Annotated in this window: 45 protein-coding genes and 3 riboswitches (2 of these 48 cut by a window edge); of the genes, 28 read left to right on the top strand and 17 right to left on the bottom strand. The window is 44.8% G+C overall.

Features of this window, described 5'->3' with window-relative positions; translation table 11 throughout:
* Positions 1–596: the 3' end of a hypothetical protein gene (locus AC0MXB_RS10300; RefSeq protein WP_474039584.1), read on the top strand. 763 nt of this gene lie to the left of the window's left edge; the window shows 596 of its 1,359 coding nt (coding positions 764–1,359); its start codon lies off the left edge, out of view; it ends in the stop codon at positions 594–596.
* On the opposite strand, the gene AC0MXB_RS10295 is transcribed toward AC0MXB_RS10300, so the two are convergent.
* On the bottom strand, positions 577–1,929 hold the full coding sequence (locus AC0MXB_RS10295; protein ID WP_474039583.1) for a hypothetical protein: 1,353 nt from the start codon (positions 1,927–1,929) through the stop codon (positions 577–579). The genes AC0MXB_RS10300 and AC0MXB_RS10295 overlap by 20 nt on opposite strands.
* A gap of 303 nt (positions 1,930–2,232) precedes the next feature.
* Here AC0MXB_RS10295 and AC0MXB_RS10290 point away from each other — a divergent pair, with 303 nt between their 5' ends.
* Together AC0MXB_RS10290 and AC0MXB_RS10285 are read left to right on the top strand one after the other, a co-directional pair.
* The gene (locus AC0MXB_RS10290) at positions 2,233–3,483 is read left to right on the top strand and encodes an MFS transporter (RefSeq protein WP_474039582.1); all 1,251 of its coding nucleotides are present in this window, start codon (positions 2,233–2,235) and stop codon (positions 3,481–3,483) included.
* A 66-nt stretch (positions 3,484–3,549) separates the two neighbouring features.
* A complete protein-coding gene (locus AC0MXB_RS10285; RefSeq protein ID WP_474039581.1) occupies positions 3,550–5,169 on the top strand; it encodes an N-acyl-D-amino-acid deacylase family protein in 1,620 nt (539 codons plus the stop codon).
* A gap of 87 nt (positions 5,170–5,256) precedes the next feature.
* On the opposite strand, the gene pdxK is transcribed toward AC0MXB_RS10285, so the two are convergent.
* Positions 5,257–6,066: a pyridoxine/pyridoxal/pyridoxamine kinase gene (pdxK, locus tag AC0MXB_RS10280; RefSeq protein ID WP_474039580.1), complete on the bottom strand. Its 810-nt coding sequence runs from the start codon at positions 6,064–6,066 to the stop codon at positions 5,257–5,259.
* Positions 6,067–6,406: 340 nt separating this feature from the next.
* On the opposite strand from pdxK, the gene AC0MXB_RS10275 reads away from it, so the two are divergent.
* The 3 genes from AC0MXB_RS10275 (at position 6,407) to AC0MXB_RS10265 (ending at position 11,680) form a co-directional block, all read left to right on the top strand.
* Positions 6,407–7,693, top strand: a complete 1,287-nt coding sequence (locus tag AC0MXB_RS10275; RefSeq protein ID WP_474039579.1) for a lactate racemase domain-containing protein — start codon at positions 6,407–6,409, stop codon at positions 7,691–7,693.
* A gap of 197 nt (positions 7,694–7,890) precedes the next feature.
* Positions 7,891–10,773 (top strand): ATP-binding protein, encoded by a 2,883-nt coding sequence (locus AC0MXB_RS10270; RefSeq protein ID WP_474039578.1) that lies wholly within the window; start codon positions 7,891–7,893, stop codon positions 10,771–10,773.
* Positions 10,751–11,680 carry a GGDEF domain-containing protein gene (locus tag AC0MXB_RS10265; protein ID WP_474039577.1) on the top strand — a complete coding sequence of 310 codons (930 nt, stop codon included), beginning with the start codon at positions 10,751–10,753 and terminating at the stop codon, positions 11,678–11,680. Before AC0MXB_RS10270 ends, AC0MXB_RS10265 begins: the two co-directional genes overlap by 23 nt.
* Here AC0MXB_RS10265 and AC0MXB_RS10260 read toward each other — a convergent pair.
* From AC0MXB_RS10260 to AC0MXB_RS10225, 8 genes are read right to left on the bottom strand one after another with little or no spacing between them, the layout of a single operon-like run.
* On the bottom strand, positions 11,637–12,773 hold the full coding sequence (locus tag AC0MXB_RS10260) for a M20 family metallopeptidase (protein ID WP_474039576.1): 1,137 nt from the start codon (positions 12,771–12,773) through the stop codon (positions 11,637–11,639). The two genes, AC0MXB_RS10265 and AC0MXB_RS10260, sit on opposite strands and share 44 nt — an antisense overlap.
* Positions 12,774–12,812: 39 nt before the next feature.
* A complete protein-coding gene (locus tag AC0MXB_RS10255) occupies positions 12,813–13,766 on the bottom strand; it encodes a S66 peptidase family protein (RefSeq protein WP_474039575.1) in 954 nt (317 codons plus the stop codon).
* Complete coding sequence (locus tag AC0MXB_RS10250) at positions 13,766–15,361, bottom strand: peptide ABC transporter substrate-binding protein (RefSeq protein ID WP_474039574.1); 1,596 nt, start codon at positions 15,359–15,361, stop codon at positions 13,766–13,768. Before AC0MXB_RS10250 ends, AC0MXB_RS10255 begins: the two co-directional genes overlap by 1 nt.
* Positions 15,358–16,161 (bottom strand): serine hydrolase, encoded by an 804-nt coding sequence (locus tag AC0MXB_RS10245; protein ID WP_474039573.1) that lies wholly within the window; start codon positions 16,159–16,161, stop codon positions 15,358–15,360. The genes AC0MXB_RS10250 and AC0MXB_RS10245 overlap by 4 nt, the downstream gene beginning before the upstream one ends.
* 41 nt (positions 16,162–16,202) lie before the next feature.
* A complete protein-coding gene (locus AC0MXB_RS10240) occupies positions 16,203–17,171 on the bottom strand; it encodes an ABC transporter ATP-binding protein (RefSeq protein ID WP_474039572.1) in 969 nt (322 codons plus the stop codon).
* Complete coding sequence (locus tag AC0MXB_RS10235; protein WP_474039571.1) at positions 17,168–18,175, bottom strand: ABC transporter ATP-binding protein; 1,008 nt, start codon at positions 18,173–18,175, stop codon at positions 17,168–17,170. Before AC0MXB_RS10235 ends, AC0MXB_RS10240 begins: the two co-directional genes overlap by 4 nt.
* Positions 18,176–18,186: 11 nt before the next feature.
* Positions 18,187–19,098 (bottom strand): ABC transporter permease, encoded by a 912-nt coding sequence (locus tag AC0MXB_RS10230; protein ID WP_474039570.1) that lies wholly within the window; start codon positions 19,096–19,098, stop codon positions 18,187–18,189.
* A 4-nt stretch (positions 19,099–19,102) separates the two neighbouring features.
* Positions 19,103–20,035: an ABC transporter permease gene (locus AC0MXB_RS10225; protein ID WP_474039569.1), complete on the bottom strand. Its 933-nt coding sequence runs from the start codon at positions 20,033–20,035 to the stop codon at positions 19,103–19,105.
* A gap of 195 nt (positions 20,036–20,230) precedes the next feature.
* Between AC0MXB_RS10225 and AC0MXB_RS10220 the strand changes: the two genes are divergently transcribed.
* A complete protein-coding gene (locus tag AC0MXB_RS10220; RefSeq protein WP_474039568.1) occupies positions 20,231–21,580 on the top strand; it encodes an MATE family efflux transporter in 1,350 nt (449 codons plus the stop codon).
* Between the two features lie 78 nt (positions 21,581–21,658).
* Positions 21,659–22,393, top strand: coding sequence for an oxygen-insensitive NADPH nitroreductase (gene nfsA, locus AC0MXB_RS10215; protein WP_474039567.1), 735 nt, complete (start codon positions 21,659–21,661; stop codon positions 22,391–22,393).
* A 34-nt stretch (positions 22,394–22,427) separates the two neighbouring features.
* Here the strand turns inward: nfsA and AC0MXB_RS10210 are convergent, their stop codons facing one another.
* Positions 22,428–24,653, bottom strand: a complete 2,226-nt coding sequence (locus AC0MXB_RS10210) for a HelD family protein (RefSeq protein WP_474039566.1) — start codon at positions 24,651–24,653, stop codon at positions 22,428–22,430.
* 302 nt (positions 24,654–24,955) lie between these two features.
* On the opposite strand from AC0MXB_RS10210, the gene AC0MXB_RS10205 reads away from it, so the two are divergent.
* The 5 genes from AC0MXB_RS10205 (at position 24,956) to AC0MXB_RS10185 (ending at position 31,877) form a co-directional block, all read left to right on the top strand.
* Positions 24,956–26,986: a methyl-accepting chemotaxis protein gene (locus AC0MXB_RS10205; RefSeq protein ID WP_474039565.1), complete on the top strand. Its 2,031-nt coding sequence runs from the start codon at positions 24,956–24,958 to the stop codon at positions 26,984–26,986.
* 90 nt (positions 26,987–27,076) lie between these two features.
* Positions 27,077–27,149: riboswitch (glycine riboswitch) on the top strand.
* Between the two features lie 12 nt (positions 27,150–27,161).
* Positions 27,162–27,260, top strand: a riboswitch (glycine riboswitch).
* A 171-nt stretch (positions 27,261–27,431) separates the two neighbouring features.
* A complete protein-coding gene (locus AC0MXB_RS10200; protein WP_474039564.1) occupies positions 27,432–28,598 on the top strand; it encodes an ABC transporter substrate-binding protein in 1,167 nt (388 codons plus the stop codon).
* A 394-nt stretch (positions 28,599–28,992) separates the two neighbouring features.
* On the top strand, positions 28,993–30,174 hold the full coding sequence (locus tag AC0MXB_RS10195; protein WP_474039563.1) for an acetyl-CoA C-acetyltransferase: 1,182 nt from the start codon (positions 28,993–28,995) through the stop codon (positions 30,172–30,174).
* 12 nt (positions 30,175–30,186) lie between these two features.
* On the top strand, positions 30,187–31,044 hold the full coding sequence (locus AC0MXB_RS10190) for a 3-hydroxybutyryl-CoA dehydrogenase (RefSeq protein ID WP_474039562.1): 858 nt from the start codon (positions 30,187–30,189) through the stop codon (positions 31,042–31,044).
* Positions 31,045–31,268: 224 nt separating this feature from the next.
* Positions 31,269–31,877: an acetate uptake transporter gene (locus AC0MXB_RS10185; RefSeq protein WP_474039561.1), complete on the top strand. Its 609-nt coding sequence runs from the start codon at positions 31,269–31,271 to the stop codon at positions 31,875–31,877.
* An 81-nt stretch (positions 31,878–31,958) separates the two neighbouring features.
* Here the strand turns inward: AC0MXB_RS10185 and AC0MXB_RS10180 are convergent, their stop codons facing one another.
* On the bottom strand, positions 31,959–32,441 hold the full coding sequence (locus AC0MXB_RS10180) for a pyridoxamine 5'-phosphate oxidase family protein (protein WP_474039560.1): 483 nt from the start codon (positions 32,439–32,441) through the stop codon (positions 31,959–31,961).
* Positions 32,442–32,637: 196 nt separating this feature from the next.
* Between AC0MXB_RS10180 and AC0MXB_RS10175 the strand changes: the two genes are divergently transcribed.
* On the top strand, positions 32,638–33,732 hold the full coding sequence (locus AC0MXB_RS10175; RefSeq protein ID WP_474039559.1) for an iron-containing alcohol dehydrogenase family protein: 1,095 nt from the start codon (positions 32,638–32,640) through the stop codon (positions 33,730–33,732).
* 65 nt (positions 33,733–33,797) lie between these two features.
* On the opposite strand, the gene AC0MXB_RS10170 is transcribed toward AC0MXB_RS10175, so the two are convergent.
* Together AC0MXB_RS10170 and AC0MXB_RS10165 are read right to left on the bottom strand one after the other, a co-directional pair.
* Positions 33,798–35,018 carry a (Fe-S)-binding protein gene (locus AC0MXB_RS10170; RefSeq protein ID WP_474039558.1) on the bottom strand — a complete coding sequence of 407 codons (1,221 nt, stop codon included), beginning with the start codon at positions 35,016–35,018 and terminating at the stop codon, positions 33,798–33,800.
* Positions 35,015–36,433 (bottom strand): FAD-binding oxidoreductase, encoded by a 1,419-nt coding sequence (locus AC0MXB_RS10165; RefSeq protein WP_474039557.1) that lies wholly within the window; start codon positions 36,431–36,433, stop codon positions 35,015–35,017. The genes AC0MXB_RS10170 and AC0MXB_RS10165 overlap by 4 nt, the downstream gene beginning before the upstream one ends.
* A gap of 235 nt (positions 36,434–36,668) precedes the next feature.
* On the opposite strand from AC0MXB_RS10165, the gene AC0MXB_RS10160 reads away from it, so the two are divergent.
* On the top strand, positions 36,669–37,739 hold the full coding sequence (locus tag AC0MXB_RS10160; protein ID WP_474039556.1) for an HD-GYP domain-containing protein: 1,071 nt from the start codon (positions 36,669–36,671) through the stop codon (positions 37,737–37,739).
* A gap of 12 nt (positions 37,740–37,751) precedes the next feature.
* A complete protein-coding gene (locus tag AC0MXB_RS10155; protein WP_474039555.1) occupies positions 37,752–38,267 on the top strand; it encodes a lysozyme inhibitor LprI family protein in 516 nt (171 codons plus the stop codon).
* A 68-nt stretch (positions 38,268–38,335) separates the two neighbouring features.
* Here AC0MXB_RS10155 and pgtP read toward each other — a convergent pair whose 3' ends face one another.
* Entirely contained in the window at positions 38,336–39,694 is a 1,359-nt protein-coding gene (pgtP, locus tag AC0MXB_RS10150; RefSeq protein WP_474039554.1) for a phosphoglycerate transporter PgtP, read from the bottom strand.
* A 153-nt stretch (positions 39,695–39,847) separates the two neighbouring features.
* On the opposite strand from pgtP, the gene AC0MXB_RS10145 reads away from it, so the two are divergent.
* The 9 genes from AC0MXB_RS10145 (at position 39,848) to AC0MXB_RS10105 (ending at position 50,629) form a co-directional block, all read left to right on the top strand.
* Positions 39,848–40,792 carry a substrate-binding domain-containing protein gene (locus AC0MXB_RS10145; protein WP_474039553.1) on the top strand — a complete coding sequence of 315 codons (945 nt, stop codon included), beginning with the start codon at positions 39,848–39,850 and terminating at the stop codon, positions 40,790–40,792.
* 7 nt (positions 40,793–40,799) lie between these two features.
* Positions 40,800–42,218 (top strand): ATP-binding protein, encoded by a 1,419-nt coding sequence (locus tag AC0MXB_RS10140; protein ID WP_474039552.1) that lies wholly within the window; start codon positions 40,800–40,802, stop codon positions 42,216–42,218.
* Between the two features lie 4 nt (positions 42,219–42,222).
* Entirely contained in the window at positions 42,223–42,894 is a 672-nt protein-coding gene (locus AC0MXB_RS10135; RefSeq protein WP_474039551.1) for a response regulator, read from the top strand.
* 120 nt (positions 42,895–43,014) lie between these two features.
* Complete coding sequence (locus tag AC0MXB_RS10130) at positions 43,015–43,749, top strand: 2-phosphosulfolactate phosphatase (RefSeq protein WP_474039550.1); 735 nt, start codon at positions 43,015–43,017, stop codon at positions 43,747–43,749.
* 306 nt (positions 43,750–44,055) lie between these two features.
* Positions 44,056–44,913 (top strand): aminotransferase class IV, encoded by an 858-nt coding sequence (locus AC0MXB_RS10125; protein ID WP_474039549.1) that lies wholly within the window; start codon positions 44,056–44,058, stop codon positions 44,911–44,913.
* Between the two features lie 228 nt (positions 44,914–45,141).
* Positions 45,142–46,203 (top strand): HD-GYP domain-containing protein, encoded by a 1,062-nt coding sequence (locus AC0MXB_RS10120; RefSeq protein ID WP_474039548.1) that lies wholly within the window; start codon positions 45,142–45,144, stop codon positions 46,201–46,203.
* 159 nt (positions 46,204–46,362) lie between these two features.
* Positions 46,363–48,366, top strand: a complete 2,004-nt coding sequence (locus AC0MXB_RS10115; protein WP_474039547.1) for a methyl-accepting chemotaxis protein — start codon at positions 46,363–46,365, stop codon at positions 48,364–48,366.
* A 154-nt stretch (positions 48,367–48,520) separates the two neighbouring features.
* Entirely contained in the window at positions 48,521–49,426 is a 906-nt protein-coding gene (locus AC0MXB_RS10110) for an alpha/beta hydrolase (RefSeq protein WP_474039546.1), read from the top strand.
* A gap of 84 nt (positions 49,427–49,510) precedes the next feature.
* On the top strand, positions 49,511–50,629 hold the full coding sequence (locus AC0MXB_RS10105; RefSeq protein WP_474039545.1) for a M20 peptidase aminoacylase family protein: 1,119 nt from the start codon (positions 49,511–49,513) through the stop codon (positions 50,627–50,629).
* Positions 50,630–50,644: 15 nt separating this feature from the next.
* Here the strand turns inward: AC0MXB_RS10105 and AC0MXB_RS10100 are convergent, their stop codons facing one another.
* Positions 50,645–52,651, bottom strand: a complete 2,007-nt coding sequence (locus tag AC0MXB_RS10100) for a cache domain-containing protein (protein WP_474039544.1) — start codon at positions 52,649–52,651, stop codon at positions 50,645–50,647.
* Between the two features lie 180 nt (positions 52,652–52,831).
* Positions 52,832–53,028: riboswitch (cobalamin riboswitch) on the top strand.
* An 86-nt stretch (positions 53,029–53,114) separates the two neighbouring features.
* Here AC0MXB_RS10100 and cobT point away from each other — a divergent pair.
* Complete coding sequence (gene cobT / locus AC0MXB_RS10095; RefSeq protein WP_474039543.1) at positions 53,115–55,070, top strand: nicotinate-nucleotide--dimethylbenzimidazole phosphoribosyltransferase; 1,956 nt, start codon at positions 53,115–53,117, stop codon at positions 55,068–55,070.
* A 4-nt stretch (positions 55,071–55,074) separates the two neighbouring features.
* On the opposite strand, the gene AC0MXB_RS10090 is transcribed toward cobT, so the two are convergent.
* Positions 55,075–55,731 (bottom strand): response regulator transcription factor, encoded by a 657-nt coding sequence (locus AC0MXB_RS10090; RefSeq protein WP_474039542.1) that lies wholly within the window; start codon positions 55,729–55,731, stop codon positions 55,075–55,077.
* A gap of 236 nt (positions 55,732–55,967) precedes the next feature.
* Here AC0MXB_RS10090 and AC0MXB_RS10085 point away from each other — a divergent pair, with 236 nt between their 5' ends.
* Positions 55,968–56,564 (top strand): N-acetylmuramoyl-L-alanine amidase family protein, encoded by a 597-nt coding sequence (locus tag AC0MXB_RS10085; protein ID WP_474039541.1) that lies wholly within the window; start codon positions 55,968–55,970, stop codon positions 56,562–56,564.
* A gap of 118 nt (positions 56,565–56,682) precedes the next feature.
* A protein-coding gene (locus AC0MXB_RS10080) for a hemolysin family protein (protein WP_474039540.1) crosses the window boundary here: on the top strand, positions 56,683–57,671 show its 5' portion. The gene runs 316 nt beyond the window's last position; only the first 989 of its 1,305 coding nucleotides appear in the window; the start codon lies at positions 56,683–56,685; its stop codon lies beyond the right edge, outside the window.

The raw sequence follows: 57,671 nt of genomic DNA, 5'->3' as shown, positions 1-57,671 counted from the left end.
GACTTATCGGCTTGATTGCCCTGTTTGAGTTAGGCAACATCGGTGCCGGGTCAGGAAGGATTTTACTAGCGGGACTTACCGTTTCGGGGATTTGGCTGCTGTCTTTTTGGCGACAGACAGGTTTTCGCGATGCTCTGAGAACTTACTGGGAATCAGGCGTGGCAAAGGCCGTTGATTTGTCGGTTTTTTTTCTAGCCATGGGTTTTTTTGCCGGGGCCGTAGAGAAAAGCAATGTTTTAGGACAACTTCAACCGATACTGCAGCTTTATATTACACAGTTCGGTTTATTGGCTCTCTTGGTGATCCCGTGTGTTTTTGTTTTATTGGCAGTTGTCGGCATTCATCCGTTTATTTTAGTCGTTCTGTTTGGCAAAGTTCTTATGGCGCTGTCGCTCCCTTTATCGCCTGTAGGAATTTCACTGCTCTTATTGCTTTCTAGCGCCATTTCTTTTATTGCTTCGCCTTTTGCGGGCATGGTTTTGATGACGGCGAAATTTTTACAAGTAAAAAACTTCGATGTAGCCTGGCGCTGGAATGGGCTGTATTCTTTGATTTTTTTTCTGGAAGGTCTTCTGTTCATTTGTCTTTGGCCGTAAGCGGTTCTTTCATTGCTTTACTTTCCAACTGAATTTGAATAATACGTCTTGGCCGACCAGTGCCGCTAGGGCTTTTTTTACCCACAATTGCGCAATAGCCATGGTCTGCCAGTTTTTCAATGATCCGGTTCATCGTGCGCAGTGTGACGCCAGCTAGCTCTGCTAAATCGCTGGCGGTGAAGGTGCTTTTTCCATGCTGTTCGATGAGGCCGTACAGATGAAAGAGTGTATTAATGCTGATGCCTGTTTGATCGGAAATTTGAAGAAATTTTTCATCGACTTTCGGTGGGGTGTTTTCTGCTTGCGAGCTGGCTGCTAATGGTCCAATCAGCTTCTTTTTATTATAGGAAAAAGCTTGATTGCCGCCTGTTTGGCTGGCTTTACGCATGCCGATCATCGCCCCGTATTTGGCTTCTTTGGCTGTTTGACCAAACCCGATTCCCAGGCTGATTGTGCCGGAGGAATTTTTTTTTACGGCTTCTAAGAGAGGGATTTTCTGTAGTTTATTTGTTTCCTGTTCTAAGAGTTGTCGTGTTGAAAAGAGTAGGTATTCTTTGGGGCTGACCTCAATAACGGCCGCTTGGATTTTTTGTGCAAAGAGGTAAATTTCTTTCGATAGCTTCATGCGATCAATGGCAGCCTGGTATTCATTTTCCTGGAAGAGGGAGTATTCGTTTTGTTCATCAATTTGAATACAAAGCGCTACGATTTGACTTTGTTGGCTAAGCTGAAGTGCATAGTTAAGTTGGAGCTTTGTTAAGGCTTCGCGAATGATGGCTTCTGTTGGCTCAATCATAATATAGGGAATTTCTTTTGCTTTCAGGTAAGATACCACACCTTGTAGCGCCGTAAAGCAGCAAGCGACGTTATTGTTTCTAAATTGCTCTTCGTGAAAGGCGCAGACATATTCTAAATAATCCGAGCGCGATAGGTCAGTGTCGGCAGCGTACAGCGATAGCTCTTTGGGCGTCAGATTAATCTCACCGTAGACTTCGTAAAGTGTTTGCATTGTGTAAGAGTCGAAACTGGCTTTGGTAATATCATAATGGTATAACCAAGCCGCTTTTAATAAAACCCGTAACAAGGCACTGCTATTTCGTTGAACATATTCCCAAGGAATGGTAGGAGTCAGAGCTCGCTTGGCTACTGTAAAAGGCGTTGTTCCAGCAAATAGCAGTGCGTCTAAGTGGGCTTGTTGATATTTTACGATGGTAGGCGATTCTGTATAAATACTATAGTTGCAGGCAATCGGCTCCATATGATGGAATTCTGCTGTGATTAAGCGGCTAATCCGCTCGGTTTGATTGATGGGGCCAATAATGCCGATTTTCATAGAAATGCCTCCTGTAATTTGTCTTCGTAAGAGTAAATAGTTTTAGTCAAATTAAAGAACTGTTCAGGACTTGGTCTTTAAAGCTATAATATCATTAATTTCATATTTACAAAAGGTTGTTTTTAATGTTTTTTCTGTAAGGAAATATGTGTTTATGACAAATTCGAACCTTGATAACATCAATGACGATGGATAGCTCACTTAGAGACTGTCCATTTTTTGTTATCTGGGGGAAATTCGTTGGAGCAGGCAGAAAAAAACAGCACGATCTTACGTAAAACAGCAAACAGAAGGAGGAGCTTCATGGAAACGATTCAAAAGAAAGCAACAGGAAAGTATTTTGTGTTTATTCTTCTCTATTTAGGATGGTGTATTTCCTATATCGACAGAGCGGCTATTAATATTTCGCTTGCCGCGATTGGCAAAGAGTTTCTCATGAGTCCTTCGACTATGGGGATTGTGCTTAGCAGTTTCTTTGTAGGTTATGCTCTCATGCAGCTGCCTGGCGGGTGGCTGGCTGATAAGTTTGGTTCGAAGAAAATCATTATAGCAGGGATTTTATTCTGGTCGATTTTTACGGGAATTACAGGTCTTGCCTGGTCTTTTGCTTCTTTGATTGCGATCCGTTTTCTTTTCGGAATTGGTGAAGGCGCTTTTCCGCCTGCGAGCTTAAAGGGGATTGCCGAGAACTTTTCGAAAGAAGATAGACCGAAAATGACATCGGCATTATTGTCATCGAATTATATTGGTAGTGCGATTGCACCGATGGTGATTGCACCCTTATTGATGTTCCTTGGTTGGAGACATATGTTTGGCGTTATCGGAGCTTTAGGGATTATTTTTATTATTGTTTATTGGTTTGGCGTAAGAGAAACACGCCCTAGCGAGGCTGGCGAAACGAAAGCAAAAGTACAGAAAGTCCCCATGAAAGAATTGTTGAAAATGCCATTAATGTGGAAACTGGTTATTGCCTGGTTTGGTCTTAGTCTTGTAAATAAAGGGCTTGATTCCTGGATGCCTACGTATCTGTTGACAGTAAGACATCTTGATTTGAAAGCAATTGGTTTGTTGACGCCGCTGCCGTTTATTGCGGCAGGGATCTCCACGGCTATCGGCGGCTGGCTCATGGTTCGTTTCTTTGATAAAAAAGAAAAGTATTTCCTCATTGGCAGTGCTTCCATGACGGCTGTGTTCCTCTACTTCATGTATACAGCACAAACAGTCGGAATGGTTATTTTTTTCCAAAGCATCGTCTATTTCTTTAAATCATTCGTAATGGCAATTTGCATGTCCTTACCAATGAAACTTCTTCCTGGGACTGTATCTGGCTCTGCTGCCGGTATGATTAATCTGGGAGGGCAGTCAGCCGGATTTGTATCGCCGGTTATTATTGGTTTTATGATTAGCGCCTTTAACGGTTCCTATGATGCGGCCTTCTTTTTCCTGATTGGCGCAGCTTGCTTAACAATTATTTCAGCCTTGACGATTCGTACTGACAAAGTGGTGGCCGTTACGGTTACTGAAGATGGAAAACTGGTACGATCCTCATCATAATATGCAAAGGGTAGTGTAGAAACAGTTAGTTAATAAAATTCACTTTATAAAGGAAGAAGGGCTTTCATGTTTGATCTGAAAATTGTCAACGGACAGCTTGCCGATGGGACAGGCCGCCCCCTATACAAAGGCGATATTGGAATTACGGGAGATCGCATCACAGCGATTGGCGAGCTTGGCAGTGCGCCAAGCAAAACTACGATTGATGCCGCTGGAAAAGTCGTCAGTCCCGGCTTTATCGATATGCATACCCATTCCGATTTGTCAGTTTTGGTTGATCCTCATGCCAGTAGTAAAATTCATGATGGCGTGACGACAGAGGTCATCGGTAATTGTGGGATTGGTGTGGCGCCTGTAAAACCAGGGCAGGAAAAACTGCTTGTTGATTATTTAGGAACACGGATGATTGGCACAATTCCAGTAGAAATAAAATTGCACTGGTCTTCTTTTGCGGAGTATCTTGACTATATCAATGCTCATTCGCCAGCCGTCAATATTGCGCCGCTTTTGGCCCATGGACCGATTCGGATTGCGACGATGGGCTTTTCACCGGACCATCCGTCGCTTGAACAGATGGAAGCTATGAAACAGTTGATTCGCGACGGCATGGAAGCAGGAGCGCTTGGTTTTAGTACGGGCCTAATCTATATGCCTGGTGAGTTTTCCACCACTGACGAGCTAGCTGAATTGACGGCGGAAATTCGCTCGAAGAGTGGTTTTTATGTAACCCATATCAGAAATGAAAGCCAGGATGTTTTTACAGCTTTGGAAGAAGCTCTGACGATTGGCCAGAAAGCAAGAACTCCTGTTCACATTTCTCATTTGAAGCTGTGCGGTTCCTCCGTATGGGGTCGCACGGATGAACTGTTAGGTCGAATTGATCGAGCTGTGGCTGACGGGATTGAAACTAGCTTCGATTTATATCCTTATACAGCTGGAATGACCAGCTTAATGGCTTGTCTTCCTCCATGGGCCTTTGAAGGCGGTGTGGAAAAGCTGCTGGCGCGTCTTGGCGACAGTACGCAGCGGATGAAAATGATTAAAAGTATTGAGCAGGGAATTCCTGGTTGGCAGAACATGTCCAAAGCGGCTGGCGGTTGGCAAAATATTATGCTTTCCACTGTATTTACCGAGAAAAATAAAGAACTCGAAGGCAAAACAATAGCGGAACTTGCCGAACTGCTTGGTAAAGATCCCTACTCAGTTGTCTTTGATCTGTTAGTGGAAGAACGAGGCCGGATTCAGATTGTTCTCCATATGATGCAAGAAGCAGATTTGCAGGCAATTTTACAACATCCCTTGGCATCAATTGGTTCTGACGGTATGAGCATGGCGAATAAAGGCGTTTTGTCGACAGGAAAGCCTCACCCGCGGGCTTTCGGCACGAGGGCCCGTGTTCTTGCCAAGTATGTTAGAGAAGAAGGTCTGCTCACCGTAGCGGAAGCTGTGAAGAAAATGTCCTATATGCCAGCAAAACGCTTGGGTTTAAAAGATCGCGGCGTTCTTGCTGAAGGGAACTTTGCGGATCTTTTGATTTTTGATCCAGCGAAAGTATCGGATCAGGCAACATATCAAGATTCTAAGCAGTATTCTGTCGGTTTTGACACGGTGATTGTGAATGGCGCTGTAGCCCTTCAGGACGGAGTTGAGCAAGAAGTATTCAATGGTCGCGTTGTTACAAAGTAAGAAGTGATAAAAAAAGACTGGGCCTTTTGCGTAAAAGCGAAAAGTCCAGTCTTTTTATGGCTAACATTATTTATAGTTTATGTCGCCTTATTTATAGAGTCGATGGGCGGCATGGCAGGTAGGTCCGACATACTGATTTAAAGGGAAGGAGTGTTCAATGGCTTTACTGATGAACACTTTAGCTGCCTGAACTGCTTCTTTGGCGGTGAGCCCCTTAGCCAGACCCGCTGTAATTGCAGCGCCATAAGTGCAGCCAGCGCCGTGCGTATAGGCCTGTTCGAATTTAGGCGACTCGAGGACAACAAATTCTTTGCCATCATAGAAAAGATCGATGGCTGTCGGTGTGTCTAGTTTAGCGCCGCCTTTGATTAAAACATTTTTCGTTCCTAAGGCATAAATTTTTTGAGCTGCTTCTTTTAAGGCATCAAGGGAATGAATTTCTTTTATACCGCTTAGCTGAGAAGCTTCAAATAAATTAGGCGTTAGAACAGTTGCCCGCGGGGCAAGGACTTTGGCAATAGCTTCAGCAGTCTCAGGATGGAGTACTTCGTCCGTTCCTTTGCAAGCCATGACGGGGTCGATGACTACATTTTTTACGTGATAGGCATCGATTTTGTTCGCTACAAGATCAATGGTTTCTGTTGTGGCGAGCATGCCTGTTTTTAAGGCATCGACGCCAATCCCTTTTAATACGGTTTCCAGCTGCGCCTCTAGTACATCTAAAGAAAGGGGATAAATGTCGTGAGCCCAGTTATTATCAGGGTTTTGTGCCACAATTACGGTAATTGCTGTCATGCCATAAACGCCAAGTTCTTGAAATGTTTTTAAATCAGCCTGCAAGCCAGCGCCGCCGCTTGTATCTGAACCGGCTACAGCCAGTGCCTTATACATCGTCATTGATTTTCGTCCTCCTAGCATCACTTGTTTTTCTTTAGTTTATTCTATTTTAAAGAGTTACAGTAAAACAATTACTAGTATTATAGAATGATTTGGCCATTATGAATAGAGCCAGAATAGATCATTTTTAACCGACCACTTTTCTTAAGCGGCGGCGATGCTGCTGGTCGCTGCGCTTTTTCGTTGAAAGGATTGACAGGGGAAGCGCAATAGGAGTATAGTGGTTACAAGTTAACAATAAACTTCTGCTTTTTGTTGCCTTTTTCGATTGATAAAGGTAGCAGGGGCTTTTATTTTTTAAACTGACAGCAGTATTGAATGAGATGGGGGAGAAGTATTTATGAAAGAATTTTCTTTGGCTTATGGCACAACAGAAATGAAACTGCAGGTGAAAGAGGAAAATATTCTGCAGGTGATTGAAAGTAATCCGGTTTCCTTTGCTAAGAGCGAGACAGAATTAATTCAAGCAGCGTTGGAACAACCGATTGCCAGCGCTCGTTTGTCAGAGTTAGTGCAGGCGGGACAAACGGTTTGTATCGTGATTCCTGATGTGACGCGACTGTGGCAAAAACCGCACTTGTATTTGCCATTGCTTGTGGAAGAACTTCATAAGGGTGGCGTTAAGGATAAAGATATTCTTTTTGTCAGCGCCTTAGGCAGTCATCGTAAACAGACAAGAGAAGAACATGAAATGCTGCTCGGACCCGAGCTTTCCAAACGGTTTACCGTAATTGATCATGATTGTTATGATAAAGAAAATCTTGTTTATAAAGGAAAAACAACCTTTGGTACGCCTGTATGGCTCAATAAACAGGCCCTTGCTTGCGATCATCTTGTCTTGACCGGCGGCGTTGTTTATCATTTCCTTGCTGGCTGGGGTGGCGGCAAAAAGTCGGTTTTGCCTGGGATCTCCGCCTATGAAACGATTATGGCCAATCATGGTTTGTCATTAAGCCCTGAACGCGGCGCCGGCGCTCATCCTGATGTTCGTTCTGGCTATGCCGAGAAAAACCTGATTCATCTTGATATGCAGGAAGCAACAAGTTTTGCAAAACCGTCCTTTTTATTGAATGTTGTCCTGGCGGAAGGCCGTATTGCTGGTGCCGTTGCCGGAAATTGGCTGGCGGCTCATGAGAAAGGCCAGCGACTTGTTGATGATATTGATGGTGTAGCTGTGCAAGAAAAAGCCGATCTTGTGATTGCATCGGCTGGCGGCAGTCCGAAAGATGTGAATCTTTATCAGACCATAAAAACGCTGGTCAATGCTAGAGAAGCGACAAAACCGGGCGGAACGATGATTTTGTTGACAGAATGTCCGGAAGGACTCGGCGGCAACGCCGATGTACAAAATATGATTTTAGGTTATGATACGGTATTAGATCGTGAAGATGCCCTGCGTGCTGATTACAGTATCTCTAAATATGTAGGTTATTATTTCTGTGAATCCGCCGTAAAATTTGATTTGATTCTTGTGTCTTCGCTCGAATCACAACTACTAGCGAAGGCGAATATTACGATCGTGAAGACTCTGGATGAAGCGCTCAAGCTTGTGTATGACAAACGCGGGGAAAATTTGAAGACTCATATTATGCCTCACGGTGCGAATACTTTTCCGCGAATTGATTAAAGCATTATAACCAAAGTGGGTAAATAAGCAAGCTGTCTTGCAGGGAGATCTGTTTTTTTAGCAGATCTCTTGTAAGACAGCTTTTTTAAATGGTAGTCCTCAAAATTTATAAATTATTAATTGGCAAACTGTGGGACAGGAGTCCCTTTGTTTTTTGTAGAATAAAGATGGGAAATGTTTAGATGACAGGAGTCAGTATGCAGATAAAAAGAAACTATATACCGTTTAAATCGCTTATTTTCCTCTTGCTATGTTTTCTGCTGTTGCTGCTTGGCGGTATGGTGACTTTAGCACCAAATCGATTTGAGAGTAAAACTGACGAAGTCGCTTTCCCGGTCCAGTGGCTATATTATCGCGGCGATGGCGCAGCGGAAAACTTTTCGGGCAAACCTGATTTTGTCAAAACACCATGGCGAACTTTTCCTTCGCAATTTGTTAGTGGCGGAATGCCTAATGATTTAAGCCGCTCCCTAGTTTTGACGACAACGGTTCCGAATCTTGAGCCACTAGCAAGTCCCGCGCTTTATTTGCCGTCAGTAGATCAATCTTTTGAAGTATATCTTGATGGCCAGAAGATTTATCAGTATGGTTGGAACGAGGAGAAGCCTTTTTTTGCTGGTTGGAGCTGGCATTTAGTTTCTCTACCAGAGGACGCCGCCGGAAAGACGCTTTTGTTACGGATTTACTCTATCGATAAAACGATTGGCGTGATTGGACAGGCGCGGATTGGCTCTGATGCTGATTTTCGATTGGCTCTATTTGAACAGGATTTTTCGTGGTTGTTATTTGGTTTTTTCTTTTTCTTTGCTGGCATTTTTACTTTTCTTGCTTGGTTGCGCCGTACAGAAAAGCGCGAATATCTTTACTTTGCGCTGTTTAGCCTAGCGGTAGGTTTTTGGCATATTACGCAAGTGAAAAGTAAGTTGATGTACTGGGATGCTCCGCTGTTTTGGACTTATAGCGATCTTTGTTCTCTTTATTTAGCGCCTGGGTTTTTACTGTTGTTCCTGCGTCATATTTTTGGGCGTACCGCTTGTTATGGCAATTCCAGCTGTTATGGACTATATACGTGGCTAGTTCGCTTGCACTTTGCTTTTTGGTTGTCTACCTTTATGGGAGCACAACTGGGAGGCTTCTTTTTGCCGGACAGTTTAATTTATTTTAATTTACTTGAAGTGTTGGATCTTTGTGCGGTTGTACCGACGATGTTTATTTTAGCGTGGAAAAAACACTCGGAAGCGCAAATTGTTTCTATTGGGATATTTTTATTTTCTTTGCTTTCTGGTAATGACATACTAGCCAGTATGGGGTGGCCGCTTTTCTCGTTCCAAAGTATTTCCTGGGGGACTTTCTCCTTACTGCTTACTCTGGCTTTTTTGTTGATGTATCGTTTTGAAAAAGTGCAGCAACAGCTTGTCGCTTATACAGAGGCCTTGGAAGTAAGCGAAGCTGAGTTGCTGCGTCATCGGACGGAATTGGAGAAGTTAGTCGAAGCGAAAACCTGTGAACTTCGTCTGGCCAAAGAGGCAGCGGAAGCGGCTAGTGAAGCAAAAAGTCAATTTTTGGCTAATATGAGTCATGAAATTCGTACTCCTATGAATGGCATTATTGCGATTGCTGAGCTGCTTATGGAAAATTTGACCCATCCTGATGAACGCGAACAAGTGGCGGTTATGAGTCACTCCGCCGAAGCGCTGCTTCATTTGATTAATGATGTACTCGACTTTGCTAAGGTGGATGCTGGTCAAATGACACTAGAGGAATCGGATTTTTCTTTGAAGGAACTGCTGCGGGAAGTGACGCTGCTGATGGAGGTACAGGCTCGCTCTAAGCAACTCCATATTTATACAGAACTGGCGCCAGATTTACCGGAAATGCTTTGCGGCGATCCGTTACGGCTACGTCAAATTTTACTTAATTTAATGGGCAACGCTGTGAAATTTACGGAAGCGGGCTGGATTAAACTATCTGTGAACTGGCGAAACGAGGCAAGTGACAGTATTTTGCTATGTATTGGCGTAGAAGATACGGGAATTGGAATACCGCGTGATAAACAGCATTTATTATTTCAATCGTTCCAACAGATTGATACATCAACTGCTAGGCGCTTTGGCGGTACGGGCATAGGTCTGGCCTTGACGGCAAAACTTGTTGCGCTAATGCAAGGGGAAATTACGGTAGAAAGCGAGGCTGGCCAAGGCGCGCTCTTTACTGTGAAGCTTCAGCTTCGTCGTTGTGCCGATACTTTATTGCAACCGATTCGCGAGAATGTGGTTACGGCGTTAAGAGCATCGCAAGCGATGATTCTTGTTGTGGAAGATCAAGAAATTAATAGTAAAATTGCGTTAGCCCAGTTAGATCGTTTGGGCTTAAAAGGCAAAACAGCGAAGGATGGTTTGACGGCGCTAGAACTGTTACGCCAAGAATCTTTTGATATGATATTACTTGATTTGCACCTGCCTAAGGCCGACGGGTATTTTGTCACTCGGGCCATTCGCAGTGGCGAAGTGAGCGATAAAGTGCAGCATATCCCGATTGTGGCTATGACGGCAAGTGCGCAGCCTGAAGATCGGCAAAAATGTTTGGCTGCTGGAATGAATGAATACTTGACAAAGCCTGTCCGGCTGCGGCAGCTGGCTTCGGTGATTTCTGCCTACTTAGATTGGACGCCTGAGTGGCAGGAGGTAGAAGCGCTGAATCAAGTAGATCAACTGATTTTCGATCCCTCTGTTTTAGCGGCCAATTTACCAGGAAAAGACGAGTTGATTCGTCAATTGTTACAAGAATTTATGATGGAGCTGAAAGTAAGTCTTGGTCGATTGAATCGGCAGTATCGCAGTCAGTCTTGGCAGGCGATGAAGCGGGAAGTTCATGCTGTAAAAGGACTTGCTGGCAATGTAGGCGCGAGACAAGTCTTTTGGATTCTGCAAAATCTGGAAGAACAGCTTCGAATGGAGTCTTATCGGGAAATTCCCGTTCTATTGAGTGAGTTGGAAGGCCAAGGAAATTATTTTTACTCACTGTTGCGGCGCGAGCACTATATAGGAGACGAAACGAATGAAAATTTTAGTGGCCGATGATAAAAAGATCAATCGTTCTATTTTAAAGAGTATGCTCCTAGATATGGGCTATGAAGTCATTGAAGCGGAAACGGGAGAACAGGCTCTTGCGATTTTATCAGATCGCGAAGGTCCGTTGATTGCTTTTCTTGATGGCGAAATGCCTGACTATGACGGACCGGATCTTTGCCGGATGATCCGGTCGCAGGAAAGGGAAAGCCTAGATTATAAATTTCTTGTTCTCGCTACAGGACATGATCGGAGAAGTGATAAAGCTGCGGGCTTTGCTGCTGGTGCCGATGATTATATTGTAAAGCCTTTTGACAGACAGGAATTGCAAATGAGGATACGCGTTGGCGAACGTCTTGTGCGGCTACAGGAAAAGTTGCGTTTTTTGGCGACGCGTGATGAACTGACTAGACTTTGGAATCGCCGGACAATAATGCAAGGACTCGAAGCAAAGCTAAGAGAAACTAGCGGTTTAGTTGCAGCGGCAATTCTTGATCTAGATCATTTTAAAAGGATTAATGATACCTATGGCCATTTGGCAGGCGACGAAGTCTTACGCGAAACGAGTCGACGCTTGATGTCAGTTTTAGATTCTAAAGGCATGGCTGGTCGGATGGGCGGCGAAGAGTTTATTGTGTTTTTTGCTGTACAGTCTATTGCCGAAGCCGAGAACTTTTGCGAAATTGTGCGGGAGAAGATTGGTCGTGCTCCTGTGGTATATAGATCAAGTGATCAGCAGGATTTGGTGAAAGAAATTCCGGTTACAGCTAGCCTTGGTTTAGTCGTGGCTTTTGTACCGAGCGATTTGGAAAGTGTGCTACGGCTGGCTGACCAGGCCTTGTATGAAGCAAAAGAAACCGGAAGAAACCGCAGCGTTAGATGCGAGTTTCTTCCGGTAACAGATCAAGAGCCGTCATAGCCATGGCTTTGGCGCCGATTAACAGGCGCTCCTGAGCATAGGGGGAGCAAGCAGCTGTGGCAAATTCCGCTGTATGGGCGGAAAGATCAGCGCCAATCGAAATATCGGGATGCAGTGTAGGGATGATATGACTAACTGTGCCCACATCGGTTGAGCCGCCTGCCTCTGCGTCGTCAAGAATGGTGACTTCTTCGCCGAGCAGCGCCATGTTTTGCCGAAATAGAGCGGCTAACCTTTTGTCATTGATTAATTCTTTATAAAGGGGTTCGTAATGTTCTACTGTTACTGTTGTGCCTGTCGCTAAGGCAATTCCCTCGGCAAGGCGGCGAAAAGCTGGTAGAACCGTGTCTTCTAAATAACGGTATGACAGTGCACGGACTGTAAATTTAGCTTCGGCTTTATCAGGAACGATATTTGGCGCAATGCCGCCATGAGTGATAATACCGCCAAGAATGGTTTTTTCAGTGAGGCTTTCTTTCAGTTGCTTCAGGCCACTGTAAAATAAGACGAGGGCGTCAAGGGCATTGACTCCCTTATGAGTACTACTGGCAATATGAGCGCTTTGACCGTGGAAAGTTACTTTGACCGGATGGGTGGCGTAAGATGTGCCGCCTACACTGTTTACATCAGCGGGATGAATAATGAGGGCGGCAGTGAGCGGATCAAAGAGACCCGCGTCGGCCAGCGTAATTTTGCCGCCTGTCGTTTCCTCGGCAGGACAGCCGAATAAATATGAGGTAGCTTTTTCTTGTGCGGCGGCGGCAAAAGCGACGGCAGCACCGTAGCTCATGGCGGCAATGAGATTATGGCCGCAAGCATGGCCTAATTCCGGCAGAGCGTCATATTCGGCTAGAAAACCGATTTTAGGCCCAGAAGAACCTTTCGAAGCCTGAAAAGCTGTGGGGAGATTACCGCAGTTCCTTTCTACTGTAAAGCCATGTTTGGTAATGGCTGCAGTTAAGCAGGCGACGGCTTGATGTTCTTCGTTGCCTAGTTCGGGATGATTATGAATAAAGCGACTGATTTCGTTTAATTCAGCAGCTAAGGCGTCGACGGCGGCGCAGGCTGCTTTTTTTAATTCATTACGATTCATAAACAGGACTCACTTTCTGTAAGATAGTCTCGGCTCATCTTAGTCCGTCAAGGCACTTTCCGTAAGGACTAAGCCGCCCTCGGTAGTGCTCAGGCGGGCTCTTACGCCAAAAGGAAGAGTTGTTTTATCCCGTTGGTGGCCAAAGGCTAGGTTGCCAAGAATCGGAATTGATAAATCGCTTAAACGATCTTGCAACACTTCTTCCAAGGAAAATCCTCTTTCTGATTCCTCATCTGGTTCCTCTTCGCAATGTACGAAGCGGCCAAGTACAAGCCCGGCTGCTTCCTGTAATTTACCAGACAGCCGCAATTGTGTGAGCAGGCGATCAATTCGATAAGGTTCTTCACCGACTTCTTCTAGACAAAGAATTTTATTTTTTGTATCAATTTCGTAGGGAGTTCCTAGCGTTGCCGCAAGCAGGCTGAGATTACCGCCAGTAAGAATCCCTGCCGCTTCGCCAGGATAAAGCCAGTTCAGCGGCTGCTCTGGCGGATTGCTGATAAGGCCAAGGGGGCGGCTTGTTTCCAGAGCTCGGAGCATTGCCGCTATAGTATAGTCTGAGGGATTTCGCCCTAAATCAGATGCGACCATGGGACCATGAAAGACAGGAAAGCCGCAAGTTTGGCTGATGGCGGTAAACAAAGCCGTCACATCACTGTAGCCTAAAAGGATTTTGGGATTTTGCCGCAACAGTTCGTAATTAAGTTCTGCTAGATAGCGCATCGCGCCATAGCCGCCGCGCAGGCAGAAAATGGCTGCAATCGACGGGTCGGCAAACATTTCTTCAAGATCACGTAACCGAGCCGCATCGGAACCGGCGAGGTAGCCCCATTTTTGTTGAACGCTGCGGCCAATTCGTACTTCGTAGCCTAATTTTTGAAGCAAATCAATGCCTGCGCTTGCTTCCTGCCAGTCGCCGCAGCTTGCTGGTGCAATTAGGCCGATACATTGGCCCTTTTCAAGTTTCTTTGGTTTTATCGAGGCTTTATTCATTATAGTCCGTCCTCCTCAAGATAGGCGCTTTTAAAATCGGCCAGACCTAGTACGGACCAGGAATAATTTTTTAGGCGCGGGCTGACAAGATAGGGCTGTGTCGTATAGTAAATGGGGATGACTACGGCGTCTTTTAAGAGTAGATTTTCGGCCTGATGCATAGCAGTCATGCGAACAGACGGATCCAACGTGGACTGCGCCTGCTTTATGAGTTCATTATATGCTTCGTTTTTATATTTGGCGTCATTTTCTGGGTCTTTGAAGACGTCCATAAAGGTCATGGGGTCACTATAGTCGCCAATCCAGGAGGCGCGAGCTACCTGGAAGTCGCCTTGCGCCCGCGACGCGAGAAATACTTTTGACTCTTGATTCACTAAGGTGACTGATACGCCGAGATTCTGTTTCCACATTTCCTGAATTGCTTCCGCAATGGCCTTGTGCAGTTCACCGGAATTAAAGAGAATCGTAATGGGCGGCAGCCCTTGACCGTCAGGATAACCTGCTTGTGCTAACAGTTTTTTGGCTAAAGCGATATCTTCTGCCACCAGATTTCCGCCTTCGAGACGAAAGTCTTGCCCTGTTGCCGGATTCTTCAAACCAGGCGGTACCCAGGCGTAGGCAGGTTCTTTGCCGCCCTTGATAATATGGTTAACGAGAAATTGGCGACTTAAAGCCAAACTGAAAGCTTGGCGTACTTTCGGGTTGTTAAAAGGCGCTTTATCCGTATTAAATACATAATAATAACTACCGAGATAGGGAGCGATTTTGAGCTTGTTTGTCTGGGACAGTCGGTCATACTCGGTGATGGGCGGTTCCACCATCATATCTACCTGATTGCTTTCCGTGAGCAGCATACGTGTTGTCTGTGAGTCCACAATCGGCCAGGACATGTGCGTGAGTTTTACGGCGCGGCGGTCCCAATACATTTCGTTAGGGGAAAAATCAATTTTGCCATTATGAAGCCACAAGTCGATTTTAAAAGGGCCGTTACTGATTATGGGACTTTGGATTGCCCAGTTGTCAGGATGCGCTTCGATGGCAGGACGGTAAACGGGATAGAAAGCATGAAAGGCCACCAAACTTAAAAAATAAGCCGTAGGTTTTTCTAGTTCTACATCAAGCGTGTGCGTATCGACAGCTGAAATACCGACGGAATCTGCCGATGCTTTATCACTGTTATAGTCTTCGGCATTTTTAATACTATATAGCATGTAGGCATTTTCCGAGGCAACTGCCGGATCAAGCGCTCGTTTCCAGGCATACTCAAAATCGGCGGCAACGACAGGATCGCCATTAGACCACTTGGCATCTTCGCGTAGGTGAAAGCGATAATGTAGTCCGTCCGGGGAAATTTCCCAACTAGTGGCTACGCCGGGAAGCGGCTCATCATGATTGCCAAGGCGTGTTAAGCCTTCAAAAATCTGCAGTTCTACTAGCGATTCAGGAATTGCTGTTGATTTGGCCGGATCCAGTGTTGCCGGTTCTGTCTCCAAGGCATAACGGAAAGGGGCCTGCACGGATGATTTGCAACCAACAGCGCTGATGAGTAGGACAAGCAGTAGCAAGCAGAGGAAAAGACGTTTTAGGATCGTCATGAACCTGCCTCCTTTGTTTGTAAGGGGCCGCTAAAATATTCATAGAGGATTTTCCCAATCCTAGCGCCGAGCATCAGGCCCTCATAATTAAAGGTAAGGTTTTTGGTCATGATTGTTACGATATAAGGACCGCCAGGCAGATAGAGAATTCCGCCGTCATGTTCTGCGCCTGGCAATGTCCCGGTTTTGTGGGCGATTGGGATTTCTTCCGGCCAGGTAAAGGGGAGTTTGTCACGAACCTGTTGACGCTTTAATACAGACAGCATGTGATCGCAAATCGAACGAGGCAATGTTGCTCCGTCATAAATCAGACGAAACAGTGTAACAAGATCGCGCGGGGACGAATAATTTTCCCGCCCTGCTTGAGCAGCTGTAAAATCCATCATTTTTCGTTGCAGCCGTGTTTCTGCTAGGTTTAATTGTTCCATCGTTTCATTGATTTGCGCCATGCCGAGACGTTCAATGAGTAGATTTGTCGCTGTATTATCACTGATGACAATCATCAAGTTAGCTAATTCCTCGATGGTCAGGCTGGTGGGGCGAATTTCCATCAAAATGCCAGCGCCGCCGACAACTTGCTGCGGTTTAAGTGGAATGGATTCCTGTAAATCAAGCTTACCAGCAGCGACTTGACGCATGATTTCGTAAAAAATCGGCACTTTAATCATACTGGCAGAAGGAAACGACTCTGCCTCATTTATAGCCAAACTGTCGCCTGTGCGGGGATTGATCAGTAAAAAGGCGCAACAGCCAGAGCTTTGCGTAAATTCTGCTTCAATTTGTTTTTTTAATCGTTCCATTGGCAGGATCATCCTTTATATAGAGTATCAGATAGATAGTATTAGATAAAATGACAGGCCGCTTCATGGTGCGAGCCGCAAGTCTTTAACGCTGGTTCTGTTTCGGCGCAGAGCGGTTGGGTGTTCGGGCAGCGCGTACGAAACCGACAGCCTGAGGGAAGCGCCAAGGGACTCGGAAGTTCGCCTGATAGCAGCGCCAGTTGCTCACTTGCTTGCTGTGGATCAGGTATAGGAATGGCCGCAAGCAACGCTTTCGTGTAAGGGTGTCTCGGCTGTTGATATAACGTAAGACTATTGGCTATTTCTACAATTTTTCCTAGATACATTACGGCAACGCGATGACTAATATGTTGAACCATGGCTAGATCGTGAGCAATAAATAGATAGGTCAAGTTTAAAGCTTGCTGCAGATCTTCTAAAAGATTCACGATTTGGGCTTGAATGGAGACGTCAAGGGCGGAAATCGGTTCATCACAGACGAGAAACTCTGGTTCCATGGCGAGAGCGCGAGCAATGCCAATGCGCTGTCGTTGACCGCCGCTGAATTCATGGGGATAGCGACCGAGAGCTGTAGCGGAAAGACCCACAAGATCTAGCAACTTTTCCAAACGGCTGGAAACTTGTTTTTGGGGAACGATGGAATGGAGGATAAGGGGCTCGCGTAAAGTTTCGGCCACGGTAAAGCGGGGATTGAGCGAGGCGTAGGGATCTTGAAAGATCATTTGCAAGCGCGGTCTTCCCGTCAGTTGACTGTTATTTGGCAGTGGCTCGCCATGAAAAAGAATTTCGCCGCCAGTTGGCTTATAAAGCTGGACAAGCATCCGGCCTACGGTCGATTTACCACAACCGCTTTCGCCAACGAGGCCGAGAGTTTCGCCGGCAAAGACCGAGAAATCAATGGAATCCACGGCTTTTAACTGCGCTTGAGGGCGCCCCCAAAAGTCTGTTTTAACCGGAAAGTATTTTTTCAATGCTTTGACTTCGAGTAAGGGTGTTTTTGACTGGTTCATTCGTTGCGCCGCCTCCTTCTTTCCTGGGCCAGCGGGTGCTCAAGCCAGCATTTTATCTTATGACTTGTTGTGGCGGTTTCATAATAAGGCGGCGCCGTTTTGGCGCAGACTTCCATAGCATCAGGGCAGCGCGGGTGAAAGGCGCAGCCTGTTGGTTTTCGGCCGGGATGGGGCGGTTGTCCCGCTATAGCTGTTAATTTTTGTTTGCCTGCTGTTTGTAATCGCGGCAGGGCTGCCAGCAGGGACTTTGTATAAGGGTGGCCGGGATGATGAAAGATTTCGCTTGCTGCGCCTTCTTCAACTAAGGTACCGGCGTACATAACCAGAACACGCTGACACAAAGTGGCAACAGCGCCAAGATCATGGGAGATGAAAAGAATCGCCGTATTTTTTTCTTGTTGCAACTTCTTTAATAAAGCCAGAATTTGTGCCTGAATGGTTACATCAAGAGCAGTCGTTGGTTCGTCGGCAAGGAGCAGTGACGGCTTACAGGCGAGAGCCATGGCAATCATGGCTCTCTGACGCATACCGCCGCTAAATTGATGCGGGTAGGCAAGAATACGTTCCTCTGGTGAAGGAATGCCTACCTGCTGCAAAAGCTCGACTGCAGCTGCCAAGGCGGCGGTTTTATTCATATGACAGTGCAGCATAAGGCTTTCGGCAATTTGATCACCGATTGTCAAAACCGGATTTAACGCCGTCATGGGATCTTGGAAAATCATACTGATATCCTTGCCGCGTATTTTAGCTAGTTCTCTGTCGCTCTTTTGACGCAGGTCTTCACCGTTAAAGAAAATTTTTCCCGCGTCATACAAGGCGGGTGGCGCGGCAATTAGACCGAGAATGGCCTGGGCTGTCAGGCTTTTGCCGCAGCCTGATTCTCCCACCAATCCGACAGCCTCACCGGGAAACAGTGAAAAGCTAACCGATTCGACGGCCTGTAGCCGATTTTGATCGGCGAGAAAGGAAATTGCGAGATTTTCTACTGTGAGTAGAGGTTTCATGAAGTACCTCCTTAGCGTCGGACACGCGGGTCAAGCGCATCGCGCAGACCGTCGCCGAGAAAATTAAAGGCCAGCATCGTCAGACTGATTGCCAGAGCTGGGAACAGGAGTTGGAAAGGATAAGAGCGGATACTCGTGATTCCCTCGGAAGCGAGTACGCCCCAACTGGCCATCGGCGCTGCTACGCCAAGACCGATAAAGCTTAGAAAAGCTTCAGTGAAAATCGCTTCGGGAATGGCTAGAGTCATGGTGATTAAAATGGGACCAAGACAGTTTGGCAGCAGATGATTATATAAAATTCGCCAGCGGCTGACGCCCATAGTTTGAGCTGCCAGAATATATTCTTGTTCTTTTAATGTAAGAATTTGGCTGCGTACCACACGCGCCATATTTAGCCAGTAGGCAATGCCAAGGGCAATAAAAATATTGCTTAGACCTGGTTTCAGCACCACCATCAGCACAATGACATAGAGCAGTAGCGGGATACCATATAAGATATCAACAATCCCCATCATGATCCGATCGACGCGGCCGCCGAAAAAACCGGAAACCCCGCCGTAAATCACGCCAATCGTCAAATTGATGAAACTGGCAACAATGCCAATGGCCAGGGAAATACGAGCGCCGTAAAGTACGCGGACAAAAAGATCGCGACCGAGATTGTCTGTGCCGAACCAGTGAGCGGCGCTTGGCGGTTCATTGGCGGCAAGCAGATTTTGATCAGAGTAAGAGTAGGAAGAAAAAAATGGTCCAATGAGAGCAACAAGTAGAAAAAAGAGAATCAGATATAAACCAGCCATAGCGAGCTGGTTGGCTTTTAAGCGGCGCCAGGCGGCTTGACGGGAAGAAAGACCTGGCGTAAAGTGTTCTTGGTCGCCTTCGGTCCGCGCCAGCGGTTGAAAGGATTGGGGCGTAAGTTCCATTGGGTCAGCCTCCCTGCTTTTTAGTCAGTTGAATTCGCGGATCAATCAAGGGATATAAGAGGTCAACAACTAGATTGAGCAAAATGACCAGCAGACTGTAGAAGACCGTAATTCCCATAATGACGGTATAATCGCGATTATAAATACTTGTAATGAAATGTTTACCAAGACCAGGGATAGCAAAAATCGTTTCAACAATAAAGCTGCCTGTCAGAATCGAAGCCGTTAACGGGCCAAGAAACGTAAGAACAGGAATAAGTGCATTTTTTAAGGCATGCTTATACAGAATGGTCCTTTCGGGCAGGCCTTTGGCTTTGGCTGTTTTTATATAATCCTGCGTTAGTACCTCGAGCATACTAGCCCTGGTAAGACGAGCGATGGCGGCTGCCGGATAAGCAGCAAGGGCGATCGTCGGCAAAATTACATAGGACGGGCCTTCCCAGAGGGCTACAGGCAGCCAGTTTAGCTGTAGGGAAAAGACGTAGACAAGCAGTGTTGCCAAGACGAATCCCGGGATAGACATGCCCAGAGTAGTAAAGAAAACTGACACGTAGTCAGGCCAGCTGTTTTGACGCAGGGCCGCCAAAGATCCTGCCGGGATGCCAATGGCTAAAGCTAGAGCAAGGGCAAGCATTCCCAGTTCAAAAGATACGGGAAAGCCTTCGGCGATAAGATCGCTTACTAATCGGCCTTCATATTTAAAGGAGGGGCCTAAGTCAAAGTGCATTAAGTTCGCTAGGTAATCGCCGTATTGTTTATAGAGCGGGTCCTGCAAGTGATAGTGTGTTTCAAGATTTTTAAGTACGGCTGGCGGTACGTTTTTTTCGGCAGTAAAGGGACCGCCGGGAATGGCGTGCATGAGAAAGAAGGTAATCGTAATAATGGCGAATAGTACAAGCAGCGCGCTGAACAGACGCTGAGTGAGATAGGACAGCAAGAAAAGTCACTCCCTTCAAAATAGATAAAGAGACATACGCCAAGTATGTCTCTTTGATTGCGCGGCTTTATCGATTTTGTTTCTATAAAAACAGGAAAAGTCCTGCTCTTGAGCGATGGTAAATTTACATTCGTTGTCATAACTGTTCTAGTAGGTTACTATTAAGAAAGATCATGTTTTAGCTATAAGGAGTTTATGATGGAAGAAAAGAAAACGATACAGGGGAAATTGCGACAGCTTGCCGTGATTTTATTCCCTATTTTAATTACCCAACTTGCTTTATGTGCTATGAGTTTTTTTGATACGATGATGTCAGGTCATGCCAGTCAGCTTGATTTAGCTGGCGTAGCGATTGGCACGAACTTGTGGATGCCTGTATTTACAGGGATTAACGGCATTTTAATCGGCATTACGCCGCTCATTGCCCAGTTTCACGGCGCGAAGAACGAGCAAGCGATTTCCCGTGCCGTCATTCAGGGGCTTTATGTAGCTGCGGCAATGGGGCTTACGGTTATTGTCGGGGCCATAGTATTGCTGCCCTTCGTACTTGCCGCTATGGGGCTAGAACCAGCGGTAGAAACAATTGCTCGCCGCTTCCTTGGCGGCATTGCTTTTGGCGTAATGCCTCTATTTATGAGTACCATTTTGCGCAGCTTTGTCGATACCTTAGGCTACACGCGTATTACCATGATGATTACGGCTGGGGTTCTACCTTTGAACATTTTGCTAAACTATTTGCTGATTTACGGTGAGTGGGGATTTCCTCGTCTAGGTGGCGCTGGCGCGGGCTATGCTTCGGCCATTAGCTACTGGTTTATTTTGCTCATTCTCGCGGTTACGGCGCTGAAGCGCAAGCCCTTTTGCCATTACCGAATTTTTGCGACTTGGCCGCGTCCTGCTTGGCGCGATTGGCAATCTCAACTCAAACTGGGAGTTCCCATTGGTACGTCCATTTTTTTTGAGACAAGTATCTTCGGCGTAGTCGGTGTGTTAGTGGCGGCTTTCGGGACGGTAACGATCGCTGCTCACCAGGCGGCGATTAATTTTGCCAGCCTTGTTTATATGCTGCCGCTGTCCATGAGTATGGCGCTAACGATTCTTGTTGGGTTTGAGGTCGGCGCCAAACGGGAACAGGATGCCAGACAGTATGCTTATCTAGGTCTTGGCGCCGCTTTGACCCTAGCGGCTTTCTGTGCGATCGGTCTGTGGCTATATAATGGGCAAGTAGCGACTTTATATACGAATGATTATGACGTATGGGAATTAACAAAGCAGTTCTTGCTTTATGCCGCGTTCTTTCAGTTATCCGATGCGGTTGCTGCTCCCATTCAAGGGATTCTACGCGGCTATAAAGATGTAAATGTTCCTTTTATTGTAGCCTTTGTGTCTTATTGGGTCATTGGCTTGCCCCTTGGGTTGTTTCTTTCTCACTTTACGGCTTTCGGTGCTTTTGGCTACTGGGTTGGGTTTATTGTCGGACTCGCCTTTGGGGCTACGGCGCTTGTAGCTAGATTGCTTAAACTGCAACGGAAGCGGCGGCAGTAGCAGGATTTGTTTTTAGAAACAAGAACTCTATAGCAACAGAGTTCGTTATAAAACAAAATGTGTTTAGGAGGGCTTTTTATGACTGATACCATTGCGCTGTTACAGCAGCATAGTTCTGTACGGGATTTTTTAGCAAAACCTGTTGCTGATGAACTACTCAGAGAAATTTTGTTAGCTGGCCAGCAAGCGGCTACATCAAACCATATTCAGGCCTATTCGATTTTGCGAATGCGCGATCAGGAAAAACGCCAGCAATTAGCTGTGTTATGTGGTCAGCAAAAGCATGTGGCTGTAAGTCCCGTCTTTCTTGTGTTTTGCGCTGACCTAAAACGGTTGCAGCAAGCCTGTGAACGCCATAGCGAGACGATCTTTCCCGGAGCGGCGGAAGCCTTTATTTTAGCTACTGTCGACACGGCCTTGGCGGCGCAAAATGTAATGGCTGCTGCTGAATCAGCCGGACTTGGCGGAGTATATATTGGCGGAATTCGGAATCATCCCCGTGAAGTTTGTGAGCTTCTGGCGATTCCTAAATACGTTTATCCTGTGTTTGGTATGTGCCTTGGTTATCCGGCTAAGGTGAATGATGTAAAGCCGCGTCTGCCACTGGAAGCTATTTTAAAAGAAGATGCCTATACGCCCGATGATCCTGCTCTTATGGCTACATATGACCAACAAGTGGCGGAGTATTATGCGAAGCGAACGGCCGGCGAGCGGACAACAAGCTGGACCGACGGGGTGGCGGCTATGATGAAAACGAAACAGCGCCCCCACATGAAAGCTTTTTTGGCTGAGCAGGGTTTTGACTTTGATTGAGAGTGATTAAGCAAGTTTTTTAGAGCGATTCTACTTAGGTAGGATCGCTTTTTTTACGCAATAAGGGAGTCAGAGTTCCTTGATACATAATATGAAGATCATGCATGGCCCGCGATAAAGCTACATAGAGCAAGCGCGAGTCAAGGGGCGTATTTTTATAGGATTCCAAGGAGGCGTTCCAGAGAATGACGCTGTCAAACTCAAGGCCCTTGGCGAGCGAGACTGGCACGAGTGAGATGGCGCCTTGATAAGAAGCCGCTTCGCCTGTAATTAAATGAACAGGCAAGGCAAGGTCGGAAAAACATTTATGCCGCTTCAATTCTTCATAGAGCAGTGTTGCTTCAGATTCCAGCTTGGTGATGATGCCGATGGATTTTACGCCTTTTTGTACTAAATCGCTAAGGCGATTCATTAAACTGACTGCTCCCTGCGCTACAGAATGAATTCTTTCAGCAGTAGGCTTGCGGCCAATTTCATAAACTGGAATGGCTTTGCTGTGACCGCTGGGCATGACGCGGTTGAAGAGATCAACAATTTCTTTGGCGGAGCGGTAGCTATACAGAATTTCCCGATAGACCGTTCGATCTTGGCCGAATACTTCTTTAAGCAACACATTCCAACTGCCAATGCTGCGGTACGAATGGATTCCTTGGGATAAATCACCCATGATTGTAAATGAGCCGTTTGTTGACAACTGTTTTAAGACGACAAATTCAAAGGCGTTTAAATCCTGAGCTTCGTCGATTACAATATGATCATATTTGTCGACTTGACGCCAGCCATCTAGTAATAAGGCGAGATAGGCTAGCGGCGCCAGATCTTCCCGATCGAGTTCGCCCGCCCCTAAAGTCGTCAGTGTGTGATGCCGAATCTCTTCGAGATCATAGTTTTTTTCTTTTACAAGCTTAAAGGCGCTTTTGACTGTGAAAATTTCCTGGTAGGTTTCTAATAGATCAAGAGAATGCCAACGTTTGCCGAATTTTTGCAGAAAAGCATCTGCTTTGTTCCGTAGCTGCGTCATTTCTTTGTCATCATGGCCTTTTTTCTTGTGGGTTGCGGCGAGAACATCTAGATAATTTGTCACTCTAAAAGTGACAAGATTGACTAAGGAACGCAGTCGTTCATTGCAGGGAACGGCCGCATCGCTCAAAAAGCGCTCCAACTGGTCTTTTGCTGGTATCGTCAACTTTCCTTCGAATAGGCTGATGTCTTCGAATTTTAGACAGTATTTTTGAATCTTTTGTGCTAAGTAATTTTCTAAAATTCGCTGAAAATCGAGCGAGCCTTTGAGACGAGCCCTGGCTTCAATATTTTGAATGCGGCTTTTGTCTTGGGCCGCTAATAGTGTATCAAGACGATCTGCTTGACTTAAGGGGCGTTTAATGCCCGTAATAGCGGTAACAAGGTCTTCCCAGACGAGCTGAGTTACATCGGCGGCATCGATTTCCGGCAGCAGCTCCGAAATATAATCGAGAAAAATTCGGTTGGGTGCAATGACAATGAGCTTTTTGGGATTGAGTTTTTCGCGGTACAGAAGATAGGAGAGTCGATGTAGACCAATCGTACTTTTGCCAGAACCAGCTACGCCCTGAATGACTGTGACTTGATTTAAAGGTTCGCGAATGATTTTGTTTTGCTCAGCCTGAATCGATGTGACAATGTCTTTTAGTTTTTCCGCTGCGCCTTCTTTCAGACGGTCTACCAATAAAGGGTCGGCTAGCAGCGCTTCTTGTTGGTTCGAAAGAATCTGATCTAAAATGAAATTGTCTACCATATTTTTGAGCTGACCTGCTTCAATTTTATATTGCCGTTTTAGACGAACGTCGCCTTCATAATGATATTTATTTAAGACTTCATAGGAAGCCCGGCCGCCGTAGCATTCGTAAAATACGGTAGCGACAGGGTCGCGCCAGTCAAAAATCAGAAAATCTTCGGGTCCGTTAATTTGTAGACGCGTGACTTTACAGCGGCCAATATAGTAGCTTTGAAACGCTTCGGTACCATCTTCGCGAAAGTCAACACGGCCAAAGTAAGGAGATGGCAGGGCGTTTTCAATATCTTGAATTTTACTGGCGTGATCGCCGCGCAACATAGCGTGAACATAGGCGCTGACCTCATCTTTGATCAACAGCGACTGCTGCATGCTCGTAAATCGGTTGTCAATATCAGAAGCGAGGTCAGTCATGACTTGCTTCATTTCTTGGATTGTAGCGGCTAAATGATTCTCCTCAATAGGAAAATCAGGATGGTTTTCAATCATAAGTCCTCCTGGGAAAAAGTAATAAAATGCGCGATAAAAGAAGCCTCTGCTCAGATGATCAGAGGCGTAATTTTTAAAATAAGGTGTCTTTATTATAAGTCTAGGCGTCGGTGAATACAAGTCAGGCTTATCAGTGAATTGTGATCGCCTTATTCAATGGAAATAATCCACGAATCGACAAAAATTGCTTTACTTGGATTTAGTTTTATTCGATAATGATGCTAGGAGCATTCAATGAAGATAGGAGAGAAACGGATCAGCTTTGTGGAGAAATGATTTGACAAATTGAAAGGAGAATGGCGATGAAAATCACAACAGTTCGTACGAAACTCATGTTGTTATTATTACCATTTTTATTATTTGCCTTTAGTATTTTGTCAGGCATCGGCTATTATTTTTCCAATCAAGCCTTAGAGCAGAGCGCTAGAGAAACAGCACTGGCCATGAGTTCTGATTACTCACATCAAGTGCGGGATGCTATTAACGAACGGGTTATTGATCTTGAAAATTTGGCTAGTAACTGGACTGTGAAAAATCATAATGATATGGGTCTGATTGTCAAGTTACTACAAGAAACTCATGACCGTATCGGTAATTTTGATAATATTAACTACCTTTTACCGTCGGGTGAAGGGGTTCGTTATAATGGAACAACTACAAATGTAGCGGATCGTGACTACGTAAAAGCGGTTGTTAGTACGAAAAAGATTTATATTTCTGACCCCATATTGACAAGAGGGACAGGGCGCATGGGGGTTATCATTGCCGTTCCTGTTTTGGAGCAAGGAAACTTGACCGGGATCATTACTGGCAATGTATCGCTTGATAAGGTTACTGATTTAATTAAAGACAGTCGTTTCAAGGAAACTGGTTTTGTGGCGATTGCTGACAATAACGGCATGCTCATCGGTCATTCGCGCCAACCTGAACTTGTTGGTAACGTGAATTTTATGGATCGCAAAGTTAGTGATGCTGTCAAAACGACGCTGCCAGAAGTGGATAGCCGGTTTACGGCTCACTTTACGTCGGTTGCTGGTGGCAAGACGGTCATTGGTCAATATAAAAATCTCGATGGGGTTAGTCATGTGGCTGGCTTTGCGCCGATTTCCTTACCAGGAGGTAAGCAGTGGGTTACGATTGTATCAGCGCCTGAGGCGGAAGTTTTTGCAGCGACGAACCGATTGGCCAAAACACTGCTCTTTGTCTCGATAGCCGCTTTATTAGCTGCCGTGTTTTTTATCATTTGGATTAGTAATCGTTTTGCTAAACCGATTCAATGGATTCGCGATGAATGCCAGCTTTTGGCCCGAGGGGATCTGTGCCCTGTTGCGTCGAAAGTGCAGTCAGACGATGAACTGGGACAACTGGCGCAAAGTTTTGCGGATATGCGTCTTACGCTGTGTCAGCTTGTGCAGCGGGTGAAAGAGCAAGCGGAGGCAGTGAATAGTTCAGGCAGTCAGCTTAGGGAAAGCGCGGATCAATCGGCGCAGGCTTCGAATTTAGTGGCTCATTCTATTACGGAAATTGCTGGCGGTATGGCGGCAACGGCTGCTTCGGCGACTCATATCGCTGAAATTATTGATAACATGTCGAATCGCACAGCTCAAATAGCTGAGACGGCTCAAGCTGCTGCGGGAATTGCTCAAAATACGGCGAAAGAGGCTGAAATTGGTCAGAAAGCGGTTGGACAGGCTGTAGGGCAAATGGAACAGATTAATTCGGGGTCACAAGCAGTAGCCGCCGCGATTGAACAATTAGCAAAAGGCTCAGATGCAATTCGTCCGATCGTGGAAATGATTTCGGAAATTGCTGGTCAAACGAATTTATTGGCCTTGAATGCCGCAATTGAGGCGGCTCGTGCCGGCGAGCAAGGCCGTGGGTTTGCCGTCGTAGCGGAAGAAGTAAGGAAATTAGCTGAGCAATCCAATCAGGCTGCCCAGAAAGTTACTTTACTGATTCAGGAAAATCAAACGAATATGGATCAGGCGATTGCTGCGGTACAGCTTGGTACAGAAGGGGTGCGCGTTGGTCGGGAAGTCGTGAATTCTGCTGGGAAAACCCTGGAAAATATTATGATAGCCATTGTAGCTTTATCAGAGCAGATGAAGGGGATTTCTGATTCGATCCAAACAATGGCGGATCATAGCAAATCAGTAGCTAAGGAAATTCACGGTGTCGATACCGTGAGTCGTAAGACAGCCGCGGAAGCTGAAACTGTTTCTGCCGCTACAGAGGAACAAGCTGCATCTATGGCGGAAATTGCATCGGCAAGTAAACGGTTAGCTGATCTTGCTGTAGATCTAAAGACAGCCGTAGAAAAATTTTCTGTGTAATTTTATATTTAATTACACTTGCATATTAAGCTGTCTTGTTTTATAATTATAAACGTTTTCGATGTACACACTAAAACTACATATTTCCGGATGAAGTTTGCGAGAGAGAGGCTGAATCAGCCCGCCGAAGGAGTAAAACTCTCAGGTACTCATAAAATTGGGTGATATCGTAAAGGGACGGGACTCTGGAGAGATCCGAGCGCATCGGACGCCGAAGGTGAAATACAGCAGAATTGCTGGCAAAGCTCTCAGGCAAAAGGACAGAGACAAAAAGTGCGAATGTGTTTAGTTTGTTTTATTCGTATTTTCTTTGTGATTCCAGAGTCAAATCATAGCTGATTTGACTCTGTTTGTTTTTGGGGGAGCTTTTTGGCATCGCTGCATGTAAGGTACATCGCAGATCAGTAAAGAAAGCAGCGATAGCTGTAAAAGGAGAGATTTTGAGATGGGGAAAAAATGGTTTCGGAGTATGACAGCGGCGCTTTTGGTACTGATGGCAGCCAGTTTTTTAGGGGGCTGTGGCGCTAGTTCTTCCAATGAAGTGCAAATTGGTCTACTGAATGAATTAACAGGCGGCAACGCTACCATGGGAAATTCTACTACGAATGGTGCGAAGCTAGCGATTAAAGAAGCGAACGCGAAAGGTGGCGTCTTGGGAAAACAAATTAAAGCCGTAGTGGCTGATAATAAAAGCGAGCCGTCTGAATCGGCTAATGCCATGACGAAACTAGCGACACAAGATCGTGTAGCAGCTGTTACCGGTATCTTTTCTAGTTCTAACGCCATTGCCGCTTCGAGCGTAGCTGAGTCGGTAAAAGTACCGCTGTTGGCAGTGGGGGCGACAAATCCCAAAGTAACAGTCGACGAAGGCACTGGTAAGGTAAAGGATTATACTTTTCGAGTTTGCTTTATTGATCCTTTCCAGGGGACCGTTGGCGCCAACTTTGTTTTAAATAATTTGAAACTGAAGAGCGCTGTTATTCTTGTCGATAACAGCAGTGACTATAGTAAAGGGTTGGCCGCTTTCTTCAAGAATGCCTTTACTAAGGGTGGCGGCGCCGTGCTTGCTGAAGAAGCGTATTTGCAGAAAGATCAGGATTTCAAAACGATTTTGACGAAAGTAAAAGGATTACATGCTGATATTATTTATGTGCCTGGTTATTATGAAGAGGTAGGCAAGATTGTAAAACAAGCTAGAGAACTTGGAATCACATCGCCCATGCTTGGCGGCGATGGTTGGGATTCGCCTAAACTCGTAGAGATTGCTACGCCAGAAGCGCTTAACAATACTTATTTCACGAACCATTATGCGGTTGATAACACAAATCCCACATCGCAGGCTTTTGTGGCTGCCTATAAACAAGAATATGGCCAATCGCCTGATGCCATGGCGGTACTTGGCTATGATGCAGCTAATGTTCTGATTCATGCCATTCAGCAGGCTAATAGTTTAGAGCCGGCGAAGATCCGTGAAGCTTTGGCGGCGACAAAAGATTTTGCTGCAATTACGGGAAATATTACATTGAATGCGACGCATGATGCCGTAAAAAATGCGGTAATCATCGAAATGAAAGATGGCAAACAAGTCTTTAAAGCGACAGTCAATCCCTGATTTAGCGATAGACGAGAATATAATACAAGAAATTTTGTAAAAATAGGAGCAGCAGGAATGATTTAGAATTCCTGCTGCTCTTACATATTTTGTGAAAAAATATACTTGATAAGACAGTGAACTTTTTGGAGAATTATCGGGAATTGCAGTATGTAGACAGAAATGACGAAAAACAAGACATAATACGAACAAAATAATAGACATATTAGACAAAGTTGTCATTTTAATTTTCAGATTATTTGAAAGAAAACGTATATTTTGAACGGTTTTTCTGCAAATAAAGCCAAGTCTAATTTTTGTCGGAAAAGCTGGTATGGATCTTGCAATATAAAGATGGTGAGAGCCAAAGGGACTCTTGCCAGAATAAGAGAGAAAACTGTGAGGGGGTATTTTAATGAAAGAAGCAGTTATTGTGAGTGCTGTACGTACGGCTGTTGGCAGTTTCAATGGTTCATTGGCGTCACTGTCGGCGGTAGAACTGGGGGAAATCGTAATTCGTGAAGCCTTGTGCCGAGCAAAAGTGAATCCAGAGCTTGTTGATGAAGTGATTATGGGCAATGTATTGCAGGCTGGTCTTGGCCAGAATCCGGCAAGGCAGGCTGCTGTTAAGGCGGGGATTCCGAAAGAAGTTCCGGCATTTACTGTAAATAAAGTTTGCGGCAGTGGTTTAAAGACGGTGAATCTAGCGGCACAGGCTATTATTGCCGGCGATGCTGATATTATTGTAGCAGGCGGCATGGAAAGCATGTCGAATGCACCCTATCTGTTAGGCAATCAGGCGCGGTGGGGCTATCGTATGGGCCATAGTAAAGTAATTGACAGTATGATCCATGATGGTTTATGGTGCGCGTTTGAAGATTATCATATGGGTATTACCGCCGAAAATGTGGCGGAGAAGTTTGGTATTACCCGCGAAATGCAAGATGAGCTCGCAGCATTATCACAGCAACGAGCGATTGCTGCCATTGAAGCGGGGGCTTTTAAAGAAGAAATTGTACCAGTTACCTTGAAAACTCGTCGGGGCGAGACTGTTTTTGCTGTAGATGAATATCCGAAAGCGGGTACGACTAAAGAAACAGTAGGTAAACTCAAGGCGGCTTTTCGTAAAGATGGTTCAGTGACAGCTGCTAATGCGTCGGGAATTAATGACGGTGCTGCGGCGCTTGTCATTATGAGCGCTGAAAAATGCGCCGAATTAAAGCTTACGCCGTTAGCGAAGATTCGTTCCTATGGTGCAGCTGGTGTGGATCCGTCCATTATGGGGATTGGTCCGATTCCTGCTACACGGAAAGCTTTGCAGAAAGCGGGTCTTTCTGTAGCGGATCTTGATTTAATTGAAGCAAATGAAGCCTTTGCGGCGCAATTCTTGGCTGTTGGTAAAGAATTAGGCTTTGATCAAGAAAAAGTGAATGTCAATGGCGGTGCGATTGCAATTGGTCACCCGATTGGGGCCAGCGGGGCGCGGATTCTTGTTACATTGCTTCATGCCTTAAAACAGCGCGATCAAAAGATCGGCCTAGCTACGCTTTGCATTGGCGGCGGCCAAGGAATCGCGACAATTGTGGAAAGAATATAAGGAGGAGATAATATGGCTATAGAAAAAGTGCTAGTAATTGGCGCCGGACAAATGGGTAGCGGCATTGCTCAAGTTATGGCGCAAAGCGGTTTAGCCGTAGTTTTGCGTGATATCAAAGAAGAATTTGTTCAAAAAGGGTTTCAGGGAATTCAAAAGAATCTGGCGAAGCAAGCTGAGAAAGGCAAAATAACGGAAGCCGAAGCGGCGTCCATTTTAGAACGGATTTGTCCAGTTACCGAAATGGATGCAGCTGCCTGCAAAGTGGATCTTGTGATTGAAGCTGCTATTGAAAATATGGCCATTAAAGCGGACATTTTTGGTCAGCTCGACGCTTTATGTCCTGATCATACCATTTTTGCCACGAATACTTCATCGTTGCCGATTACCGCTGTAGCAGCTAAGACGAAACGACCAGACCGCTTTATTGGAATGCATTTCTTCAATCCAGCGCCAGTTATGAAGCTTGTGGAAGTGATTCGCGGTTTGGCTACGAGTGAAGAAACGTATCAAGCTGTCTATAATTTAGCAGTTCAGACAGGTAAGTCGCCAGTGACAATTCATGATGCGCCTGGTTTTGCTGGCAATCGTATTATGATTCCCATGATTAATGAAGCTATTTTTACGTATGCCGAGGGCGTTGCTTCCGTAGAAGATATTGATGCTGTGGCGAAGTTAGGTTTTAATCACCCCATGGGACCGCTAGCTTTATCAGACTTGATTGGCAATGACACGGTACTGGCGATAATGGAAGTTCTCTATGAAGGTTATGGTGATCCTAAATATCGGCCTTGTCCGCTGCTCAAAAAGATGGTCCAGGCTGGGTATTTAGGGAGAAAGACAGGCAAAGGCTTCTACGATTATAAGAGCTAAGCTGTAAAGTTCGCCAGGAAGAACATCTTCCTGGCCTTTTTTTGACAAAAAAATAATAAAAGTACTAAAAATCAAATATTCAAAAATATTTATAATGCTTTATTTATCTTTAAAAATCGTTATAAATCATCATTTTTGAAAAATAAACCACTCATAATTCCATAATTGACGATTTACTTACATTATGATATCTTTATTGTGAATTATATTAAAGGAGGTATGGAATGAGTCACGGAAATGAGCAAAAAATGCAAATTGTTGTCGCAGACCCTTCCGCATTAGGTCTTTTTGGGTTAGCAATGGTTACTTTGGTGGCGGCATCGCAAAAATTAGCCTGGACTACAGGTGTATCTTTCGTGATTCCCTGGGCAATTTTTTTGGGTTCTATTGCCCAGATGATGGCTTGCGTTTATGATTTCAAGCATAATAATCTGTTTGGCGCTACTGTTTTTGGCGCCTATGGTCTGTTCTGGATTAGTGTAGCTATGGCTTGGATGATTAAAGCCGGGGTGTTTGGCGCTACTTTAGCGAATACAGCCGATCTGAAACAGCTTGGTTTTGCCTTTATTGGTTATCTTATTTTTTCGCTGTTTGGGACAGTAGCGGCAGCAGAGACGAATAAGATTATTTTTTCGATTATGGTCTTAATTGATGTATTATTTATTACGTTGGCGCTCGATAGCTTCGGGGTTCACTGGGCTCATTCGATTGCTGCTTGGACAGAATTGACGATTTCGATGCTAGGTTTTTACGGTTCAGGCGCGACGTTTCTTAATAATTGGTTTAACAAGCCTTTTCTGCCATTAGGGAAACCCTTTGGCGTCTTTAAATAAAACTCTTTTTAAATAAGAAGAAGCCCTCTTACCAGCCTTGCTTAACAGCAAGCTAGTACAGAGGGCTTCTTCTTTATGTTGTTACTCTACCAGGCAGAAGCCGCCTTGGCAGAGCGCCATTTCAATGTCGGGGTCGTATTCCTGAGGCAAATTTACACGAGTTGTTGCTGTATGGTGATCTTGGACATAGCGAATTTCATGAATACCAAGACGATAGTAGACAAGTTTCGGGTCATCCGGTCCAGTAAAGTATTTTTGTAAGGCCGGAACTTCTCTAAAAATAATTTCTTTTTGCACGGCTAATTCTTTTTGGATACCTAGTTGCGCATGGAGACGACCATAGATATTGACAAGTTCGCCATTTTTGCCATAGACGCAAAGTTCAACGCGGGGATTTTTTTCAATTTCGCTGAATTGTCTTGTTTCACAGCTATTGAAAAGCCAGATATGGCCATCCTTATCAATATAAGGATACATGGGGCGTACATGAGGGCGATTGTCCTCTACTGTGCCGACAAAAGCGATTTCGCTTTTGACAAGATCAATGACTTGTTGTTCGTACATTTCAGAGACCTCCTCTTGTTTGTAACGTTAAATTCCTATTTCGTCAAAGAAAAAAGGATTCCTGCTGGATAATTATTTTTTCGTTCTTTTTACACAGAAAAATCATCTTTTTTTGGTGGCTTGTTACATAGACGGCGCTTCTTTTTTCTTGTTATTATAATAAAGTAACTATTTGGATTTTAAGGAGCGTGTTACGATGAAACTGAATTTTTATATGCCTACCAAGGTATTCTTTGGGGAAAACTGTTTGGCTGAGCAAGCGGCGCAGTTCAAGCAGCTTGGCACAAAAGCCTTTATTGCTACAGGCAAAAGCTCGGCGCAAAATGGATCGCTGGCGGCGGTTATGGCGGCCTTAACAGCAAGCAATATTGATTATACGCTGTTTGATCGTATTTCCAGTAATCCTTCAGTTACTTTAGTCCGCGAAGCGGCACAGTTGGCCAGGGAGGCAAAAGCTGATTTTATTATTGGAATTGGCGGCGGCTCGCCCATGGATGCGGCAAAAGCAATCGCTGTATTAACTTATAATGAAGTTGATGATATTCGCCTGTTTAGCGGTCCCTATGATCAGCCAGTGCTGCCTGTTGTTGCCGTGCCTACTACAGCTGGTACTGGCAGTGAAGTGACGCAGTATTCCATTTTGACCAATGAGAAAGAAGAAACTAAGACAAGTATTGCTAGTGAAGTGATTTTTCCGAAACTGGCCTTTTTAGATCCTGAATTTATGACCGATCTGCCCCAGCGAGTAACGATTCATACGGCGGTTGATGCCTTGTCTCATGCGGTGGAAGGCTATCTTTCTACCAAGGCAACGACTATAAGCAGTTTGGTTGCAACTGAGAGTATGACGCTGCTCGGCGAATGTTTACAGCAGCTTACTGGACCGATTGATCAGTCTGTGCGGGCCAAGCTTTTATATGCATCCATGCTCGGGGGGATGGTCATTGCGCATACGGGGACAACGGCAGTTCATGCCATGGGCTATTCGCTCACGTACTTTAAAGGTATTGATCATGGGCGGGCTAACGGTCTGTTGCTTGGCGAATATTTGGCAGTTTTAGCGCCAAGCCATCCGGAAAAAGTACAAGAGGTTCTTCGCTGTCTTGGATTTTCACAATTAGCAGAATTTAAGCAGGTTCTTGGCCGCCTTCTAGGTGAAAAAGAAAGCGTAACAACAGAAGAAGTAGAGCGTTTTAGCGCCAAAGCCGCTCAGGCTAAAAACCTAGCTAATACGTTAGTTGCTTTGAATCAAGCGGATTTGGCCGGTATCATTAAACGAAGTCTTGCTTAATGAAACAGACTGCTTCACCCTAGAGCTGCAGTAGCTTTTGGTGAAACAGTCTGTTTTTATTTGCTTTATAAAATCTGACTGATATGCATCACTTTAAATTTGCCACCGCTCTTTTGGGCGGCTTTATTCATTTGCACGAGACAGGTAGGGCACTCTGTTACAACGATTTGTGCGGCGCTGTCTTCAATGTTTTGCCGCTTTTTATCAAGCAAGGAATCAGAAATGGCTGGATAGTCCATATGGAAGGTGCCAGCGCCGCCGCAGCAACTGTCAGAACCTTTCATTTCGACGTAATCAGCCGCCGCTTTTAGCAGAGCGCGCGGCTCAGTTCGCAATCCCTGACCTCGCACTAGGTGACAGGGCTCGTGAAAGGTGACCTTCGCTGTTGTTCTCTGCCGCGGCTGATAGCCTGCTTTAACAAGGTATTCAGTAAGATCCATGATTTTTTCACTGAAAGCCTGGGCCTTGGCTTTCCAGAGGGGATCATCCGTAAAATGAGCAGCAATCTGTTTTAAGGTACTGCTACAGCTGGCGCAGTCGCTTACGACGATATCAGCGTCTTCATAGAGGCTGATATTTTTTTTAGCCAGACTCAAAAAGTCTGCTCTTAGTCCATGAGCTAAATGCGGAATGCCGCAGCAGACATTGTCGACAAATTGCGGCTTGGTTAAACTTTGCAGCAAGGCCTTAGTTTCTTTGACAGCCTCAGGAAACATCATTTTCATGCCGCAGCCAAGGAAATAGGCCACTTTGGCATTCTTAGGAATAACCAGGTCTTTTCGGTCTGGGGTCTTCTTGAGAACAGCCGGTCCGGCGAAGGCGGCCATATATTTTTCGCGGGAGAATTCTTTTGGCGCCATGCCGAAAGGGACTAAAGCCTGGAGATTGGTTTTACGCAGGACCGTAAGTGCTGTTGCTGATAGCTTCACAAGCGAGCGGTTTTTCATAATTTGACCGATTGCTTTATATTTTACGGCAGCACCGCCAGAGCGATCAGCTAAATATTGCCGGACAAACATCATGGCTTCGTCAGTTTGAACTTTGTTGGGGCAGCTGGCAACGCAAGTGCGGCATAACAGGCAGAAGTTAACTGACTTTTCCAGTTCGTCTGAGGGCTGTAAGAGACCTTGATAGAGTGCTCTAGTCAGGTTATTCTTACCGCGGGCTGCTGAAGCTTCGATATTTTTGGCGCCAAAGAGCGGGCAGACTGTGAGGCAGGTGCCGCAGCGATCACATTGACTGACAATTTCGTTAGCCTGCACCAATAAGTTTGGTTCTTGACTCATTTGTGGGCAGCCTCCTTATCTTCTGGCAGCCAGATCTTGGCGGGGTTTAAAATACCTTTTGGATCAAGGGCCTGCTTCACGTTCTTTAAGACAGCTAGTCCAGCCTGACCGAGAGCGTTTTCGATATAAGGGCGTTTGGTGAGGCCAATACCGTGTTCCCCTGACAGGGTTCCGCCTAGAGCTAAGGCTTCGGCAAAAATTTCGTCGATGGCTTCATGGGCTCGCTGGGCCTCGTCTTCTTTGGCAATGTCGCATAAGACAGAGGGATGGACATTTCCATCGCCAGCATGACCGTATACGGCAATCGTTAAATCATACTTTTGCGCGATTTTGCCAATGCGGCGAATGGCTTCCGGAAAAGCATCGCGGGGAACGGAAATGTCTTCGCCAAAGCGATTGGGCGCCATAGCGCCGATGGCAGAACTTAAACCACGGCGAATCGACCAGATGCTATCGGCTTCTTCCGGCGTTTTGGCGACACGGACTTCACGAACGTTAAATTCTTTAGCAATTTTTTGGATCTGTCCCGCTTGTTTCATTAGATCTTCTTTGGTTTCACCGTCAATTTCTAAGATGACGCAAGCTTCAATTGCTTGGTCGATATCAAGGTGACGATGGCGGGCAACGGCTTGAATGCTTGTTTTATCCATTAGCTCAGCCGCGGCGGGCACGACGCCGGACTGGAGCATTTTGTGAATCGTATCGCAGGCTCCGTTTAAAGAAGGAAACATGAGCTGCAATGTATTGCGTTCTTTCGGCATGGGGATTAGACGCAAAATGATTTTGGTTACAATCCCCAGCGTTCCCTCTGAGCCTGTGAACAGAGCTGTTAGATTATAGCCTGTTACATTTTTAATGGCTTTACCGCCTGTGTTGATAATGGTGCCATCGGCGAGGACGACTTCAAGGCCCATAACATAATTATTGGTCACGCCGTATTTTACAGCGCGCATGCCTCCGGCGTTTTCTGCAACGTTTCCGCCCAGGGTAGAATATTTCCAACTAGCCGGATCAGGCGGATAAAAGAGACCTTTCGTAGCGCAAAAATTATAGAGTTCCATAGTGCGGACGCCTGGTTCTACCGTAACCATCATGTTTTTTTCGTCAAGCTCCAAGATGGTATTCATTCGGTCTAAGGCTAGTGAAATGCCGCCACATACGGGAATACTACCGCCAGTTCGGCCGCTGGCAGTGCCTCGCGCTGTAACGGGAATTTCTTCGGCGTGGGCAAGCGTCATAATAGCCGACACTTCTTGCGTTGTCCGAGGACGTACGACAATATGAGGCGTATTTTCCAATGAAAAGGGAATAAAAGAGGAGTCGTAAGAATAGCCGAAACGGTCAATTTCTGAGGTGAGAACCTGGTCTGAGCCGACAATATTTTGTAACTTTTCGATAAGTGCAGTTGATACCATAGCAATCCTCCAGCAAACTTTATATTATCTTAATTATCTGATTGTAAATGATAACATAAAAGAAAACTGAAATATAATATGAGATTCACATGGAATCATACCTTTTTGGTATAATTGGCATAGGATGCGCCTTATGAATGTAAGCAGATGTTGGTGAAGCTGATTTTGCTGAAAAGGAGGATTTCGGCAGCTTAATACAGAAAAAGAATATATTTTGCAGATGAGGTGAGGATCGATGCATGATGAAGCGGCACCTGCTCGTAAAATTGTCGAGCAGCAGATTGACTTTCTTGTACCAGGAATGGAAGTAGCGCGTGATGTTACATCAATTGATGGTGTCGTTTTAGTTACAGCTGGAACGGTATTGCAAAAAAGTCATATTACGACAATGCAGAATTGGAATATAGCCAAAATATTTATTTTTGCAGAAATTTTTATGAATCCTATTACCGATCCCAAAGTACAACAGTTTATTAATAGTTATAATCAGTCTGTGACAATTGTTCAAAAAACCTTTGATACGATTCGCGAAACCCAGGAAGTGCCGCTAGAAACTTTCACTCAGACCGCAGATACGATTGCCGAGCAAGTTGTGACGATTGAAAATATGGTAGATCAGCTTTATAACTTGCCTGATTGCGATGATTATACGTTTCGGCATAGTGTAAATGTAAGCGCCGTATCAGCGCTGATCGCTACTTGGTTAAAATATCCTGCTGACAGCGTGAGCGCCGTCGCATTAGCCGGATTGCTTCATGATGTTGGCAAATCTCAGCTACCGCCGGAAATTTTAAATCGGGTAAATCGATTGACCCCTGAGCAATATGAATTGTATAAATCCCATACAACGATTGGCTATGATTTAGCGAAAAAAGCTAAGGGGATCGCTGAGAGCGTTCTTGCAGGAATTGTGGAGCACCATGAGCGAGTAGATGGCTCTGGTTATCCTAATCGTTTGAGTGGCGATGAAATTCATCCCTATGCCCGCATTGTAGCGATTGCTGATCTGTTTGACGAAGCGCTTACAATCGCTGCGGAGAAGCCGGGAGCTCTTAGTCCCTACACAAGCTTAGATAAACTAAGAGAGCAGATTTATTCGATCGATGCCAAAACTTGTATGATTTTCCGTAGTAATATGCTTAATTTTCTCTCAGGAAACCGTGTTATCTTGACAAATGGCCAAGAAGCTCGTGTTGTTTGCATCAATAAGGAGCAGGCGGCAAAATCAATTGTGCAGCTTGATAATGGTAAGGTACTTGACTTAGCAGCAGAAAAAGATCTGTTTATTCACCACGTTATTAAATAAGGGGGGCTTTTTTTGGTACAAGCAGGAAAGAAATTGTTCATAGCTCTGGCTTTTTCGCTGATTTGTTTGTCAAACTACGGAACGGCTGGGGCCAGCGGCGCCTATGATATGAGTGGCGATTTTATCAAACAGTTTAATCAAAATGCTTTAGACCGCGACTATCAGCTTGAATTCAAGCAAGCGAAGACAACCCTTGATTATGTTCAATTAGAATCAAAATATATAAAACTTTGGGAACAAGAACTTGATAATACATATCAGAATTTGTGGCTGCAGCTAGGCGATAAAGACAGGGCGCTGCTCGCTGATACGGAAGAGAATTGGCTGCGTTGGCACAATAAAGAAGCCGAATTTGCCAATACCTTTTTATCGCGTCAAGGTGGATCGATATGGCCTGTTGTTACGGCGAGAACTTATAAGGAAAGACTGCGGGAACGTACCATGGAGCTTATGGAATATCGATATTTGATCCGTCATGAAGTTGGTTTTTTGTATAATGGAATAAGCGATTCGGCCACTCTTCATTAAATAAAAACAGCAGTGAATCCAGCCTAATAAGGCAAGCTGGAATTCACTGCTGTTTTATTGTTAGTTTGTTATGCGGCAGAGGCTTTGCGTTTTGCTTCTAATTCTTTCGCGCCGCGATGCGTTAGAAAACAGAAAAAGATGCAGCAGATAACGCCGCCGAGCAGAGTATAGAAGCCGCCATTCCAACCAACACGGTCAACCATAATCCCAAAGAGGCTTGTTCCCATAGAGGCTCCTAAAATATAGCTCATGAAGCCGCGTAAGCCCACAGCGGAGCCGACAGCAAAGGGCGGCACCACTTCCATGGTTTGAACGGAAGCGAGAAATTGGGGAATGTAGATTAGGCAGCCCACGATAGCAGCGAAAATAGTTGTTGATAATAAGGTCGTACTTTGCCAATAACCGATGAGGCAGAAAAAGATCAAAACCATACTAATAATGGCTGGTGGCATGCGGTAGCCTTTAAAGAATTTATCTGATAAATAACCAGCAAAGAGAGTAGACGGAATAGCCGCCCATTCAAAGATGAGGAAAGCAATGCTCATTTCTGCTTTGCTGAAGTGTTTTACTTCCAGTAGATAGATGGGCAGCCAACTAATCATACCGAAGCGGATCATATAGACAAAGGTATCGACAAGGGATACAAACCAAGCGTTTTTGTTAGGCAGAACGTAGGTTTTAAAAATTTGCCAAGCTGACATATTTTCTGGTGCGGCGCTGTTCTTAGTTACAGAAGTGGTCCCGGTATCTTCTCGGACGATTTGTGATAACGGCGGCAGACCTTCACTGACTGGCGAGCCTTTTAGTAGCAGAAGTACAAGTAAGGAGAAGCCTACAGCTACAAGGGCTGGCACTTGATAACTGGCAATTTGCCAGTGTTCTGTGCCGACAAGGTAAAAACCAATGCCCACAATCGGGGCGACAATGCCACCGCCAACATTATGGGAAATGTTCCAGATGGCGCCGACAATGCCTCTTTCTTTACGGGGAAACCAGTTAGCGATGGTAATGAAGCAGGGACCTACGCCCATCCCTTGAAAGAAGCCGTTTAGGATGACTAAGAGAGCGAACATCCATACTGCAGAGCTGAAGCCCATGAATACGTTGACGATAGCGCAAAGGATAAGGCCAAGGGCCATGTATCTTTTGGGGTTTGCTTTGTCTGATAAACTGCTCATAAGGCCTTTACTGATGCCGTAGGCAATCAGCATATAGCTGCTTAATAGGCCTACATCCGTAGCGCTAAGGTGTAGATTTTGTTTTAAATAAGGTGTTGATAAAGCAAAATTATTGCGGACAATGTAATAGGCGGCATAACCTAAGAAGGAACCAGCTAAAGCTTGCGTGCGTAGCTTTTTATAAACGGACTGGACCTGTTCTCGTGGAATGGGATTTTTGGCCGCTTGGGGCTTTAGAAAAGAAAGCATAGAATCACCTCGTAAAATTTCTTATAATATCATTATGATTTAATAACATTTTTTTCACTAGCGGGACATTTCTGATTTGTTTGTCAGGGGGAACTTGGTGATCTGTCCGGAATTTTCTTACTTTATATTGCGGGATTGAGGAGTCAGTTTATTATGAGGAAAAAACAGTGGCGTTTGGCAGGATTGTTGGGATGTATGGGAGTGTTGCTAGGTGTAATTTTTGTTGCTTGGCCGCATTACGCGGCGCAGCAGCAAGTTGATATTCTATTTCACCAGCGTCTTGATGTGCCCACCGTATCTGCTAAAACACCGAATGCCCAAGCGCTTCGTGTAGCTGTTTCATCGGTGTTGTCACCGAAACAGACGATCGGCTATTATCGGGCGATTGCTGATTATTTAGGAGAAGCTTTAGGACGTCCAGTCATTTTAATTCAGCGGCAAAATTATGGTGAAATTGGTATGCTGCTCTTAAATGGCGGCGCCGATATTGCCTTTTTTTCCGGGGGCGAGTACGCCGCTTACAGTAATTTTACGGATATCGAGCTTTTAGTTAGTCAGGTACGACAGGGAGCGCCTTATTATGAAGGCTATCTTTTGGTCCCTAAAGATAGTACTAGCCAGAGTCTCGCGGACCTACGGGGAAAATCAGTGGCTTTTACTGATCCATTAAGCTATTCCGGCTATAGTTTTATTGCCTATCAACTACGGCAGAATGGCGAGACGCCTGAACGATTTTTTAGTCATTATCTTTACACGTATAGTCATGATAAATCACTGCGGGCTGTAGCGAGTAAAGTCGTCGATGCTGCACCTGTGACGAGTTTGGCTTATAACAAGGCCAAATTAACCGCTCCGGATCTTGCGGCAGCTGTCAGAATTATTGCTGTATCGCCACCAGCGGGGATTGGTCCTGTTGTGGCTGGTAAAACACTTACCGTTGAAGAACGAGAGAAACTGCGCAGTTTGTTTTTATCGATGTATACCGAACCCCGTTTGGCAGCGGCATTACAGGGGTTATTGATTGACCGCTTTATTATGCCTCAGCCAGAATTGTATATAATCAATCGGAAAATGATGGGATCGAATCAGGAAAGGTAATGAGAGGATGCTAGCTAAATCTTTATCGATATATCAAAAAATATTGCTGCTTGTTTTAGCGATCATTTCATTTCTTGGTTGTGTCGTGAGTCTGCTTGTGTGGAATTTTATGGATGATCTTGTATCACAGCAATTGAGAAAGCGCGCTAGTGAAATTGCCGTCCACGTGGCGCAGCGCAGCGCGAATTTGATTCTGGTAGAGGATTATTACAGCCTTTACGAACTAATTAATCAAACGAAACGAGAAAGTAATGATGTACGTTATATTTTGCTGATTGATTATGATGGCAGGTTACTTGCACACACTTTTGCTGAGGGGATTCCTGAGGGTCTTTGGCCCGTTAAGGATCTGTCACTTCGCGGTGTGCAGAAGTTAACTTCTGATGAAGGAGTAATTTATGATACTGTTGTACCAATTGAAAAAGGGGAAGTCGGCTTTGTCCGTGTTGGCATGACTGAGGAATATAGTCGAAACAGTATGACGAAAAAAATTCATAAACTCCTTATTGTCACTATGATGGTATGCTGTTTAGCCGCTTTGTTTTGTTGGAAAATGACCTTTTTTATTGCACGGCCGTTACGTGATTTAGCGCAAGTCGCTAAACGGATTCGCGCTGGCGATTTTACAAGTCGTGCTAAAATAGAAGATAGCAGTGATTTAGGCAATTTAGCCTTTGCTTTTAATGAAATGACAGCAGAGTTAATTGCGGCAAACCAGGAGAAAACGAGCTTGCTTGGTGAGTTGGAAGCGAAAGAAGCCTTGCGGAATCGTTTGATTCAAAAACTTTTGAGTGCTCAAGAAGATGAACGAAAGCGCATTTCTCGCGAGCTTCATGATGAAACCAGCCAGGCTTTAACATCATTAATGGTAAGTATGAGAGTGTTAGCAGAGGAAGCGGAAGATGATTCACAGCGTCGGGCGCTACTCGTCAGTCGTGATATTACTGCTGGCATTCTGCAGAATTTGCGTAACTTAGCGGTAGAGCTTAGACCGCCAGCTCTGGATGAATTAGGTCTTAGCCCTGCCATGGAAAAGTATGCCTTGCAATTTGGCGAACATTATAAATTAGCGGTTTCTTTCACTGTGAAGGGGCTTGACGGACATGTAACAGGTCAGATTGCTTTGGCTTTATATCGGATTTTGCAGGAAGGACTTACGAATGCAGCCAAGCACTCCGCCGCTACTAAAATCAGAATTTTCGTGGAAGAACAAGCGTCTGCTTTTTATCTTTGTCTTGAAGATGACGGACGAGGGATTTCTGAACAGGATTTAGCGAAAGCGAAAGCCGAAAATCGTTTAGGGCTTTATGGAATGCAAGAGCGGGCTGAAATTCTTGGTGGATCATTTTCAATTGAAACTGCTACTGGCGGTGGTACCCGTCTTGTGGTGACAATTCCAAAAAAAATACATAGGGGAGAGGGCTGACATAATGAAGGAATCGATTCGCATTTTACTTGCTGATGACCATGCTCTGCTGCGCTCAGGCCTAAAACTTCTCTTAGAACGACAGGGCCGTTGTCAGGTGGTCGGCGAAGCGGCTGATGGTGAAAGAGCTGTTCAGCTATTTTTTGATTTGCAGCCAGATCTTTTGCTGCTGGATTTGTCGATGCCCAAAAGCAATGGGATTGAATCTCTGCAACAAATTAAACAACGTTGTCCTGAAGCGAAAATTCTTGTGCTGACCATGCACGATGATAAGGAGTATATTAAGCGGGCTATGGAGGCTGGAGCTTGCGGCTATGTCAAAAAAGCGGCTGTTGATGTAGAACTGTTTTCAGCAATCGAGTCGGTTATGGCTGGAAATCTCTACTTAAGCCCAAATGATTCGCAAGCGCTTATTCAGTTGCTCCTAAAAGAACAGGAAGAGCCAGACGAACGAGATCCTTATATTTTGCTGAGCCAGCGGGAGCGCCAGGTTTTACGACAGATTGTATATGGTTATTCCTTAAGTGAAATTGCACAAACCTTAGCGATTAGCGTAAAAACGGTAGAGACCTATAAGACGCGACTGATGGAAAAGCTCGCTGTTACTAAAAAAAGCGGTCTAGTTGAATATGCGCTGCGCTATGGCCTACTTGCCGCTAAAGACAACGAGCTTTAACAACGGTTTTTCTGACAAGGTATTACTGCTTTTCCTGACGGGATCATCAGATTACTTCTGCTAGAGCGTCGGACCTTTTTGTGTCATGCTAAAAGGGATTCTTATTTATAGGAGGTTTTTATGGAAGTTGATGTAGCATTTTTACCAAGCGAGCTACAAGACCGAGATTTGTCCGACACAGTATGTATTGTTCTCGATGTCTTTCGGGCGACTAGCTCTATCGTCACGGCATTTGAACAAGGCTGTCAGCGTATTATTCCGGTAGCTCTGCTGGAAGAGGCTTACGAAACAGCCGCGGCAATTACGCCATCGCCACTCTTAGCTGGTGAGAGAAAATCCATTAAAATAGAAGGTTTCGATTTAGGGAATTCTCCCTTTGAGTTTTCAGCTGATAAAGTAGCAGGAAAAACCATTGTTATGACTACAACGAATGGTACGGTTGCTATCAAAGCGGCTGAGCGGGCGTACGAGATTTTAATTGGTTCTTTTCTTAACGGGCAGGCCTTGTGTGAAGAAGCTCAAAGTTATGGGAAATCGATTGTCATTCTCTGTGCTGGTACGGACCGCGCGTTTTCACTAGAAGATAGTTTATGTGCTGGCTTTTTGGCTCAGTACTTGGAGCAGCAGTATCAGGCCGTTTTAAGTGATACGGCTTTGGCGGCGGTGCTCATGTATCAGGGAGCGGCAAATTTGCTGGCCATGGCAGCAAAGCGCAGTGAAAATGGGCGACGTCTTATGGAACTCGGGAAGGAAAATGAAATTTTATACTGTCTTACACCGAATCGCGTGAATGTTGTGCCTGTTTACAAACAAGATAAAATTATCGTTCACCCTAGAAATACATTCGCAGAATGAGAGTTGCGTTATTGGTGTTACAATGCTATAATAGCAATTGTTACAGTTCTTTGATATCAAAATGATAAAGCTGTAATGTTTTTGCATAAATAACCATCAACGGTGATGGATAGTCTGCGGAATCAGACTATCCATTTTGTGTATCTATTTTGCTTTATCGCGAGTTTCTAACAGAACTTTTATTACTTATTTTTGTATTTTTTTTCATGGCTAATTATCACCAATTCTTAAGGCAGCAGGCGGCGTTTATACCGCTTAAACAACATCAGCGTGCTAGCATGTGAGATGATAAGGAGAGGAATAGGAATGAAAGAATTAGGATTTTATGATGGCAAGATTATTGAAAAAAATGAGCCCGTGATTTGTATTGAAGATCGTGCATATCAATTCGGCGATGGCGTATATGACGCTTGGATGGTATTAAACGGGAAACATTTTTTACGCAAAGAGCATTTAGACCGCTTTGAACGAAGCTGCAAAATGCTTGATATTACGCCTAGCTTTACTCGTGAAGAGATTGAAAAATTCAGTGATGAAATGCTTGAAAAGTCAGGTATTGAAAGAGGCATGTTTTATTTCCAATGGTCTCGCGGTTTGCAGATTCCTCGAAACCATGTATATGTGAATAAGCCAAGCCGGGCAATTTTGACGGGATCCATTATGCCGGTTGGACCAAAACCAGAAGAATACTTCACAGAAGGCGCGAAAGCGATTTTCTATCCTGATCAAAGACAACATTTCTGCAATATTAAAACCTTGAATCTCCTAGGTAGTGTTATGGCTAGCAACGCAGCGGCAAAAGCTGGTTGTTATGAAGTTATTTTTGTCCGTGAAGACGGCGGCAAAAAGTTCGTTACGGAAAGTGCTCACAGCAACTGCTATGCTGTGAAAGACGGCGTAATTTACACAGCTCCTTTGGGCAATCTCATTCTGCCTGGCATTACACGAGCTACTGTGCTTGATATTGCTAAAAAGCTCGGCATAAAAATTGTAGAAGAATTCTGCACACCAGAATTTTTTGCTGAAGCAGACGAAATTTTTGTATCTGCTGCCAGCGGGGTAGTACCGATCGGTACACTTGATAATAAACCTGTTGGTAAAGGTGTCGGCCCTGTATTTAAACAATTAGCTGATGAATATCAGAAGCTGATTGACGCTCTATAAGCTTTAGCTAGATTTCTTGTGACCATCAAGATAACAGATGGACTAGGGGTTGCCCTATTAAGAGGAGTTTTCTTAATAGGGCAATCTTTTTTTGTGTAAAGTTAGGATAGAAAAAACTCTATTAACGGTGAAAAGTAGGAGTAAAGCCCTGATAAATTTTTTCAGTAGGAGTTTTTTTATATAGCAGCGAATCAAAAGACAAGAGAGTTTATCGGTAGGAGGGGTACGATGCGGCGTATAGCCATTGAAGATATCGAGCCAGGCATGTATTTAGCCAGACCGCTTATAGCCTCGGATGGAACTGTTTTACTCCATGAAGGCATTGAAATGAAAGAACGTTATATTCGTTTTTTGCAAGAACAGGGGATTTCTGAATTATATATGGAAGATGGGGCCACAAAAGATATCATTGTGGAAGATGTCATTGACCCGATGTTGCGTCAGAAGGCTATGCAGGCAGCTTCGGAGATTGTTGACCATTTTCAGGTTGGGAAAGGCGTTTCCTTAGATAAGGTCAAGATGATTGTTGAGACGATGATTGATCAGCTTGGTCAAAATCCAGCTAATATGATTCACTTTATCGACTTACGGCGTAAGCAAGACTATCTCTTTTCTCATGCCGTAAATACTTGTATTTTATCAGTTATGACAGGAATTTCATTAGGCTATGAACCGAAGCAGCTCGAAGAGCTTGGTTTAGCGGCCATGCTTCATGATATTGGTAAGTTACGGTTTCCCTACCGCTTAGCATTGCAATATCCGGGCTCGCTGTCGGAAGAAGAAAAAGAAGAATATCGTCAGCATCCCTTTTACGCTTTGGAAATTTTGCGAGAAAATACCGCTTTGCCAATGGAGGTTGCAAATGCCTGTTTTCAGCATCATGAACGTTGGGATGGCAGCGGCTATCCTATGGGATTAATCGGAGAAGCTATTTCAGAGTACGCTCAGATTATCAGTATCGCCGATGTGTATGATCGACTAGTTTCTGGCACGCCGAACCGGCGTCCTATGCCAGTTTATTATGCCGTAGCAATATTGAATAAAGCAGCTGGGACATATTTTAATCCGATGTTAATCGACAGTTTTACCGAAAATATTGCCGTGTACCCCATTGGAACAACAGTCCGTCTCAGTAATAATCAGGTTGGCGTAATTCTCAATGTTGATAAAACGAGTAAGACAACGCCGATTGTGCGGATTATGTCTGGCGAAGATAGTACAAAAGTCAATCAATTGCTTGAACTGGATCTTAAAAAACATCCGGAACTATTTATCCTTGATTTTTTATAACACCCTTTTTCTTTTACAAGAGCCTGTCGAAAGATGGCTCTTTTTTATTTTTGCTTCCCTATTGCTTTCTGGTTCTATTCGTTGTAGACTCTACAAAAGACAGGCAAAAAATATGTTCAATTTTTGTATTTTTCGATTAAATGTGGGGGCAGAAAAGGTATGAAAGAAAAAGGAAATTTTACAATGCAGACTGGCGGTCAATGGAGCAATCGCCTGCAAACAAGACTTCTTATTTTATTAGTTGTTTTTTCCCTGATATCAGCTGTCGTTGTTGGTGGTATTAATCTCTATTTGAGTGTTACGGCGGCAAAAACTAGAATTTATGAAAATGACGCCATGTTGGCCAAACAGATTGCCAGTGAAATGAACCGCTTCCTAAATGATGCCAAAGGCTTGACGGAAACTTTAGCAGCTTCGCCGACAGCGGCTTCGCTTGATGCTGCTAAGATTCGTGAATTGATTTTGGCGGCCCAACAGAAAAATCCGCAATTCGAATTGATTTACGTGATGGATAAGTCCGGTATGCAAATTGCGCGGACGTCCGGTACTTTGGCGAATCGGAGCGACCGTCCGTATTTTAAAGAAGCCATTTTGGGTAAAGTCTTTTTTACCGATACATATATTTCTTCGTTTACGAATGCACCGACCGTGACGATCTCTTGTCCCATTAAAGATAGCAGCGGCGCCAATGTGGGCGTACTAGCAGCCGATATTTCCTTAAAGGCGTTATGGGATATGGTAGAGAAAACAAATGTAGGAGTCTCTGGCTATGTAGATGTTGTCGATAATAAAGGGACTTTATTAGCCCATCCAGATAAAGAAAAGGTTATAAAAACAGAAAATGTTGCTGCTTTGCCTTATATTCAGACCGTTATTGCCGGACAAAGCGGTGTAAGTCAGGCGACAGCGACAACCGGGGTCGATTCTTATATCACTTTTGCCCCGATTGGTGAGTACAAATGGGGTGTTATAACCTACTTGCCAGCAGCGGAATTAAATCAGACTGTGTTAAAAGCGGTGCTGACAATGTTGTTATTACTAGTTCTGATTCTGTGTTTGGCTGTAGGCGGCGCTCTAGTTATGGCTAAGAGCTTAGCAAGGCCAATTCAAAATCTTGCAGCTAACGCTAGCGCTATGGCGGCAGGGGATTTAAGTCGAACCATTGCGGTTGAAGGTGTTGCTGAGGTAGTGTATTTAGGAGAGGCCTTGGAACAAATGCGTAAAAATCTCCAACAGATGATTCGGCAGATTATGCAGTCGGCTGAGCAGCTTGCTGCGTCAGCCGAAGAGATGAACGCTAGTTCTGATCAGTCCGCTCAGGCGGTAAATCAAGTGGCAATTTCTATTAGTGAGGTAGCCTCTGGAGCGGAGCAGCAACTCTGTGCTGTTGACGCAGCCACTCAGGTTGTTGCTGATATGTCTGGCAAAATTCAGCAGGTCGCCGCAGCTGCTGGTTCAGCAGCAGATCATTCGCTGCAAACAGCCGAAACAGCCCGTGAAGGGGAGACTTCTCTGCAGAATGCCGTCGGCCAAATGACCAAGATTACTGACGCAGTCAATCATTCAGCGCAGGTTATTATGAATCTGGGGAATAAGTCAAAAGAAATCGGTCAAATTATTGATACCATTTCAGGTTTGGCGAGTCAGACTAATCTTTTAGCGCTGAATGCAGCGATTGAAGCAGCTCGTGCTGGGGAACAAGGCCGCGGTTTTGCTGTTGTTGCTAGTGAAGTAGGTAAGTTAGCGGAACAGTCGCAAGAAGCGGCGCAACAAATTGCCGCTTTAATCTATGAAGTGCAGGGCGAAACCAATAAAGCCGTTTTGGCGATGCAGACAGGCAATGAAGAAGTGAAAGCTGGCAGTGTCGTCGTAGATGCCGCAGGCAGCGCTTTTACCAAAATTACGGCACTCATAGATCAAGTTTCCGAGCAGATTCGTGATATTTCCAATGTAATTGCTCATATTGCCGCCGGCAGTGAAAAAATTGTTCTGTCAGTAAAAGCGATTGATGAACAGAGTCAAAAAGCTACAGAAAAGACGCAAACTGTTTCAGCCGCTACGGAAGAGCAGTCGGCTTCTATGGAGCAAATTGCTGCCGCAAGTCAAAGCTTAGCGCAGACAGCCCAGGATTTACAAAAGTCCGTCAGCCAATTTAAAATTTAGCTTCGCAATAAATCAAATAAACAATTTAGTAGGAAAATAAACTTCTTGGCGCGAAAATAAGCGATAGCCTGTTAGCGGGCTATCGCTTATTTTTTAAAACTTGAATTGACAGTAAATTTTGTTCTAGTAAGAGGAGTTGAAGGGGATTTTGACAATGAATATACTCTGCTTCTGGCGCAGCAAGCGAGCTATGAAGTTTGCCGGAGCTTTGCTAGCATTGCTACTACTGGTTGTTTTTTGCCTATCGGCTTATATCGGCTGGGCCTTGACTCATCCACATCGTAAGGCGTTGCGGGAGTTACCAAGTGAGGCTGGGCTGACTTATGAAAATATAAGCTTTTTTAGTCGTCAAGATTCTCTAAAAATGTCAGGTTGGTTGCTGCCAGCCAAAGAAAATAAAGGAACTATAATTTTTGCGCATGGTTATAGACAAAACCGCTTACAAGACGATGTGCCTGGTCTCTCTCTCGGGCAGGCGTTAGTGGCACAGGGCTATAATGTAGTGCTCTTTGATTTTCGCAATTCAGGGGAATCGGCAGGAAGCCTTACCTCTGTAGGGGAACTAGAAGTGCGTGATCTTTTAGGCGCTGTTGATTTTGTAAAATCGCGACAAGATCTGAATCAGTCGATTACTCTTTTCGGATTTTCCATGGGGGCGGCAACGGCTATTGTAGCTGGATCTGAGGAAAGCGCTGTTAAAGCAGTCATCGCGGATTCGCCTTTTGCGGACTTACGCTCTTATTTGGCCGACCACCTGACTGTTTGGACCCATTTACCATCATTCCCCTTTAATGAGACGGTACTTACAATGATTCCGCTTATGACTGGTATTGACGCTCGCGGCATGAGTCCCCTAAGGGATGTAGCAAAGCTGGCTGGGCGGCCGTTGTTACTGCTTCACGGCAATAGTGATATAACCATACCCGTTACTGAAAGTCAAAAATTGCAACAGGCTTATCCGCAAGCTAAGCTTGTGATTATTCCTGGTGCCAAGCATGTACAGGGATTTCATAAAGCGAAAGAACTTTATTTGGAGCAGGTTCTTGCTTTTTTGCAATAATTGACTTTTAATTTCAGCCAAGCTACTATAAAGACAAATCCAACTCTTTTATGAAGGTTTTTATTCTATGATGAAGGTGATAAAATGACAGATTTAGCAGCAAGAGCAAAAGAAGTATGGACCTATCTTCACTCTATACCGGAAATCGGTTTTGAAGAAGTAAAAACAGCAGCCTATTTAGGCGATGCCTTAGAAAAAGCTGGTTTTTCTGTGACGCGAGGGATTGGCGGAACAGGCGTTGTCGGTGTCTTAGATAGCGGTAATCCCGGGCCAACTTTAGGGCTCCGTGCTGATATGGATGCGCTGGCTCATATGATCGATGGTCAGGTTTGTGCGATTCACTCCTGCGGTCATGACGCGCATAGCACAATGGTATTAACTACAGCGGAAGCCGTGGCGGCCAAAGGATTGCAACAAGGCAAGCTGAAGATCATTTTTCAGCCAGCTGAAGAAAAACTTTTTGGCGCTTTAAAGACGATTGAAGATGGCGCCATTGATGATGTAGATATTTTGTTTGGTATTCATTTGCGTCATATTCAGGAAGCCAAGCTTGGCGAGGCAACTCCGGCGCTTTGCCATGGCGCCAGTTATATGATGACAGCAGAAATTACGGGAGAGGCAGCTCATGGCGCTAGACCACACTTAGGCGTGAATGCCATTGAGGCAGCTGCGGCTATTGTTAGCGCAGTAAACGCAATTCACGTAAATCCTGTGATTCCGGCTACGGCTAAGGTGACGAAGCTGATGGCGGGCGGCGCTGCTTTAAACGCAATTCCTGATAAAGCGTCAATGGCTTTTGACCTGAGAGCGCAAAACAATGCAGTGATGGAAGAATTGCAGCAAAAAGTGATTCGGGCGATCGAAAATGGGGCGGCAACAGTGGGCGCAACAGCGAAGATCGAATTGATTGGCGGTTGTCCTGCTGCTGAATATGATTCTGCCATGGTCGCATTAGCAGCGGAGGCGATTACGGCTGTTTTAGGTAAAGAGGGCCTGTTGGATCCAATTACAACACCAGGCGGCGAAGACTTCCATTACTTTGTAAAGCATAAGCCTTCGCTAAAAGCTGGCTATATTGGTTTAGGCGCAAACTTAACACCAGGACTTCATAGCCCGAGTATGCAGTTTGATCAAGCTGCTTTAGGTGACGGAATCGCGGTTCTTTGCTATATTGTCAATAAACTGTTGGGAATAAAAGCATAGGCCCTTTATTGAATACTAGTTTTCTTTTCTTTGATACACAGAATCAGGCGGTTGCTGATTAGCAAGTAGCTGTCGATTTTGTGTATCTTTTTGCAAGGACTTTATAGCAAAACATAAGGCGGAACAGTCGTCGTGAGGTTTGCTTTTACTAAGGTCTTGTAGCTTTTGCACGGCAGCGTCAAAGTTGTGACAGTGATCATTCATTTCGCCTTGTAGGCTCTCATAGAGGCCGTCAGTCATGAGATAAAAGGCAGCATCGTCTTCGAGCGGCAGAGTGATCGTGCCAAATTCAGGATTCTTAGCAATGCCAAGGTAGATTCCTGGTAAAGTAATCATGGTGCTTGCGGTTTTGCTAGCAGTCCAGAAATAGTTAATGCCGCCAGAAATGCAAGATAAAGTATGCTGTTTAAAGTCAAAGGTGAAAGTAAGTAAAGCTGCAAAGGTGTTATCAGGAAAATAATGTAGTAGATATTCGTTTAGTTCATAGAGCGAATCTAGCGTCCAATCCCCTTTTTTGGTCATAGTTTCCGTGAGCAAGCTGCTGATTGCTGAGGTATGGAGCGCGGCGGCTACGCTATGACCTGTCACGTCAAGTAAATAACCATGCAATTTGTCGCCTGCGGCGGACCATTGATAGCCGTAAAAATCGCCGCTTACGATGTTTAGCGGTTCAAAGAGCGGAATGATCTTTACTTTGTCGTTTTCCTGAGCGATTGGCAGCATTGATTTTTGGACACGGCCTGCCAGCACCAGTTCATCCTGCAACTCATAAGTCCGTTCAAGTACTTTATTTTCCAGATTAATGTTTAAATGGTAGAGCAAATTTTGTGTTGCTTGATGTTCGGAAATTTCACCTTCAAGACAGGCATTTACTGTTTGGATTTTTTCGACTTGTTCTTCAAGCTGTGCTTCTTTCTCGCGGAGCAGACCAATCGTGTCTTTGATCTTAAGACTCATAGCAATGAAAGTTTGGCAGAGCAGACGCAGTTCTTGTGGCATATTCATGGCATCAGAACCACGGAGTGAACGGAAGTCGTCATTGGCAATCCGGTTGGCCTGCTCAGTTAGCCAAGTTATTGGTTGCTGCAATTGACGGGTTGCCCAGATTGCAATCGGGTAGATAAATAATAGCAGCAAAAGCATTTCAATTCCCATGATTTTAAGCTGTTGATACAGTGGGGCCATAACTTCTTCTTCACGGATGGACCCAATAAGCGTCCAGCTTCGTTCTGGTAAAGCATGATAGGCTACAAGCACGTTCTTTCCCTGGTAGTCAATCCAGGAGGCTGTACCTGTTTGGCCAAGCTGAATTAATTGTAAATTCTCTATGGGCAACTTCATTTTTAACTTAGCGCTTGTCTCGATTTGACCTGATTCAATGAGTTGCTCTAGATAACGTGGTTCAGTCAGCAGAACGCCGGCCTGATTGACAAGCAGAATTTCGCCTGTTTTGCCAATCCAGTTATCTCGCAGTAAGTTTTCAAGCGTCTGAGTTCGGACTGATCCGAGCAAAACGCCTTGGAATTGTCCCTGACGATCATAAATCGGTGAGGAAAAATTGATAATGGAGTGACCGCTGTTGCGACCAATTACAATATCTGAGATCGAACTTCGACCAGCAAGGGCGGCTTGATAGTAAGGCTGATTGGTTGCTTGGGGAAATTGAATCGGACGATTGAGCGTAGAAAAACGGAAGTAACCGTCTTTGTCAATATACGATAGAGAATCAAAATTTTTATTACTATGCTGTACTGACTGCAGCATATCATAGAATTGCTTATAATCAAGCTGGCGAATGGATTCTATTTCACTTAGACTGAGAATGTCATTGGCCCGTTCATCTAGCCAGTAGTTAATCAGGCGTTCCTGAAAAGCGACCCGTTGGCTGATGAGTTCTAAATTCTGCTGTTTGGCAAGTTTGACTTGATTTGCTGCATAAATTGCCATCGTGAGGAGGCTGGGCGCTAAAATTAGTAAAATTGTCCACGCACGAAACTGACGGCTTAGCGTGTCTAGTTTCATAGGGTCCTCCTTTGAATCTTTCGATTCTACATAATTGTCGAAAAATGAAGAAAAATATTATTCTATAATATTTGCGATTTCAGCGAGAACTCCTTTTTTTAGTAGGAAAATTGCAAAAATTATTCTTGTTTTTCTTTAAGAGTCTTGACGCTCTTACAACGTCTTGCTATAATTTTGGCAATTAGATAATTTAGTTTAGGTGCTGCTTTTAGAAGGTAAAAGCGGATAATAGGGAAGTCTGAGCATGGTTTTCCATGTGTAAGCGCGGGCCCGCCACTGTACCGAGGAGGTTCCACAAATTGCCACTCAGCTATCGGGGAAGGCGTGGATACTAATGAATCGGGAGCCAGGAAACCTGCCTAAACTGTAAGATAGTCTTTATGGAAAAAAAGACTTTTGGGAACGATAACTCCCAAAAGTCTTTTTTTTATGAAAAATTTATCGTGATAATGGGGGAGATTCGGTGGATTTATTACAACAAGCAATACAAAACATAGAGCCGCTTGACCAAGCAGCTATGGCGCAAGCAAAGAGACATTTGCAGGAACTTTCGTCAAGTAAAGGCCAGCTAGGAAAACTAGCGGAAATGGTGGTTCAATATGCTGGCATCACTCGGCAGGAAAGGCCGCTTGCGCCTAAAAGTGCTATTATCTTGGCATCAGCCGATCATGGTGTTGCCAAACAAGGTATCAGTGCCTATCCGATTGAGACCACTAAAGAAATGACGGCAAATTATCTGCTAGCCCAAGGCGGTACAGCCAATGCTTTTGCTAATTATTCCGGTTCCGATCTTGTGGTTGTCGATATGGGCATAGCGGGAGATTTATCCTTTGTGCCAGGGCTTGTGCAACGAAAAATTGCCTATGGAACGAAAGATTTTACGGAAGGTCCAGCAATGACGCGGCAAGAAGCGATTGCCGCTGTCGAAGCGGGGATTGCTCTCGTCACAGAAAGAGTAAGACAAGGTTATACTTGCTTTTGTCTTGGCGAAATGGGAATTGGCAATACTACGGCTAGTGCAGCGATTGTAGCAGCTTTTACTGGATTAGCTCCAGAAGTTGTAACTGGTCGGGGAACTGGAATATCAGATAGTCGCATGAAGGTGAAAATCGAGGTTGTTCGTAAGGCTCTGGCTATAAATCAGATTGATTGCGGTGATGGTCTCGATGTACTTAGCAAGATTGGCGGGTTTGAAATCGGGGCTTTAGCAGGCGTTGTTTTAGGTTGCGCTGCAAACCGTGCGACTGTTGTGATCGACGGACTGAATACAACAGCTGCGGCGATGATTGCCTATGCTATTTCACCGCGTTGTCAGCCCTATATTTTGTCATCCCATTTGTCAGGGGAACCGGCTCATCGCATTGCCTTATCTTTTCTTGGACTGGAAGCGTGTGTGGATGTTGGCGTAAGACTTGGCGAGGCGATCGGCGCCTCCGTCGTTGTTGATTTATTAAAGGGCGCGTGTCGTCTCTTTGATGGTGACTGGCTTAAGTCAGCAGAGGGTCTCAGTTTTTGGCGGCAAAATTTAGCTGCAATAGATCAAAGCGAGTCGGAGCTACCAAGTATTAGGCCCTTAGATGAGGCGGCTATGGAAAAATGCCAACTTCGTCTCGACAATTTAACCAAGCCTTTGGGGAGTCTTAAAGCATTTGAAGAACTTGGGCGAAAGCTAGCAGGCATTATCGGTCAGCCACGGCCCCGATCTTGCGACAAGAAGTTGATTTTAACAGGTCCTTGCCAATCCAGCGAAAACGAGAATGAGTTTGTAGCAAAGTTCAAAGTGCTTCAAGCTTTTAGCAAGCATTTTGGCGCAGAGATTCTTGTTTGCCGTCACGAAGAAGCGTCCGAATTTCCTACGGAACAAGGTGTGAGGCAGTTGATTCAGGCGGGAGTTGACTTTAGCAAGCAAGCCGCTCTATCAAACGAGATTATTGGCATTGGCAGCCTAGAACTTGTAAGTCAAGAGATGGTTGCGGTCAAGAACCTGCTTGCCCGAAGCGACGGCCAAACCTTACTGCCACGATTGGCAAGACTCGAATATTCACAGAATATCTGCTTTTTAGCAGGCCTAATTTTAGGTGCTGCCAGCTATGGTTGCGCAGTTGTTTTAGACGATGACGCTGCTTTAGCAGCTGCTTTGGTTGCTGTTGAGCTGAATTCGACGGTAAAAGACCATTTGGTGGCATCTCATTTGCCCTTTACGGCAGAAGCGACAGAAACGCTGACGCAACTAGACCTTTGCGCTTATTTTTCATTGCAGCTTACGAAGCCGGCGGGAATGGGCGCTTTGCTAGGATTTTCGCTTTTTAATGCTTCTTTGCATGTTTTGAGTGATATGAAAACTTTTGGCGAGGCTGAAGTTTCTGTGGCGCAGGATGGGCCAGGGGCATTGCGACAAGATAAAGCCGTGCGAGAATAGACTGTTACTTTATAAAACCGAACTCTGTGCCAAGAGCAGCTAATTTACTACGATTGCTTACAGCAAATTTACTAAAGAGATTGTTGAGATGGGTTTTGACTGTACCGACCGTAATATGAAGCTCTTGGGCGATTTCGGCGTTCGAATGACCTCTGGCGACTAGTTGGAGAATCTCCTTTTCTTTTACTGTTAAGAGAATATTGGGAGCGTCCTTTTCCAAAGTGGGGGCGGCAGTTTGTTGTGAATTGTTAACAGGGAGATTCTTTGTTTCTTTTTGTTTTTGATAGGCGTGCAAGGCGCTTAACACGACAGAACGAATGGCCGAAGCTGGCGTAGGTTTGGTTAAAAAAGCATTGATTTTACCATGGTTAATGGCATCAATGGTCATTTGCAGTTCGGCGTGACCGGTAATCAAAATGCGTTGGGCTTCATGGTCAAGTGCTAAGATGCGCGAAAATAATTCAATGCCATTCATAACAGGCATGCGAAAATCGGAAATAATAACAGTAAATGGGCCATGATGTTCCACTAATTTTAAAGCCTGTAAGGGATCTCGCGTTGTGGTAACTGTAAAGGTTGCTTGCAAAATGCGGCGCAGAGAGTTTAAGTAGTTTTCTTCATCATCGACAATGAGAATTTTGGGCAGCGGTTCTGCAGCCATAGTTTTCACCTCGCTGTTATCAGTGCCTATTTTCAGGTTATGTTTGAATAATTGGACAAATTCAGCGTGGTTCCTCTATCCGATACATATAAATCTTCCTCGATGCGAATCGCTGGGGTTAAGCGAGTCTGGGAGTTTCGTCGCAATTTTGCCATATTCTGATTTAAGGCAGAGGAGTTCTAGTCTTTGCCAAGAATGTAGACAATCTTAAGCGCAAAATATAAGGGGTAGATAGAATGAATGAACAAAATCCTTTATCAGGAAAGATGATTGTAATTGATCCAGGCCATGGCGGTTCTGACGAAGGCGTGGTTAGTCCTAGCGGTTGTACCGAAAAAGCAGTGACTATGCAGCTTGCCTGTCGACTTCATGATCGGCTTAAGCAACAGGGCGCTGTTGTACTTTTGACGCATTACGATGATCAGTGTGTCTGCGCGAATGCCTCATCCATTTCCGATGAACTTTTTGCCAGGACAGCGATTGCCAATAAACATATAGCCAGAGCCTTTATCAGTATTCATCTAAATGGATTTTATGACACGAGCGTAGGCGGTACGGCTACCCTTTATAAGTCTGATGACGAAGCAAGCGAAAAACTAGCAGCTTGCGTGCATCAGGAAATAACTAGAACCTGCACACTTTTAGATCGCGGCTATGAGCCTTCCGATCTTTACTTGTTGCAGCAATCGAATGTTCCTGCGATACAGATTGAACCTGCTTTTTTATCCAATTTATCAGAAGAAAAGTTCTTGCAAAACCCCTTATTTCAAGAAAGGCTGATTCGGGCCATCTGCAAAGGGCTGGAAAAATTCTTTTCTTTGTCGCCGCTATAGACGAATTTTATCGACAAAGAAAGGTTTTTATCTTGACATCGGAGAATAAGAGATAAGATAAATTTGGATTTTCAAGGAGGTGACCCGATTCTTCCGTAGTTAGGAAGATAGGAAATTATTGGACCCTGCGTCTACCATGAGTTATCTTGTTTTAGTGCTTGTTCTCGTTGGAATTAACGGATTGTTTGTTGCTGCTGAATTTGCTATGGTGAAAGTGCGCGGCAGTCGCATTGAGACACTGGTACAAACAGGCAGCCGCCGTGCTAAATTTGGCAAGATTGTTATTTCGAATCTGGATGCGTATTTGTCGGCCTGTCAGTTAGGTATTACGTTAGCGTCTCTAGCGCTCGGCTGGGCCGGTGAACCGGCAGTTGTCGCTATTGTAAAGCCGCTAATGCTTTCTTTCGGATTTTCTGAGGAAATGGTTCACAGTGTTTCCTTCTTTTTAGCGTTTGCGTTGATTACGGCATTGCATATTATTTTAGGTGAATTGGCGCCAAAATCAATTGCGATTCAGCGTTCTGACGCCGTTACTTTATGGCTGGCTGTCCCTTTGATCGGTTTTTACAAAGTAATGTATCCCTTTATTTGGCTACTCAATACTTTGGCAAATTTGTTTTTGAAAATGCTAGGTGTAGAAGCAATCGGTGAGCAAGAAGCGGCACATACGGAGGAAGAAATTCGTATCTTAATGGCAGAAAGTCATCGGCAAGGATATATTGATCAGACGGAATTAACATATGTTGACAATATTTTTGCTTTTTCCGAACGAACGGCCAAAGAAATTATGATTCCGCGGACCGATATGATTTGTTTGTATGCGGAAGACTCTTGTGAGGAAAGTATCAAAAAAGCTTTATCAGAACAACTGACGCGGTATCCCTTATGTGATCCTGATAAAGATCACATTATCGGGTTTGTTCATATTAAGGATTTGCTGGAGATGGTTGTGAATGGACAAGTCTGTAATATTCGCGGCTTAGCTCGCGAGATTACGGCGATTCCTTCCTCTATGGCCATCAGTGAGCTATTAAAGCTATTGCAGCGCAATAAGGCGCAGATTGCTCTTGTCGTCGACGAATACGGCGGAACTGCAGGGCTTGTTAC

The sequence above is a fragment of the Pelorhabdus sp. sgz311001 genome (assembly GCF_055901755.1).
Note: the sequence above shows the minus strand (reverse complement) of the source record. Positions and strands in the feature narration are given on the sequence as shown.

Excerpts from the sequence above, each read along its gene's own strand:
- AC0MXB_RS10295 (WP_474039583.1), bottom strand. The coding sequence starts at position 1,929 with ATGAAAATCGGCATTATTGGCCCCATCAATCAAACCGAGCGGATTAGC.
- AC0MXB_RS10290 (WP_474039582.1), top strand. The coding sequence starts at position 2,233 with ATGGAAACGATTCAAAAGAAAGCAACAGGAAAGTATTTTGTGTTTATT.
- AC0MXB_RS10285 (WP_474039581.1), top strand. The coding sequence starts at position 3,550 with ATGTTTGATCTGAAAATTGTCAACGGACAGCTTGCCGATGGGACAGGC.
- pdxK (WP_474039580.1), bottom strand. The coding sequence starts at position 6,066 with ATGACGATGTATAAGGCACTGGCTGTAGCCGGTTCAGATACAAGCGGC.
- AC0MXB_RS10275 (WP_474039579.1), top strand. The coding sequence starts at position 6,407 with ATGAAAGAATTTTCTTTGGCTTATGGCACAACAGAAATGAAACTGCAG.
- AC0MXB_RS10270 (WP_474039578.1), top strand. The coding sequence starts at position 7,891 with ATGCAGATAAAAAGAAACTATATACCGTTTAAATCGCTTATTTTCCTC.
- AC0MXB_RS10265 (WP_474039577.1), top strand. The coding sequence starts at position 10,751 with ATGAAAATTTTAGTGGCCGATGATAAAAAGATCAATCGTTCTATTTTA.
- AC0MXB_RS10260 (WP_474039576.1), bottom strand. The coding sequence starts at position 12,773 with ATGAATCGTAATGAATTAAAAAAAGCAGCCTGCGCCGCCGTCGACGCC.
- AC0MXB_RS10255 (WP_474039575.1), bottom strand. The coding sequence starts at position 13,766 with ATGAATAAAGCCTCGATAAAACCAAAGAAACTTGAAAAGGGCCAATGT.
- AC0MXB_RS10250 (WP_474039574.1), bottom strand. The coding sequence starts at position 15,361 with ATGACGATCCTAAAACGTCTTTTCCTCTGCTTGCTACTGCTTGTCCTA.
- AC0MXB_RS10245 (WP_474039573.1), bottom strand. The coding sequence starts at position 16,161 with ATGGAACGATTAAAAAAACAAATTGAAGCAGAATTTACGCAAAGCTCT.
- AC0MXB_RS10240 (WP_474039572.1), bottom strand. The coding sequence starts at position 17,171 with ATGAACCAGTCAAAAACACCCTTACTCGAAGTCAAAGCATTGAAAAAA.
- AC0MXB_RS10235 (WP_474039571.1), bottom strand. The coding sequence starts at position 18,175 with ATGAAACCTCTACTCACAGTAGAAAATCTCGCAATTTCCTTTCTCGCC.
- AC0MXB_RS10230 (WP_474039570.1), bottom strand. The coding sequence starts at position 19,098 with ATGGAACTTACGCCCCAATCCTTTCAACCGCTGGCGCGGACCGAAGGC.
- AC0MXB_RS10220 (WP_474039568.1), top strand. The coding sequence starts at position 20,231 with ATGATGGAAGAAAAGAAAACGATACAGGGGAAATTGCGACAGCTTGCC.
- nfsA (WP_474039567.1), top strand. The coding sequence starts at position 21,659 with ATGACTGATACCATTGCGCTGTTACAGCAGCATAGTTCTGTACGGGAT.
- AC0MXB_RS10210 (WP_474039566.1), bottom strand. The coding sequence starts at position 24,653 with ATGATTGAAAACCATCCTGATTTTCCTATTGAGGAGAATCATTTAGCC.
- AC0MXB_RS10205 (WP_474039565.1), top strand. The coding sequence starts at position 24,956 with ATGAAAATCACAACAGTTCGTACGAAACTCATGTTGTTATTATTACCA.
- AC0MXB_RS10200 (WP_474039564.1), top strand. The coding sequence starts at position 27,432 with ATGGGGAAAAAATGGTTTCGGAGTATGACAGCGGCGCTTTTGGTACTG.
- AC0MXB_RS10195 (WP_474039563.1), top strand. The coding sequence starts at position 28,993 with ATGAAAGAAGCAGTTATTGTGAGTGCTGTACGTACGGCTGTTGGCAGT.
- AC0MXB_RS10190 (WP_474039562.1), top strand. The coding sequence starts at position 30,187 with ATGGCTATAGAAAAAGTGCTAGTAATTGGCGCCGGACAAATGGGTAGC.
- AC0MXB_RS10185 (WP_474039561.1), top strand. The coding sequence starts at position 31,269 with ATGAGTCACGGAAATGAGCAAAAAATGCAAATTGTTGTCGCAGACCCT.
- AC0MXB_RS10180 (WP_474039560.1), bottom strand. The coding sequence starts at position 32,441 with ATGTACGAACAACAAGTCATTGATCTTGTCAAAAGCGAAATCGCTTTT.
- AC0MXB_RS10175 (WP_474039559.1), top strand. The coding sequence starts at position 32,638 with ATGAAACTGAATTTTTATATGCCTACCAAGGTATTCTTTGGGGAAAAC.
- AC0MXB_RS10170 (WP_474039558.1), bottom strand. The coding sequence starts at position 35,018 with ATGAGTCAAGAACCAAACTTATTGGTGCAGGCTAACGAAATTGTCAGT.
- AC0MXB_RS10165 (WP_474039557.1), bottom strand. The coding sequence starts at position 36,433 with ATGGTATCAACTGCACTTATCGAAAAGTTACAAAATATTGTCGGCTCA.
- AC0MXB_RS10160 (WP_474039556.1), top strand. The coding sequence starts at position 36,669 with ATGCATGATGAAGCGGCACCTGCTCGTAAAATTGTCGAGCAGCAGATT.
- pgtP (WP_474039554.1), bottom strand. The coding sequence starts at position 39,694 with ATGCTTTCTTTTCTAAAGCCCCAAGCGGCCAAAAATCCCATTCCACGA.
- AC0MXB_RS10145 (WP_474039553.1), top strand. The coding sequence starts at position 39,848 with ATGAGGAAAAAACAGTGGCGTTTGGCAGGATTGTTGGGATGTATGGGA.
- AC0MXB_RS10140 (WP_474039552.1), top strand. The coding sequence starts at position 40,800 with ATGCTAGCTAAATCTTTATCGATATATCAAAAAATATTGCTGCTTGTT.
- AC0MXB_RS10135 (WP_474039551.1), top strand. The coding sequence starts at position 42,223 with ATGAAGGAATCGATTCGCATTTTACTTGCTGATGACCATGCTCTGCTG.
- AC0MXB_RS10130 (WP_474039550.1), top strand. The coding sequence starts at position 43,015 with ATGGAAGTTGATGTAGCATTTTTACCAAGCGAGCTACAAGACCGAGAT.
- AC0MXB_RS10125 (WP_474039549.1), top strand. The coding sequence starts at position 44,056 with ATGAAAGAATTAGGATTTTATGATGGCAAGATTATTGAAAAAAATGAG.
- AC0MXB_RS10120 (WP_474039548.1), top strand. The coding sequence starts at position 45,142 with ATGCGGCGTATAGCCATTGAAGATATCGAGCCAGGCATGTATTTAGCC.
- AC0MXB_RS10115 (WP_474039547.1), top strand. The coding sequence starts at position 46,363 with ATGAAAGAAAAAGGAAATTTTACAATGCAGACTGGCGGTCAATGGAGC.
- AC0MXB_RS10110 (WP_474039546.1), top strand. The coding sequence starts at position 48,521 with ATGAATATACTCTGCTTCTGGCGCAGCAAGCGAGCTATGAAGTTTGCC.
- AC0MXB_RS10105 (WP_474039545.1), top strand. The coding sequence starts at position 49,511 with ATGACAGATTTAGCAGCAAGAGCAAAAGAAGTATGGACCTATCTTCAC.
- AC0MXB_RS10100 (WP_474039544.1), bottom strand. The coding sequence starts at position 52,651 with ATGAAACTAGACACGCTAAGCCGTCAGTTTCGTGCGTGGACAATTTTA.
- AC0MXB_RS10090 (WP_474039542.1), bottom strand. The coding sequence starts at position 55,731 with ATGGCTGCAGAACCGCTGCCCAAAATTCTCATTGTCGATGATGAAGAA.
- AC0MXB_RS10085 (WP_474039541.1), top strand. The coding sequence starts at position 55,968 with ATGAATGAACAAAATCCTTTATCAGGAAAGATGATTGTAATTGATCCA.